Annotated in this window: 58 protein-coding genes, 1 tRNA gene and 1 pseudogene; 40 read left to right on the top strand and 20 right to left on the bottom strand. The window is 61.0% G+C overall.

Annotated features, from left to right (window positions below; genetic code table 11):
* Positions 1–3 precede the first annotated feature (3 nt).
* Positions 4–726 (bottom strand): S24 family peptidase, encoded by a 723-nt coding sequence (locus ACQ4WR_RS17775; protein ID WP_102293380.1) that lies wholly within the window; start codon positions 724–726, stop codon positions 4–6.
* A 151-nt stretch (positions 727–877) separates the two neighbouring features.
* Here ACQ4WR_RS17775 and ACQ4WR_RS17770 point away from each other — a divergent pair, with 151 nt between their 5' ends.
* The 18 genes from ACQ4WR_RS17770 (at position 878) to ACQ4WR_RS17685 (ending at position 20,332) form a co-directional block, all read left to right on the top strand.
* Complete coding sequence (locus ACQ4WR_RS17770; protein WP_436488883.1) at positions 878–1,294, top strand: hypothetical protein; 417 nt, start codon at positions 878–880, stop codon at positions 1,292–1,294.
* A gap of 25 nt (positions 1,295–1,319) precedes the next feature.
* On the top strand, positions 1,320–1,862 hold the full coding sequence (locus ACQ4WR_RS17765) for a hypothetical protein (RefSeq protein WP_436488882.1): 543 nt from the start codon (positions 1,320–1,322) through the stop codon (positions 1,860–1,862).
* Positions 1,863–2,238: 376 nt separating this feature from the next.
* The gene (locus ACQ4WR_RS17760; RefSeq protein WP_436488880.1) at positions 2,239–3,444 is read left to right on the top strand and encodes a phage tail tube protein; all 1,206 of its coding nucleotides are present in this window, start codon (positions 2,239–2,241) and stop codon (positions 3,442–3,444) included.
* Between the two features lie 75 nt (positions 3,445–3,519).
* Complete coding sequence (locus ACQ4WR_RS17755; protein WP_436488878.1) at positions 3,520–3,972, top strand: hypothetical protein; 453 nt, start codon at positions 3,520–3,522, stop codon at positions 3,970–3,972.
* An 8-nt stretch (positions 3,973–3,980) separates the two neighbouring features.
* Positions 3,981–4,316, top strand: a complete 336-nt coding sequence (locus ACQ4WR_RS17750; protein ID WP_436488877.1) for a phage tail assembly chaperone — start codon at positions 3,981–3,983, stop codon at positions 4,314–4,316.
* Positions 4,317–4,430: 114 nt separating this feature from the next.
* Complete coding sequence (locus ACQ4WR_RS17745; protein ID WP_436488876.1) at positions 4,431–8,987, top strand: tape measure protein; 4,557 nt, start codon at positions 4,431–4,433, stop codon at positions 8,985–8,987.
* Positions 8,984–10,477, top strand: coding sequence for a hypothetical protein (locus ACQ4WR_RS17740; protein ID WP_436488875.1), 1,494 nt, complete (start codon positions 8,984–8,986; stop codon positions 10,475–10,477). The genes ACQ4WR_RS17745 and ACQ4WR_RS17740 overlap by 4 nt, the downstream gene beginning before the upstream one ends.
* Positions 10,474–11,337 (top strand): hypothetical protein, encoded by an 864-nt coding sequence (locus ACQ4WR_RS17735; RefSeq protein WP_436488873.1) that lies wholly within the window; start codon positions 10,474–10,476, stop codon positions 11,335–11,337. The genes ACQ4WR_RS17740 and ACQ4WR_RS17735 overlap by 4 nt, the downstream gene beginning before the upstream one ends.
* Before the next feature lie 283 nt (positions 11,338–11,620).
* A complete protein-coding gene (locus tag ACQ4WR_RS17730; protein ID WP_436488872.1) occupies positions 11,621–12,328 on the top strand; it encodes a hypothetical protein in 708 nt (235 codons plus the stop codon).
* Between the two features lie 37 nt (positions 12,329–12,365).
* Positions 12,366–13,196: a hypothetical protein gene (locus ACQ4WR_RS17725; RefSeq protein ID WP_436488870.1), complete on the top strand. Its 831-nt coding sequence runs from the start codon at positions 12,366–12,368 to the stop codon at positions 13,194–13,196.
* Positions 13,196–14,812 carry a tail fiber domain-containing protein gene (locus ACQ4WR_RS17720; RefSeq protein WP_436488868.1) on the top strand — a complete coding sequence of 539 codons (1,617 nt, stop codon included), beginning with the start codon at positions 13,196–13,198 and terminating at the stop codon, positions 14,810–14,812. Before ACQ4WR_RS17725 ends, ACQ4WR_RS17720 begins: the two co-directional genes overlap by 1 nt.
* 243 nt (positions 14,813–15,055) lie before the next feature.
* Positions 15,056–16,651 (top strand): carbohydrate binding domain-containing protein, encoded by a 1,596-nt coding sequence (locus ACQ4WR_RS17715; RefSeq protein ID WP_436488866.1) that lies wholly within the window; start codon positions 15,056–15,058, stop codon positions 16,649–16,651.
* Positions 16,651–16,842, top strand: coding sequence for a hypothetical protein (locus ACQ4WR_RS17710; RefSeq protein ID WP_436488864.1), 192 nt, complete (start codon positions 16,651–16,653; stop codon positions 16,840–16,842). The genes ACQ4WR_RS17715 and ACQ4WR_RS17710 overlap by 1 nt, the downstream gene beginning before the upstream one ends.
* Before the next feature lie 69 nt (positions 16,843–16,911).
* Positions 16,912–17,340: a hypothetical protein gene (locus ACQ4WR_RS17705; protein WP_102293377.1), complete on the top strand. Its 429-nt coding sequence runs from the start codon at positions 16,912–16,914 to the stop codon at positions 17,338–17,340.
* A 14-nt stretch (positions 17,341–17,354) separates the two neighbouring features.
* On the top strand, positions 17,355–17,852 hold the full coding sequence (locus ACQ4WR_RS17700) for a glycoside hydrolase family 19 protein (protein ID WP_436488862.1): 498 nt from the start codon (positions 17,355–17,357) through the stop codon (positions 17,850–17,852).
* Positions 17,849–18,175 (top strand): hypothetical protein, encoded by a 327-nt coding sequence (locus ACQ4WR_RS17695; RefSeq protein WP_436488860.1) that lies wholly within the window; start codon positions 17,849–17,851, stop codon positions 18,173–18,175. Before ACQ4WR_RS17700 ends, ACQ4WR_RS17695 begins: the two co-directional genes overlap by 4 nt.
* Before the next feature lie 41 nt (positions 18,176–18,216).
* Positions 18,217–18,456 (top strand): hypothetical protein, encoded by a 240-nt coding sequence (locus ACQ4WR_RS17690; protein ID WP_146012246.1) that lies wholly within the window; start codon positions 18,217–18,219, stop codon positions 18,454–18,456.
* 376 nt (positions 18,457–18,832) lie between these two features.
* On the top strand, positions 18,833–20,332 hold the full coding sequence (locus ACQ4WR_RS17685) for a nucleobase:cation symporter-2 family protein (RefSeq protein ID WP_436488859.1): 1,500 nt from the start codon (positions 18,833–18,835) through the stop codon (positions 20,330–20,332).
* Between the two features lie 51 nt (positions 20,333–20,383).
* Here ACQ4WR_RS17685 and ACQ4WR_RS17680 read toward each other — a convergent pair whose 3' ends face one another.
* Complete coding sequence (locus tag ACQ4WR_RS17680) at positions 20,384–25,429, bottom strand: diguanylate cyclase domain-containing protein (RefSeq protein ID WP_436488858.1); 5,046 nt, start codon at positions 25,427–25,429, stop codon at positions 20,384–20,386.
* 335 nt (positions 25,430–25,764) lie between these two features.
* On the opposite strand from ACQ4WR_RS17680, the gene ACQ4WR_RS17675 reads away from it, so the two are divergent.
* Positions 25,765–25,851, top strand: a tRNA-Leu gene (locus ACQ4WR_RS17675).
* Positions 25,852–26,025: 174 nt separating this feature from the next.
* Positions 26,026–27,009 (top strand): tyrosine-type recombinase/integrase, encoded by a 984-nt coding sequence (locus ACQ4WR_RS17670; RefSeq protein WP_436488856.1) that lies wholly within the window; start codon positions 26,026–26,028, stop codon positions 27,007–27,009.
* Positions 27,010–27,029: 20 nt separating this feature from the next.
* Here ACQ4WR_RS17670 and ACQ4WR_RS17665 read toward each other — a convergent pair whose 3' ends face one another.
* From ACQ4WR_RS17665 to ACQ4WR_RS17580, 18 genes are all read right to left on the bottom strand, one after another.
* The gene (locus ACQ4WR_RS17665; protein WP_436488854.1) at positions 27,030–27,299 is read right to left on the bottom strand and encodes a hypothetical protein; all 270 of its coding nucleotides are present in this window, start codon (positions 27,297–27,299) and stop codon (positions 27,030–27,032) included.
* 10 nt (positions 27,300–27,309) lie between these two features.
* A complete protein-coding gene (locus tag ACQ4WR_RS17660) occupies positions 27,310–27,552 on the bottom strand; it encodes a hypothetical protein (protein WP_436488853.1) in 243 nt (80 codons plus the stop codon).
* Positions 27,549–28,526 (bottom strand): hypothetical protein, encoded by a 978-nt coding sequence (locus tag ACQ4WR_RS17655; RefSeq protein ID WP_436488851.1) that lies wholly within the window; start codon positions 28,524–28,526, stop codon positions 27,549–27,551. Before ACQ4WR_RS17655 ends, ACQ4WR_RS17660 begins: the two co-directional genes overlap by 4 nt.
* Before the next feature lie 12 nt (positions 28,527–28,538).
* Complete coding sequence (locus tag ACQ4WR_RS17650; RefSeq protein ID WP_436488849.1) at positions 28,539–28,787, bottom strand: hypothetical protein; 249 nt, start codon at positions 28,785–28,787, stop codon at positions 28,539–28,541.
* A 10-nt stretch (positions 28,788–28,797) separates the two neighbouring features.
* Positions 28,798–29,436: a hypothetical protein gene (locus ACQ4WR_RS17645; RefSeq protein WP_436488847.1), complete on the bottom strand. Its 639-nt coding sequence runs from the start codon at positions 29,434–29,436 to the stop codon at positions 28,798–28,800.
* The gene (locus ACQ4WR_RS17640; protein ID WP_436488845.1) at positions 29,433–30,242 is read right to left on the bottom strand and encodes a PRTRC system ThiF family protein; all 810 of its coding nucleotides are present in this window, start codon (positions 30,240–30,242) and stop codon (positions 29,433–29,435) included. Before ACQ4WR_RS17640 ends, ACQ4WR_RS17645 begins: the two co-directional genes overlap by 4 nt.
* Positions 30,243–30,253: 11 nt before the next feature.
* Positions 30,254–31,024, bottom strand: coding sequence for a PRTRC system protein A (locus ACQ4WR_RS17635; protein WP_436488843.1), 771 nt, complete (start codon positions 31,022–31,024; stop codon positions 30,254–30,256).
* 44 nt (positions 31,025–31,068) lie between these two features.
* Positions 31,069–31,818, bottom strand: coding sequence for a PRTRC system protein B (locus tag ACQ4WR_RS17630; RefSeq protein WP_436488842.1), 750 nt, complete (start codon positions 31,816–31,818; stop codon positions 31,069–31,071).
* The gene (locus tag ACQ4WR_RS17625) at positions 31,815–32,867 is read right to left on the bottom strand and encodes a PRTRC system protein F (protein ID WP_436488840.1); all 1,053 of its coding nucleotides are present in this window, start codon (positions 32,865–32,867) and stop codon (positions 31,815–31,817) included. Before ACQ4WR_RS17625 ends, ACQ4WR_RS17630 begins: the two co-directional genes overlap by 4 nt.
* Positions 32,864–33,064, bottom strand: a complete 201-nt coding sequence (locus tag ACQ4WR_RS17620) for a hypothetical protein (protein WP_436488838.1) — start codon at positions 33,062–33,064, stop codon at positions 32,864–32,866. Before ACQ4WR_RS17620 ends, ACQ4WR_RS17625 begins: the two co-directional genes overlap by 4 nt.
* 2 nt (positions 33,065–33,066) lie before the next feature.
* Positions 33,067–33,462 carry a PRTRC system protein C gene (locus tag ACQ4WR_RS17615; protein ID WP_436488836.1) on the bottom strand — a complete coding sequence of 132 codons (396 nt, stop codon included), beginning with the start codon at positions 33,460–33,462 and terminating at the stop codon, positions 33,067–33,069.
* 14 nt (positions 33,463–33,476) lie between these two features.
* Positions 33,477–34,061 (bottom strand): PRTRC system protein E, encoded by a 585-nt coding sequence (locus ACQ4WR_RS17610; RefSeq protein WP_436488834.1) that lies wholly within the window; start codon positions 34,059–34,061, stop codon positions 33,477–33,479.
* A 44-nt stretch (positions 34,062–34,105) separates the two neighbouring features.
* Positions 34,106–34,294, bottom strand: coding sequence for a hypothetical protein (locus ACQ4WR_RS17605; RefSeq protein WP_436488832.1), 189 nt, complete (start codon positions 34,292–34,294; stop codon positions 34,106–34,108).
* A 112-nt stretch (positions 34,295–34,406) separates the two neighbouring features.
* Positions 34,407–34,550, bottom strand: a complete 144-nt coding sequence (locus tag ACQ4WR_RS17600; RefSeq protein ID WP_436488828.1) for a hypothetical protein — start codon at positions 34,548–34,550, stop codon at positions 34,407–34,409.
* Positions 34,547–34,885, bottom strand: a complete 339-nt coding sequence (locus tag ACQ4WR_RS17595; RefSeq protein ID WP_436488826.1) for a hypothetical protein — start codon at positions 34,883–34,885, stop codon at positions 34,547–34,549. Before ACQ4WR_RS17595 ends, ACQ4WR_RS17600 begins: the two co-directional genes overlap by 4 nt.
* On the bottom strand, positions 34,882–35,223 hold the full coding sequence (locus tag ACQ4WR_RS17590; RefSeq protein ID WP_436488824.1) for a hypothetical protein: 342 nt from the start codon (positions 35,221–35,223) through the stop codon (positions 34,882–34,884). The genes ACQ4WR_RS17595 and ACQ4WR_RS17590 overlap by 4 nt, the downstream gene beginning before the upstream one ends.
* A gap of 195 nt (positions 35,224–35,418) precedes the next feature.
* Positions 35,419–35,799 (bottom strand): hypothetical protein, encoded by a 381-nt coding sequence (locus tag ACQ4WR_RS17585; protein ID WP_436488822.1) that lies wholly within the window; start codon positions 35,797–35,799, stop codon positions 35,419–35,421.
* A gap of 58 nt (positions 35,800–35,857) precedes the next feature.
* Complete coding sequence (locus ACQ4WR_RS17580; protein ID WP_436488820.1) at positions 35,858–36,610, bottom strand: XRE family transcriptional regulator; 753 nt, start codon at positions 36,608–36,610, stop codon at positions 35,858–35,860.
* A gap of 78 nt (positions 36,611–36,688) precedes the next feature.
* Between ACQ4WR_RS17580 and ACQ4WR_RS17575 the strand changes: the two genes are divergently transcribed.
* The 20 genes and pseudogenes from ACQ4WR_RS17575 to ACQ4WR_RS17480 form a co-directional block, all read left to right on the top strand.
* Positions 36,689–36,898: a hypothetical protein gene (locus ACQ4WR_RS17575; RefSeq protein WP_436488818.1), complete on the top strand. Its 210-nt coding sequence runs from the start codon at positions 36,689–36,691 to the stop codon at positions 36,896–36,898.
* Positions 36,899–36,961: 63 nt separating this feature from the next.
* Positions 36,962–37,573, top strand: a complete 612-nt coding sequence (locus ACQ4WR_RS17570) for a toxin YdaT family protein (RefSeq protein ID WP_436488816.1) — start codon at positions 36,962–36,964, stop codon at positions 37,571–37,573.
* A 130-nt stretch (positions 37,574–37,703) separates the two neighbouring features.
* Positions 37,704–38,648 carry a YdaU family protein gene (locus ACQ4WR_RS17565; protein ID WP_436488814.1) on the top strand — a complete coding sequence of 315 codons (945 nt, stop codon included), beginning with the start codon at positions 37,704–37,706 and terminating at the stop codon, positions 38,646–38,648.
* Positions 38,587–39,315 carry a hypothetical protein gene (locus tag ACQ4WR_RS17560; protein ID WP_436488812.1) on the top strand — a complete coding sequence of 243 codons (729 nt, stop codon included), beginning with the start codon at positions 38,587–38,589 and terminating at the stop codon, positions 39,313–39,315. The genes ACQ4WR_RS17565 and ACQ4WR_RS17560 overlap by 62 nt, the downstream gene beginning before the upstream one ends.
* Positions 39,312–40,064: a hypothetical protein gene (locus ACQ4WR_RS17555; protein ID WP_436488810.1), complete on the top strand. Its 753-nt coding sequence runs from the start codon at positions 39,312–39,314 to the stop codon at positions 40,062–40,064. The genes ACQ4WR_RS17560 and ACQ4WR_RS17555 overlap by 4 nt, the downstream gene beginning before the upstream one ends.
* Before the next feature lie 201 nt (positions 40,065–40,265).
* The gene (locus tag ACQ4WR_RS17550) at positions 40,266–40,790 is read left to right on the top strand and encodes a terminase small subunit (RefSeq protein ID WP_436488808.1); all 525 of its coding nucleotides are present in this window, start codon (positions 40,266–40,268) and stop codon (positions 40,788–40,790) included.
* The gene (locus ACQ4WR_RS17545) at positions 40,787–42,847 is read left to right on the top strand and encodes a phage terminase large subunit family protein (RefSeq protein ID WP_436488806.1); all 2,061 of its coding nucleotides are present in this window, start codon (positions 40,787–40,789) and stop codon (positions 42,845–42,847) included. The genes ACQ4WR_RS17550 and ACQ4WR_RS17545 overlap by 4 nt, the downstream gene beginning before the upstream one ends.
* On the top strand, positions 42,847–43,137 hold the full coding sequence (locus tag ACQ4WR_RS17540; protein WP_436488804.1) for a Mor transcription activator family protein: 291 nt from the start codon (positions 42,847–42,849) through the stop codon (positions 43,135–43,137). Before ACQ4WR_RS17545 ends, ACQ4WR_RS17540 begins: the two co-directional genes overlap by 1 nt.
* A gap of 78 nt (positions 43,138–43,215) precedes the next feature.
* On the top strand, positions 43,216–43,446 hold the full coding sequence (locus ACQ4WR_RS17535) for a DUF6148 family protein (RefSeq protein ID WP_436488802.1): 231 nt from the start codon (positions 43,216–43,218) through the stop codon (positions 43,444–43,446).
* On the top strand, positions 43,446–44,975 hold the full coding sequence (locus ACQ4WR_RS17530) for a phage portal protein (RefSeq protein WP_436488800.1): 1,530 nt from the start codon (positions 43,446–43,448) through the stop codon (positions 44,973–44,975). Before ACQ4WR_RS17535 ends, ACQ4WR_RS17530 begins: the two co-directional genes overlap by 1 nt.
* Positions 44,976–45,073: 98 nt before the next feature.
* Positions 45,074–47,143, top strand: a complete 2,070-nt coding sequence (locus ACQ4WR_RS17525; protein WP_436488798.1) for a ClpP-like prohead protease/major capsid protein fusion protein — start codon at positions 45,074–45,076, stop codon at positions 47,141–47,143.
* A 59-nt stretch (positions 47,144–47,202) separates the two neighbouring features.
* On the top strand, positions 47,203–47,529 hold the full coding sequence (locus tag ACQ4WR_RS17520; protein ID WP_436488796.1) for a DUF2190 family protein: 327 nt from the start codon (positions 47,203–47,205) through the stop codon (positions 47,527–47,529).
* Complete coding sequence (locus ACQ4WR_RS17515; RefSeq protein WP_436488794.1) at positions 47,529–47,846, top strand: head-tail joining protein; 318 nt, start codon at positions 47,529–47,531, stop codon at positions 47,844–47,846. The genes ACQ4WR_RS17520 and ACQ4WR_RS17515 overlap by 1 nt, the downstream gene beginning before the upstream one ends.
* Positions 47,843–48,286, top strand: coding sequence for a hypothetical protein (locus tag ACQ4WR_RS17510; RefSeq protein ID WP_436488792.1), 444 nt, complete (start codon positions 47,843–47,845; stop codon positions 48,284–48,286). The genes ACQ4WR_RS17515 and ACQ4WR_RS17510 overlap by 4 nt, the downstream gene beginning before the upstream one ends.
* Positions 48,283–48,444, top strand: a complete 162-nt coding sequence (locus tag ACQ4WR_RS17505; protein ID WP_436488790.1) for a hypothetical protein — start codon at positions 48,283–48,285, stop codon at positions 48,442–48,444. Before ACQ4WR_RS17510 ends, ACQ4WR_RS17505 begins: the two co-directional genes overlap by 4 nt.
* 3 nt (positions 48,445–48,447) lie before the next feature.
* Positions 48,448–49,419 carry a phage tail tube protein gene (locus tag ACQ4WR_RS17500; RefSeq protein ID WP_436488788.1) on the top strand — a complete coding sequence of 324 codons (972 nt, stop codon included), beginning with the start codon at positions 48,448–48,450 and terminating at the stop codon, positions 49,417–49,419.
* Between the two features lie 41 nt (positions 49,420–49,460).
* Positions 49,461–49,808: a hypothetical protein gene (locus tag ACQ4WR_RS17495; RefSeq protein ID WP_436488786.1), complete on the top strand. Its 348-nt coding sequence runs from the start codon at positions 49,461–49,463 to the stop codon at positions 49,806–49,808.
* A gap of 17 nt (positions 49,809–49,825) precedes the next feature.
* Positions 49,826–50,170 carry a DUF1799 domain-containing protein gene (locus ACQ4WR_RS17490; RefSeq protein WP_436488784.1) on the top strand — a complete coding sequence of 115 codons (345 nt, stop codon included), beginning with the start codon at positions 49,826–49,828 and terminating at the stop codon, positions 50,168–50,170.
* Positions 50,160–55,397: a tape measure protein gene (locus ACQ4WR_RS17485; RefSeq protein WP_436488782.1), complete on the top strand. Its 5,238-nt coding sequence runs from the start codon at positions 50,160–50,162 to the stop codon at positions 55,395–55,397. Before ACQ4WR_RS17490 ends, ACQ4WR_RS17485 begins: the two co-directional genes overlap by 11 nt.
* Positions 55,394–55,639: pseudogene (locus tag ACQ4WR_RS17480) on the top strand (hypothetical protein); the annotation flags it as partial. The gene ACQ4WR_RS17485 and the pseudogene ACQ4WR_RS17480, both read left to right, overlap by 4 nt.

Raw genomic sequence — 55,639 nt, 5'->3', positions numbered from 1 at the left:
GTATCAGATGCGGTCGCTTTCCTTGCGCACCACCCGGCCAACGATCAGGCACTCGTTGCCGCGGCACAGTTTGCGGTGGTATTTACGCTGGTCGGGATTGTCCGACGTCAGCCACCATTCGCCGATATCGCGCGCCATGCGCTTGACCACCGGCTCGCCTTCGTAGTTCACGGCGAACACCACGCCATCGGCGGGCCGGTTGTCGGCCGTATTGATGATCACCACGTCGTCCTCGTACAGGGCCGGCTCCATGCTCTCGCCCTTGACCTTGATGGCGACCAGCCGCTCCGGATGAAAACCATTGCGTTCGACCCAGCTGCGCGGCACGCTGATGGTGCTGCCGTCGTGCGTTTCCGGCTCGATGGCAAAGCCCGTGATGCCGGCCGACAGCCGCAGTTTTACCTTGCGGATCGGGTAGAAGCGTTCATCTTCGCCATCGGCCACGACCACCGGCTGCACCTCGCCCAGGGCGCCCAGGGCGCGCGCAGACATGGCCGCCTGGTCGGGCGCCGCGCCCTGGTCGAAGTACATGCCGTCCAGGCGCAGGTCCGCTTCCAGCTTGCGCGCGATCTTCTCGCTGAAGGCGCGGCCCTCGCGGTACGTGGGCGAGAGGATTTGCGAGATGCGGGCCTCGCTCCAACCGCTGGCGTCGGAAATTTTCTTGCGCGTGTTGTCGTAGTGATCGCGTATCAGGGCCAGCAGGCGGTCGCGTCTGTATTGATACATATTCATCTCCACATTAAACCTGAAATTTACCGTTTGATAAATTACCAAATGCTTGACTTTAACATTAGCGATTGCTAAAGTCCAGTTGTTGCCTGTCGCAAATTCGCACAACAGCGTCTGCGGGCTGGCGGCACCACGGGAGGTCAGGCAGATGTTGAACAGCAGTCAGTTGGTTGAAAGCAGGGGGGCGCCACGGCAGGGACGCCAGATACAGGGACGCAGCAGGAAGTCGCAGCTGCATATCGCCCGCATCGCGCAGTACATCGGCGAGCACGGGCAGGCCAGCGCGGCGCAATTGTCCGCCTTGCTGGGACTCGATGCCGGCACCATGAGCCGCTATTTGCGCCACATGTGCGGCATCGGGCAGATCCACCTGGCGCAGCGCCATTGCACGGAGCCGGGGCGCCAGCGGCCCGCCCTGTACGCGCCGGGCGAACAGGACGAGGATGCCGATGGCTGGGCCGAGCTGCCGCCGCAAGTGCGCCGCACGGCCAGCTGGCCCCGCGGCGCGGTGAGCCGCGATCCGCTGGTGGCGGCGCTGTTTGGCCCGGCTGGTAACAACGATTAGTATCAACGAGGAACGAGGAGAAATCATGGGGTTTGCAGAAAAATTCATCGCATCGCTGTCATCGCGGAATTTGCGCGACGATGCCGTCCACCACGACCTGGATGTCATCGCCGCCGCCGCGCTGGCCGGCGACATGGGCGCCTTGCTGTGCCGCGTCAAGTATGCGGACGGCACCATCAGCCGCCTGTTCGAAGGCAATGCCGGCAACCTGGCGCAGCTGCTGCGCGCGTGGACGCAGGCCGTCACGCACAAGGGCCGCGCGCGGCGCTGGGTCAAGGCGAACACCGCCTGGGATGCGCAGGCGGCCAACACCTTGTACCGCCGCGTGGCTGAAGCGTCGCTCGCGCATTGGCTCGACAGCAAATGCAAGGCTTGCCACGGTACCGGCGTGGTCGCTTCCGCTACGGCGGGCGCGCCGCTCGTGTGCAAGGGCTGCCAGGGCAGCGGCGAGGCGCCGATTACCTGCTCCGGCGGTTTTGAGCTCGAGCGCATCAAGGATATGGTCAGCGAGCTGGAAGCCATCTTCCAGTCGCACGGTGCCCGTGCCATGCGCCGGCTGGGACACTGAAAAAAATTCTGCAATATGCCTGGCGATGAAAAAAATCCTCCTACAATGGAGTCTCGCTCAAGCAGCAAACAGCAGCAAACAGCAGCAACAGTGACCGCACCAGCAACACCGCGGTATAGCAAGACTACATGCTTCCCCACTCGTAATAGGCGCGCCGCCGGCGTGCCACCGATAGGGGAAATCAGCGCAGCGAACCGCCATCATGGCGCACTTCGCCCAAGCCCCATCCGGCGCGGTCCTGCGCCACCCGGATGCGGCGACGCCAGCCCGCCGCTTCGCCGCGTGCGGGCTGTTGCGTTTCTTCCCCTGAATTCCAGTTGTTCCCTCCCGAGACCGCAGATGCGGTCTTTTTTTCATCCCACGAAAGGTATTACTTATGGCATCGACAGCAAACGGTATCGACAGCTTGATCGTTATCAGCAAACAAAGCGCCGAAGGCAGCAAGGCTGCCGCCGGCGGCGGCCAGATTTATCCCCGCGTCACCGCCACCTTCGACACGGAAGCGGACAAATACGCCAGCGCCGAAATCGACGCCAGCCAGCAGCAGGGCGATACCCGCCTGGGCAACTTCCGCACCACGGGCGCCATCAAGGCCGAAGCGGCATGCGGCACGTATGCGCCGCTGATGGCCGCGCTGCTGCGCCGCGACTTCACGGCCGGCGGCGTGGCTGCCGCGCAAACCACCATTGCCGCTGCCGCCACGGGCCTGACCCGCAGCGCCGGCTCCTGGCTGGCCGAAGGCTTCCGTGCCGGCAGCGTGGTGCGCATCACCGGCATGACGGCACCGGCCGCGGCCAACAACGGCAAGAACTTTTTTGTCACGTCCGTCACCGCCACCAACCTGAATGGCCAGTTCATGGACGGCTCGGCCATGATCGTCAAGGCGGCCGGCGACTCGGTCGGCGTCGCGGCCGTGGGCAAGCGCAGTTTCACCCCGTTGACGGGCCACACCACCGACTGGTTCACGGCCGAAGTGCAGGACCCGAACATCGGCGTGCACCGCAGCTTCGTCGACCAGCTGGTCAGCAAGATGGATATCGCCGTGCAGCCGAACGGCATCACCAGCCTAGACTTCACCCTGATGGGCAAGGCGGAAGGCCCGACCACGGCCGTGCCGCATTTCGCCACACCAGTGGCCGCGCCAGGCAACGGCAAATTCTCGGGCGCCACGGCCATGCTGTCGGTAAACGGCATTCCGTCGCAGATCTGCACCGGCATGTCCGTCTCGCTGGATGGTCAGGTCAAGGTCGACCCGGTGATCGGCTCGAAGTACGCGACGGCCGCCTCGCGCGGCAAGGTCATGGGCTCGGGCCAGTTCACGGTGCTGCTGCAGGACGCCACCTATCTCGATTACTTCAAGTCCGAGACGGAAATCCCGCTGGCCTACGCCATGGCGTCGGGCACGGCGCCGAACGCCGACGTGCTGGCGCTGGCCATGGGCCGCATCAAGATCACCTCGGCCAAGATCGACGACGGCGAGAAAAACAAGATCGTCACCTGCGCCTTCGACGTCCTGCGCTACAAGGGCAATGACGCGCAGCATGAAGCGACCACCTTGAGCATCCAGGACAGCGCGCTGTAAGCAGCTGGCACCTGTACCAGGGCCGCCGTGATGGCGGCCTTTTTTATTCTTATCCTCATCAAGAAAGCAAATTACATGAACAACGCACAAATGATCGCCTCGGCCGGTTTTGACATCTCCCTGCTGAATGACGCCAACAAGTCCGTGGACCAGGTACACCTGGTCTCGGTCCTGTTCGACGAAGACGGCGCCCACAAGGCCGGTTTTGAAATCGTCAGCAAGAATTCCGACCAGTATCGCGCCGTGATCCGCGAAACGTCGGTGGTGGCGATCAAGCGCTCCGTGCAGAAAAGCAAGCAGATCGATGCGAAGACGGACGAAGGCGCCGCCGAACTGTATGACCTGGCGGAAAACCGCAACCTGAAGATCGCCATCGCGGTGGTGGTGGGCATGCCTGGCTTCGTCGACAAGGGCGTGCAGGTGCAGCCGTCTCCCGCCTTGCTGAAGGCGATTTTTGAAAAAATGCCATCCTGGCAGGAAAAAGTGCTGGCCGCACTCGAGGCGGACGGCAATTTTTTGACGGTCTAGCCGCCGCCTTGCTGCGCTTTGCCGACGAACAGTTCGAGCGTTCGGCAAGGGCGGCTGATGGTAATGCGAAAGGAGAGCACCTCGATGCCGCCAAACGCCATCCACTCTACCGGGAGCCGCAGGCTCCCGTTCGTGCGCAACTGCCGTTCGAACTGGCGCACGTGTGGCGGCTTTTTGTGCAGATGAGTCGCAAGCGACAAAACGGCATGGCGTCCAATCCCTTGAGCAGTCTGGATATCCTGGCATGGCAACTGCGGCATCGTATCCGCCTGGCGGTATGGGAAGAGGAACTGGTCGATCAGCTCGATGCAGCGTATATCTTCCATCAAAACAGTTCGCTTTAGCCCTGGTTTTGCCCTGATTTTTATAGCAGAGGTGACACGGAAAACACAACAGCCGTCGCGGAGGTGGCCTCGATTGCACTGCCACCTTTGCGGTGGTTTTTTTATGGGTAAATTATGACCGTTGAAATTGAAACATTACAGATACGCATAGATACGCTCAATGTGCGTATCGCGGCAGATGACCTGGAACGCATGCGCGAGGCCAGCGAACGGGCTGCCAAGGCGACGCTGACACTCGATGAAGTTACGAAAAAATACACCGAGATACTGTCCAGCCTGGGTATCTCGAACAGTATCGGCCACATCGTCAAATTGTCTGACGAGTATACGAAACTGACTGCGCAATTGCGCATGTCGACCAGCACCACACAAGAATTTGGCGAAGCGTACGACAATGTCAAGCGCATTGCCGCCTCGGGACAGACGGACCTCGCAGCTACGGCGGGTCTGTATGCCCAAATGAACGATGCAACCAAGAAACTGGGCATCAGCCAGGCCGAAGTGGCCGGCATCACCGAGGCGCTCAATCTTGGTGTCAAGGTCAGCGGCGCATCGGCGGCAGATTCCGTTACCGCCTTCAAGGGCTTGTCCGATGCCTTCGCCGATGGCGCTCTGAGCAGCCAGCAATTCAATGCGATCAGCCAGGCCGCTCCCGAGGTCATGGCGGCAATGGCCGCCGGCCTCGGCGTGTCGAAAGAAGCGCTCGCCGGGCTTGCCGGCGCTGGATTGATCACTGCCGAGGTGATGGCCGTCGCGCTGCCGAACGCACTGGGTCAGCTGCGTAAGGAGGCTGAACAGTTCGAAACCATCGGTGGCAGCTTTACAGTCCTGAGCAATAACGTGATGGAATTTACGGCGAGACAGGCGGAGTCGACCGGCGCCGTGCGTCTGATGACGACCGGTCTCGAATTTCTGTCAAATAACCTGACCCTGGTCGTCGGCGTGCTTGAAACGCTGACCACGGCGAAGTTCGCGACGTGGGCGTACGGCGTCGTGACGGCTACTTATAGCAAGGTCACGGCCAACCGGGCCTTGCTGGCATCCACCCTGGCGGCGGCGAATGCCGACGTGACGGCGACCGCCGCCACGTCGGCACTGGCGGCTGCGCGTGTTGCTGAATTGCAAGCAACGATACGCGCCAGCCAGGCTGACGTGGCACTGGCGTTGACCACCAATGGCCTCATCCCGGCCCAGGCCCGCGCCGCAGTTGCTGCCGAGGCCCATGCGGCAGCATTGGTGGCGCAGACGGCGGCAATGCGTGCCGCGTCCGTGACCGCTGGGGTGTTGCGCGGTGCGTTGGCATTTCTGGGTGGCCCGATCGGCTTGATTGTCACGGTGCTGGGCTTGGGCGCAACCGCCTGGGCCATGTGGGGCAGTTCATCGAAGGACAATGCGGAGAAGGCCGTAGAGCCCATGCGCAAGAGCACCAAGGAAATTCTTGCCGAACTCGATAAGCAAATGGTGCAGCTTGCAAAGCGCAATGAGCTGGCAAAGCTGGGCGTGTCCGGGCAGGGATTGGATACCCCGGCTGGCGCTCGCATGCTGGAGATATCCACGGAAATGGAGGCGGTGCGCAACCGCACGGGGAAATACAAGTCCCTGGACAACGCCGGGCTGGACAGCAACCTGGCAAGGCTCCAGAGCGAGTTCGATGCACTGCGCGGTAAGCTCAAGCAGCTTGATGCGCAAAGCGCGGAGGGCAAGCCGAAGAATGACCCCGCTGCACGCGTGTCGTCGCCGCCCGCTGCGCCAACGCCTTTCAAATCCATGATGGATGACATGCTTGGCAAAACCCGCGACCTCAAGCGTGAGGCCGAAGGCTATGCCGAGCTGAATGAGGCACAACAGTTCGATTATCGTTTGAAAGAAATCCTGGCGGATCGGACTAACAAAGTGACTGCGTCGCAACAGGCGGGGTTCGAGGTCCAGCGCAAGGTGATACAGGCTCATCTCAACGAGATCGAGGTGGACAAGAAAGCCAAGGAAGCGGCGGAACTGGCGCTGGCAGACGCGAAAGCGCTGTCCGATACGCGGACGCAGGCCGTTGCCGATGCCGCCAAGGAAGCCGAGGCTGGCGAAAAGCTGGTGGCCGTATATGGCATGAGCAAGGCCGCCATCGCGCAAAATGAAATGGCGCTGCTGAAGGAACAGCGCGCCGCTATGGCCGTGGGGAACGAAAATGTGGCGCAGATCGAGTATTTGAATGCCTTGATCGATGCCAAGCAGCGCAGCATGACGGCGACGGAAGAACTGGCCGCCAAGGAAGCATCCGCCGCTGCGGCTAAAAAGGCCTCCGATGACTGGGCCGCCAGCGCCAAAGATATCGAAAAATCGCTGACCGATGCGTTCATGAACGGCTTTGAAGGTGGCAAGAACCTGGCAACCATGTTCCGGGATAAATTGAAGAGCATGTTCAACAACCTCGTGCTGCAACCGATCATGTCGCCCATCGCGGCCGGCTTTGCCTCGTTCCTGAATCCGGGCGCCGCGCAGGCGCAGGGCAGTGTGGCCAATGGCGGCGGCATACAGTCGTTCCTGAGTTCGGCGAAGGGCATATACGACTCGTTGTCAACCGGACTGTCCGGTATTGGCAACTCCGTGGCCGATGGCGTACAGCGCGGTATCAACATGCTGCAAGGTAATTCTTACTCTCCGTTTGTCAGTGCCAATGGTTCCTTCGCTACTGGTGTCGGAGCGGCAGCGAGCGTCGCCGCTGGCGTCATGGGCGGCGTGTACGGTGGCAAGATGATTTCAGGGGAGTACGGCCGTAATGGCATCGTCAATGCTGGCACGGCGATCGGGGCTGTCGTTGGCAGCATTTTCCCGGTGGTAGGTACTGCCGTTGGCGCGCTGGTGGGCGGCCTGCTGGGCGGCGCCGCGAACCGCCTGTTCGGCATGGGCGAGAAAAAGGTCAGTAGCGCAGGTATCTCCGGCAACCTCGGTACGGATGGCTTTACGGGCGAGAGGTATTCGAACTGGAGCCAGAAGGGCGGCCTTTTCCGCTCGAATAAAAAGGGTACCGACCATTCTGCGGTGGATGCCGAGCTGGCCACTTCACTGGGAGATACCTACGCGCAAATGAAAGCTGTGACAGGCGCCTTTGCCAGTACGCTGGGCGTGAACACGGATGGCCTCGCCACGCGTACGCAGTCGCTCAATATTGTCCTGACCAAGGACGATACGGCCAATCAGAAAGCCATTGCCGACTTCTTTACTGGCGTGGGTGATGCCATGGCCATGGAATTGGTCCCTTCCTTGTCGCAGCTGAGCCTGAAGGGTGAGTCGGCGAGCACTGCGCTGCAACGCCTGGCAGGTAGTTATGCCACCGTTGAAGCCGTGCTTGCGACCCTGGGCAGCACCTCGCAGCAGGCGTTTGGCGCTGTGGGCGTGGCGTCTTTGGCCGCGCGCGAACAGCTGGTCAAGGCTGCCGGCGGCGTTGAGGCGCTTGGTAATCGGACGGCATTTTTTGCCGAGAACTATCTGACCGAAGCCGAGCGCCTGGCGCCCGTGCAAAAGCATGTGACGGAGCAGATGGCCGCCCTGGGTTATGCCAGCGTGACCACGCGTGCGCAGTTCAAGGACACCGTGCTGCAGCTGGCCAATTCCGGCGCATTGGCCACCAAGAAGGGCGCCGAGCAGTATGCGGGCCTGATGGCCTTGGCCGATGCGTTTGCAAAAACGCATGCGGCAACGGAAGACCTGAGCAAATCGGAGCAGGGCATCGCCGACGAGCGCAAGGGTATCCAGGACAAGCTTGACCAGATGACGATGACCTCGGCCCAGCTGCGTGCCCGCGAACGGGCGTCGGTCGATGCCTCGAACCTGGCGCTGTATGACCAGCTCCAGGCGCGGCAGGACATCGCCAGCGCCTACGAGACGGAATCGGCAGCCCTCAAATCCACCATTGACCGCCTGAAAACGTTCGGCGACGGCATCCGCACCTTCAAGGATTCGCTGCTGCTGGGCAGCCTGTCGACCCTGACGCCGATGCAGAAAATGGCCGAGGCGCAGCGCCAGTATGAAGAGACATTGGCCAAGGCGACGACAGGTGATGCGGCGGCGCAGTCTGGGCTGACGGCGGCGGCTACTGCTTACCTGACGGCGAACCAGGTGGTCAAATCGTCGAGCGACGCCTATGCGGCCGATGCGGCGCGGGTGCAGGCGGATCTGGCGGCGCTGGCGGCGATTGCCGGTACGCAGCTGAGCGATGCGCAGAAACAGCTGACGGCCCTCGATACGCAGGTAGGGCAGTTGATCAACCTGAACAAGACGGCGGTGGGTATCAAGGAAGCCGTCGACGCGCTGGGGGCCGCCCTGCGTGCCGGCGGCAAGACGGACATCACCGACGGGATGCTGTTCGGATCCTCTTTCGGCATGCCGGTTGCCGCTGCGGCTGCGGCTGACGACATGCTGGTCGATGTGCCGGCGGCGCAGGCCATGCAGCACTATTTCAGCGCCAGCGATGGCGCCAATGAAGCGCTGGTGGCCGAGATCAAGGGCTTGCGCGAAGAAGTGCGCCAGCTGCGCGCCGACCAGGATCAGCAGACGGGCGCCATCATCAGCAGCAATTACGACGCCAATGAACGTGCCGCCGACAAGGTGTCGGCCGGCGCCTCGGAAGCGGCCAGGGCTTCAGTCTGGGCCAGTCAATCGAAAGCGAGCATAGTATGAACGAGACCTTCAATGCGGCCATGAGCGACACGCAGTTCGCCGCGTGGCTGCGCAATTCCGCGGCACGGCGCCTGGTGCTGATCGAGGTGGCGGTGCGTAGCGGTGGCCAGGAACGCATGCGTTTCCTAAGCACCGGCGCCTATGTCACGGCGCCCGATGACACGCCACCCAACCTGGCCTACCAGTCCATTGTTTCGACGGGCATGCAGTTTACCGAGCAGCTGTCGCTGGGCGGCGAAGCGAGCCTGTCGGCGGGCGATATCGAGATCCACAATCCGTCCGGCATCCGTGACGCCTGGCTCGATGATGTGTGGATGAACCGTCCGATCCGCGCCTGGATCGGTGATCCGCGCTGGCGTCGTGGCGACTTCCGCATGATCTTCAACGGCGTGGTCGCCGACGTCGCGCCGAAAGGGCGCGACAAGCTGGCCCTGAAACTTCGCGACAAGCTGCAGCGCCTGAACACGCCCGTCAGCGAGGCCAAGCTCGGTGGCGCGACGCCCAACAAGGACGCCGTGCTGCCGCTGGTCTTTGGCGAGGTGCACAACATCACGCCGCTGCTGGCCGATCCGGCCCTGCTGCAGTACCAGGTGCACGACGGCGCCATCGAAGGAATCATCGAAGTGCGCGACAACGGGGTACCAGTGCGGGTGACGGCGGACAAGGCAAGCGGCAAATTCGTCTTGGTGGCGCCGCCCGCCGGGACCTTGACCGTGTCGGTGCAGGGCGACCGTGCCACCGGCTACGCCACTACCGTGGCGGCACTGGTGCGGCGCCTGGCCACAGGCTACGGCAAGGCGGGCGACCGCTTTGCCGATGGTGATCTGGATACGGCCAATCTGGCAGCCTTTGATGCTGCGCATCCGCAAGCGGCTGGCCTGTTCCTGGCCGGGCGCACGAACGTGCTCAATGCCTGCCAGATGCTGGCGTCCAGCCTGGGCGCGCAGCTGGTGATGTCTCGCCTCGGACAACTGCGGCTGCTGCAAATCAGCCTGCCTCCGGCCGGAACGCCAGCGGCAGTAGGGCCGCAGCACATGGTGGCCGGCAGCCTGACGCCTGTCAGCCGCAATGCGCCGACGGCATCCGTCAAGCTGGGCTTCAGCAAGAACTGGACGGTGCAAAGCGGCTTGCAGACGGGTATTCCGGTTCAGCACAAGGATCTGTTTGAAACGGAATGGCTGACCGCCACCCGTGCGGACGCTGGCGTGCAGGCCGATTACCGGCTCGATGCGGAACCGGTGCAGCAGGACACCATGCTGCTGCGCCGCGTGGATGCCGAAGCCGAGGCCCAGCGCCGCCTGGCGATCAGCCGGCTGCCGCGCACGGCGTATGAATTCGACGGTACGGCGGAAATGCTGGCGCTGGAACTGGGCCAGGCCGTGACGGTGACGCATCCGCGCTTCGGCATGGAAAACGGCGTGGCCGGGCAGGTTGTCTCACTGGCCCCGGATTGGCTGACAGGACATGTGAAAGTGGGGTTTATCGTATGAGTACCATCATGAATGACCGCGACGTGCTGCTGCAGGCAACGTCGCCAAGGCTGACGGCGCCGGAGGCGGGGGCCGCGTTGCTGCTGACCGTGGACACGCCCGTGTTCCACGTCAGCACCAGCGGTGGCGGCTCGCCTGCCGTCGTCAATTTCAAGGCCACGCAAATCAATCTGCCCGGCACTGTGCAATTTAGCTGCAGCGCTGGCGGCGTCCTGAGCGGCACTGGAAACACGCGCAGTCTGGCCTATAGCGCCATGTCGGTGCAGCAGGTGACCGTGACCGCCACCTTGCTGCACGACAGTGGCGTGACCTTCACGGCGCAGCAGATCGTCAACAAGGTGCAGGACGGCTCGAATGGCGTGCCGGGATCGAATGGTTCGAACGGCAGCAGCGGCAAGTCGGCACGCCAGTGTTTCACGCTGATCGACGGCTATGCGCTGGCTTTCAATCCCGCCAGCGTGACGGTACCGGGCGATGCCTATCCGCCCGTGGGCACCTGGGGCGAGACGCGCGCCTGGGGGGCGGCCATCAATGGCGCGCCGGCGGAACGGCAAGTGTGGTTTCAGTCCAGCGGTAACTACGACCCGGTGATGAACCAGACGGTGTGGACGACGCCTTTCCAGAGCTATGCCAAGTTTGGCTCGCTGGAGGCGATTTCGACCAAGACGGGGGCGCTGACTTTCAGCGATACCTGCAAGTCGGCCAATGGCAATGTCGTCATTAATTCGGACGGCACGTTTTATTTGCGCTCTACGCCCAGTGAGGTGACGGGATATCAACGAATTGAACTTAATGCGAACGGATTTTACGTGTTCAATAAAGATGGCCGGGCGGTGATAGAACTTGGGATGGCTTTATGAGGGCCGCCGCGTTGATACTCCGTACCGATGCGGGCCGGGTGATATTCGATTCGCGGCAGGCTGCGGGTGGGGTCTGTCTCGGGATATTCGCCATTCCTGCGACAGGAAAAACCCTCAACTTTCCTGGCTTGCCGCGCGGCCGCACACCGATGGTGGTGTATGGGGATGGGCAAAACCATATGCAGTGGTCATATGATGAAACATATGGCTATCCGCGCTTTGTTTTCCCTGTCAGCAGTGGTATGCCATCAACCATCATGACGACTGCGGGAGTGTACTTGAAATGACAAACACACTACGCATTTTGAATGCCGCTGGCGATCTGGTGGTCGATAGCAATACACCGGGTACCGCCTGCATAGGCAAAGCGACCTTCTTGAAAACTGTCCAGGCTTACTACATGGACGACGCTTGGCAGACAGGCTACTCCCAATATACGTTCGCGACGGATCGTCCTGTGCTGTGGGCGTTCGATCTTCCGCTTGGTCGGCGTGTCGGTATTTTGGGCACATCATATAAGGATGGTGTCCATACGGTGGGGGTATATTGCGGCGCCGGGGGAGACTTGCGGGAATTTGACACGCAGGAAGCAGTCGATGTATGGGCCTTTTCCACCATATCCCAGGCACGCTCGAAGTTTGGCTTGATCTTGCGGCATAGCGAGGAGCGCTACGTCACCCACGACTTTGGCACACCGAATATCACTTTCCCAATTGCGTCCGGATCGCTGGGCGAAGGTGTGCGGATTCCCTCCGTTGGCCGTCCAATCGCCATTGGAAATGCGCCATTTTACGATGTTTCGTACTTTGATCTTGAGCCTGGCTACATCCTGACGAATAACCGTAATTTTCTTGTGCGCTCCTCGAATACGGTGGGCTATTCGGCAGGACTCACATTGAAGAGGATCGCATCGTATGGCCAGCCGGGCGAGGGCTCAACGGTGAGCCATCCGGCGCCCTTCCTCGTGATAGACGGGACCTTTTTGCCCTAGCGTCCGATATTTTATACATCACTGGAAAGAACATGCTATGACGAATTTACGCATCATCCACCACAATTCGGCTGACCAAGCCGTCATCACGGCGTCGAGCCAGTCTGGCGCCCTCGCCGTGGCGAACTTGCAGACAGACATCAAATCCGAAGTCTGGCGCTCCACAGACAAAAATGCCACCCTGCGCGCGGTTTTTCCGTCTGTCACCCTGATCGGCGCTGTCGCGCTGCCATTTTGCAACCTGAGTTCGACCGCCACCTTGCGCGTGCGCGGCTATACGCTGGCGTCCGATGCGGCACCCGCATTCGACACGGGAGCGGTGCCGGCCTGTGCCCATCAGCCGCTGGGCGCCTGGGACTGGGGACTGGAAGCCTTGGGCGTGAACGCCTTCTCGTATGGCGGTGGCGCCTACGGCCGCATCTGGTTTGCACCGGCATGGGTGGAAAAACTGGAAATTGACATTGACGACGCGCTCAATCCTGCCGGCTATATCGAGGCGTCGCGCCTGGTTGCCGGCATGTACTGGTCGCCTGAAAACAATGCCGATTATGGCGCCTCTGTGACGGCCGATGACGCCAGCCAGCATTACCGCAATGAAGGCGGTGATTTGCTCACGAATGTGGGGCCGCGCAGCCGCAAGCTGGCCTTGAGCCTGAATGCCATGTCGCCACGCGACCGCAGCAAGTTGATGGCCATCTTGCGCGGCAATGGCAAGTCGCGTCCGGTTTTTATCAGTCTGTTTCCGGAATCCGATGATCCCCTGCTGGAGCAAGACCACCAGGTCTACGGCAAGCTGCCCGATGCGGTTGCCGTCGCCGCGCCCCAGTTCGAACGTTATTCGACATCCATAACTGTAGAGGAAATTTGATGCCAGCCAATTTTTATCCAGGGCAGACCGACTACCTGCGCAAACTCAATGACTTGGCCCTGGCGCATGATATCGCTGATATCCCCGCCAATACTGCCGCTGCCGCAGCCAGTGCCGCCGCCGCTGCACAGTCCGCTACGGGAGCACGATCGGATGCGCTCAACGCCTCGGCATCGAGCGCATCGGCCGCCGCCGCCGTCGCCTCGTTCGATGTGCGTTACCTGGGTGCCAAGGCTGCAGCACCCTCGGCTGACAATGCCGGCGCGGCGTTGTTAAATGGTGCGCTCTATTGGGATACCGTGTTGAATGGCGGATGTCTGCGCGTGTATCAGAACGGGCGATGGGCAGACGTGCCGGCGAATACCGCCGAGCAAGTGACCGTTACCCCTGCGGGCGGTATTGCTTCAAGGAATGTCCAGGCAGCACTGGTTGAACTCGATACCCGGAAGGCGGAACTGAGCCGGTTGGCCAAGGTTGCGACGACGGGCAGCAAGGCCGATGTGGGGCTGGCAAATGTGGACAACACGACGGATCTGAATAAGCCAGTCAGCAGCGCCACGCTATCGGCGCTGAACATGCTGGACGCGAAAAAAGTCGACGCAGCCAGAGTAAGCAATGTCGACAATACTGCGGACATTGTCAAACCGGTAAGCGTGGCAACCTATGCTGTGTTGAATACTAAAGTCAATATATCTGATATGAATGCTGCGCTGGCTGGAAAGCAGGCCAATCTGGGCTTTTTTCCCGTGCAGCAAGGCGGCGGTATTGGCCAAGGAAATAATAAGGTATTCCTGGGATGGGCGGAAACTGGTCTCCAGCTTACTGTGGACGGTACTGACCTCGGTAGCCTGGCCTTGCGCAGCCAGCCCAATCGCTGGACGGATGTCAATTACTTCATGAAAAGAGCATACCTGGAGTTTGCGGATGTCGAGCGTATTACCAACAGCATACCGGGTGTCGGCCAGGTTTCCATATGGGGAGCGACGGCGGATTGGCCGCTGTGTGTAATGAACCGGGCAAAGGATAGTTGGGTGCTGGTGGTCACGAACACCGGCGATGTCCAGGCGGCGCGCGATCTGATTGCCAATCGCAATCTGCTGGTGCAGAACGGCTATTTTACCCAGGATGTCCAGGCCAGGCGCACGCAGATCCTTGTGCCGCACGGTGAGGGCGATCCCCGTATCGAACTGATACGCCAGGGCGCATGGGGCAGAACGTGCCGTCTCGATGCCAATGCCGCGCTTATATGGGAAAACACAGCGGGAGCTACCTCAGCCTATCTGGACAATGGCGGTGGCATGTATGCCAGCAGCTTTAATCAGACATCGGATGAGCGCCTTAAGGAATCATGGGATGCGCTTGGTGAAGACTGGTTGGCCAAGCTGGCGTTGACCAAAGTGGGAACCTATTGCCTGAAGGCCACAGGCCAACGCCGGATCGGCGTCTCGGCTCAATCATTGCAAGAGTCCACGCCTGTTGCTGTGAGTGCAGACCTGGACGGCATGCTGTCCATCGATGCTGTCGGTACGGCCATTGCTGCAAGCGTAAGACTGGCCGCCAAGGTGTGCGAACTGGAACATCGTCTGGCGCAACTGGAGGCCGGTCTTGCAGTGTAGATGCTGCAGCCTGACTGTGTCTGGACGATAACACGCCAATCAAACTGCGTTGCATATTTCCACTAGTTTGTGGCTAGCGGATGCCTGCCTGGATGCCCATTGCAAGGCACGGCTTGCTCTTCTAGAACAGCTCTTTGGTCCTTTGTTTGACGAGGCGCCTCAATTGCACGGAAAGTGCCGCGGCCACCGTCATCGAGCCGTATCTCTCATCGTATTCGACGTCTATTTTTATAGGAAGTACTAATGCCAGCTAACTTTTATCCGGGTCAGACCGACTATCTGCTTAAGTTGAACGAACTGGCGCTTGCGCACGACATCGTCGATATCCCGCTCAAGGTAGCCGCCGCTGCGGCCAGCGCGGCAGCGGCGGAACAGGCCTCCACCGATGCCAGATCGGATGCGGTCAGTGCCTCGGCATCAATGGCAGCCGCCGCGTCCGCCTTTGCCTCGTTCGATGCCCGTTACCTCGGCGCCAAGTCCACCGTGCCAGACAAGGATAACCACGGTGCGCCGCTTTTTGAAGGCGCCATCTACTGGGACACGTCGCTCAATGGCGGCTGCCTGCGGGTATTCCAGGGCAGCGCATGGGTCACGGTTCCTGTCAACGTGGCATCGGAAGTCCGCAGCACGCCAGTTGGCGGGATCGTTGCGACGAATGTGCAGGCGGCGCTGACTGAGCTCGATGCAAAGAAAGCCGCGACTGCCAGCCTGGCGCGCGTTGCCACGTCCGGCGCCAAGGCCGATGTTGGCCTGGGCAATGTCGACAATACCAGTGATGCAAATAAGCCGCTGAGCTCGGCCCATTCCGGCGCATTGGCCCTCAAGGCGAATACTCAGGATGTCAATACTGCTCTCGCTCTTAAAGCGAACTTATCTGAGCTCAACAGTGCATTGGCGGCCAAGGCGGACAGCCGCAGTACGGGTATGAAAAACCGCATCATCAACGGCGATATGCGTATCGCCCAACGTGCACTTTTTGGCCCGGTAGCGGCGGGGGGATACACGGTAGACCGCTGGTGGATGGGTGCTACTGGCGCCCAGATAGGTTGGGGCCAGGTCAAGACCAGCGTTCCAGCCATGAATGAGTATGCTCTCACTGCCCTGGGCTGGGCTGGCGAGGCGGGCAATACGGGCCTGATGGTCATGCAGCGTATTGAAAGTGCCAATTGCGCCGATTTGGCAGGTTCCAATGTGACGGTGTCGTTCTGGATGTACCAGAATACCGGGTCTACGCGGTTTGTCACCCCGGCACTTGTCTACTCCGATGGTGCGGCTGATGCTTGGCCGTCGCAAACGGGGATTCCAGCGCTCGACCCCGCGACTTCCGTGCAATCGGGGGTATGGACTAAAGTCACTAATCGTTTCGCTGTCCCTATTGCCGCGACCACGGGATTGTGCATCTATCCGTGGAGCACGGCAATTCCATTTCTCGCAGGGCAGATTGGCCGTTTAGTGAATGTCCAGCTTGAACCGGGTGACGTCGCTACACCATTCGACAGACAACCGCTTGCTTATCAATTGGGACTTTGCCAGTACTACTACAGGAAGGATACCTACGGCCACAACGTCGTGGTTGGCACTGGGCAGGCTCATACAACAGGCACGGCGTACATTCATGTGCCGATGACGGGGGCGATGCGTGTGCCACCCACCATCTTCGTTAGTGGCGGCTTGGCCAGATTGGGTGGCGAAATAGTCGGCTGGCCGACTGCGATGGGCTATGGGCCTTCCGGCTTTTTCTTTTATGTCGCTTGGTCGAGCACGCCGTTCATCTCAGGGAATGCCGTGCTGCTGGCCGCGACCGGATCTTTTACTATCATCAGAGACGCGGAGTTGTGATGTATAAAAAATCAAGTCATGGCTACATTATTCGCCAGGCCGACAGTGCCTACGTGCCGCTAACTCCGGAAAATCGTGACTACCAGGAGTACTTGTCATGGATCGATGCCGGTAATACACCTGAACCGGCCGATCCCCCTGTCGACGGTGTGCCGGTATTCCTCCCTGGCGCAGAGCCAGAAGAGAGGTAACTTGCCGTATTCCGACACCACAGGCCGCCTTCGGGCGGCCTTTTCATTTCCACCACTTGAGAGGCAATCATGGCCATCGAAACTACCGCCGCCGGCGGCGCGCTGATCAAACTGTTTGGCGTGCCCGTGCTGGCTGGCGCCGCCGCCACGTCGCTGGGCTTCATGTTCATGTGGCCCCAGTCCACCAAGGAGGCGTTCATCCGCTTTTGTTCCAGCATCATCATTTCCACCTTTCTCGGCCCGCTGCTCGTGGCGGCCGTGCTGTCGTGGTGGCCCAGCCTGTTCGACAGCGCAAAAACCGTGGCGGGCCTGTATGGCGGCGATCCGGCCACCGGCTTCCTGTTTATCGCGGCTCCCCTGATGGTGGCGGCCGGCTTGCCCGCCTGGTGGGTGCTGGGCGCCTGCGTGCGCTGGTTCGACAAGCGGCGCGGCAAGGACATCGGCGAGCTGGCGGTCGATGCGGCCGCCGTCGTCAAGGATGTGCGGGGCGTGCTGTGACGGGCGCGCAATTGATGCAGATCATGCCACTGGCAGGGCGTCGCGCTAACCTGTTCCTGGCGCCTCTGAGCGCGGCGATGGCCGAGTTTGATATTGCCACGCCGCTGCGCCAGGCGGCGTTTCTGGCGCAAGTTGGCCATGAGTCGGGTCAGCTGCGTTACGTGCGCGAACTGGCCAGCGGCGCTGCCTATGAAGGACGCGGCGACCTGGGCAATGTGGTCGCTGGCGATGGCGTGCGCTTCAAGGGGCGCGGCTTGCTGCAGGTGACGGGGCGCGCCAATTACGCGGCGTGCGGCGTGGCCTTGCAGCTCGACCTGCTGGCCAGGCCGGAACTGCTGGAGCAGACGACTGCCGCGTGCCGTTCCGCCGGCTGGTTCTGGCAGTCGCGCGGCTTGAACCGGCTGGCCGACACGGGGGACCAGGAGCGCGTGACGCGCCGTGTCAATGGCGGCGTGAATGGCCTGGCCGAGCGCCTTGCCTTGTACGCAGCGGCGCGCAAGGTGCTGGCATGAAGCCGCCCTTGACGGTACTCGCCATGCTATTGCTGCTGGGCGCTGCCGTATTTAGCGCCCAGCGCTGGGGCCGCGCCGCCGGCCGCGCCGCCTGTGCTGCGCAGCTGGTCGACATGCAAGGCGAATTGCGGCGGCAGAAGCAGGCGTTGGCGGTCATGCGCGAGGAGGGCGCGCGCCGCACGGCGCGGGTGCTGCAGGCGCAGGCAACGGCGCAGGCCGCGCAGGTGGACGCGCAAGCGGCAGCGGCGCGGCTGCTGGCGCTGCGCCCGGAAGGCGATGCCTGCCGGGCGGCGGAAGCGCTGATCGCCAGCGAAATGCCATGAAGCCAGCCTTTCAAAGGGCTGGGAAGCCTGCAAGTCGCGTAGTGAGTTTACTGCTGGCTACCTGCGTGAGCGGCTGCGCTGCATGTTTGCCCGCGCCAAAAGTGGAGGCGGTGCCGGTGGGCGTGCCGTGCGTGGCCACGCGTCCCGTGTCGCCGGCATTGCCGACCGTGCCAGCCCATGGCATTTTCGAGCAGGCGCAAGCGTTGCTGGCGCGCGAGCAATTGCGTGCCGCCTATGCGCGGCAGCTGGAAATGCTGCTCGATGCCTGTTCCCCTGACTAGTCCATGTCAGCGAAGTTGGGGGACAGGCCTGGGCTTCGGCCAGTTGCCAGTGGTGGTTCCAACGCCACTGGCAGCGCCCCACCGTCATCGTCAGCGCCAGCGCAGTTTGCCGCCTTCTGGTGCGCAGCCACGCAGGCATGCGAGAAAACAGTGCATGCGCCGCCCGATTTCGACAACATTGGCAGTTTTCGGCACAATTTCTGTATACAATCAGCTGGCACGATGCGTGCATGGCTAGCCTTGGGCATTTTCCCCTTCCAAGGAGCTTCGCATGCATCCGTCGCCGCCGTTGTGTTCTTGCTGTCCCGTTTCTCTCTTGCCTTTCCCTTGCCTGCGCGCCCATCCGGGCGGCGGAAACCCTGGAACTGGAGCGTAAATGGCCTCTCCCCGTTTGAAATCCATCCACCGCGGCGTGCCTGGCGACGTACCTGCCGTACCATCTCCCGTCGATGAAATGCTGCCTGCCGGAAAACTGTTCACCTTGGGCTTGCAGCATGTGCTGGTCATGTATGCGGGCGCCATCGCCGTGCCGCTGATTGTCGGCCGGGCCCTCAAGCTGCCGCCGGAGCAGGTGGCCGCGCTGATCAGTGCCGACCTGTTCTGCTGCGGTCTGGTAACGTTGATACAGTCCCTGGGATTGGGAAAATATTTCGGCATCCGCCTGCCCGTGATGATGGGCGTCACCTTTGCCGCCGTCAGCCCCATGCTGGCCATGGCGAATAATCCGTCCCTGGGCATCACCGGCATCTTTGGCGCCGTGATCGGCGCCGGTGTCGTTTCCATGCTGATCGCGCCCTTCATCAGCCGGCTGCTGGCGCTGTTTCCACCCGTGGTAACGGGCAGCATCATCGCCGTCATCGGCGTGTCCCTGATGCGCGTGGGCGTGAACTGGGCCATGGGCGGGCCGCCTGCCATGGCGCAGATCGCCGACCCGGTTTTCGTCAAGATGGCCGTTGCCGCCACGGCGGCCGGCCTGCCCGCGCCTGCGGGCCCCGTGCCGATGATCGCCAATCCCGGTTATGGCGCACTGGACAACATGGGCATCGCGTTCTTCGTGCTGGCCGTCATCTTGCTGGTGGCGAAGTATGGACGGGGTTTCCTGTCGAATATCGCCGTCCTGATCGGCATCATCGCCGGCACGGCGTTGGCGTTCGCGCTGGGCAAGGCCGATTTCGCCAAGGTAGCCAGCGCCAAGATGTTTGCCGTCGTCACGCCGTTCCAGTTCGGCATGCCGACCTTCGACCTGGTCGCCATCATCACCATGAGCCTGGTGATGATCGTCGTCATGATCGAGTCGCTGGGCATGTTTCTGGCGCTGGGCGAGATGACGGACAAGCGCATCACGCAGGCCGACATCAGCCGCGGCCTGCGTGTCGACGGCCTGGGCACCCTGATCGGCGGCATCTTCAATACCTTTCCCTACACCTCGTTCTCGCAAAACGTGGGCCTGGTGGGCGTGACGGGCGTGCGCAGCCGCTGGGTCTGCGTCGCGGCCGGCATCATCCTGCTGGTCATGGGCGTGATCCCGAAGATTGCGCAGACGGCAGAAGCCGTGCCCGCCTTTGTGCTGGGCGGGGCAGGGCTGGTGATGTTCGGCATGGTGGCCGCCACCGGCATCCGCATCCTGGCCGGCGTCGACTACAAGAGCAACCGCAACAACCTGTTCATCGTGGCCCTGTCGATCGGCTTCGGCATGCTGCCACTGGTGGCGGAACAGTATGCGCAGCATATGCCGAAGGCCCTGTCGCCGCTGCTGCACAGCGGCATCCTGCTGGCCGCCATCGTGGCCGTGCTGCTCAATTTGTTCTTCAATGGACTGGCGTCCAAGGACGACGCGCAGCGGCAGGCGCGCGAAAATAGCCACGGCAGCGATTAAGCTGAGGAAATCGTGCGCAGGCGCCGTGGCAATGGCGCCTGCCACTGCCGTTCAGCGGCGTCCCAGCTCCCTGAGCACCACGCCATTGCGCCCCGCATCCTTGGCCAGGTACAGCGCGGCATCGGCCACGCGCAGCAGGGCGTCCGGGTCGGCGGCGCCCGGTGCCGGCTGGACCGCGATGCCAACGCTGATCGTCACCTGCTGCGCCTCCGCGCTGGCGTGGGCGATGTGCAGTTCTTCGATGGCGTACCGCAGCGCTTCGCCGATCTGGCGCGCCTCGTCCGCGCCCGTGTTCGGCAGCACGATCGAAAACTCCTCGCCGCCGTAGCGCGCCGTCAGGTCGCTGGCGCGCCGCATGCCGGCGACCAGCGCCTGCGCGACACGGATCAGGCATGCATCGCCGGCCTGATGACCGTAACGGTCGTTGAACAGCTTGAAATGGTCGACATCGAGCATGATGACGGCAAGCGGCTGGCTCACCCGCGTGGCGCGTGCGCATTCCGTGCGCAGCACATCGTCGAAATGGCGCCGGTTGGCCAGGCCGGTCAGGCCGTCGGTGATGGACAGCGTCGCCAGTTTTCGGTTGGCGTCTTCCAGCTGTTCCGTGCGTTCGGCAACGCGCCGTTCCAGGCTGTCATGCAGCCTGGCGCTGGAGATCGAAATCATCGCCTGCGCGCCGAGCATGCGCAGGAACGCCACGCGTTCTTCCGTAAACGAGGCGTCGGCCAGCCGGTTCTCGAAGTACAAAATGCCGTCGACCTGGCCGCCGTGGCGGATCGGCAGGCACATGACGGCACGCGGCCGCTGCGACTGCACGTACGGGTCGTCGGCAAAGCGTGCCGTGCCGGTGAGGCTGTCTTCGATCACCTCGGCGCCTGTGCGGATGACGTAGCGCAGCAGCGAGAGCGGGAACTGCGCGTCGCTGGCGGCATGCAGGTCGAGCTGGCGCGATTGCAGCACCGTGGCGGCAGCGCCGTCGCCATCGATACTCGCCTCCAGCCGGTAGGCGCCTTCGGACAGGAGCAGCAGGCGGGCGACCTGCGCGCCGGCGTTTTCGCAGACGATGGCGATCAGGCGTGTCAGCACGTTGCGCAGGCCGACTTCGTTCGACAGGATCTGCGCCGCCTTCAGCAGCGACACCAGGTCGAGCGCGGCGCTGGCGCGCGCCTGGGAGCCGGATGGCGGCTGCGTGCCGCGGCCATCACCCTTGGCCAGCAGCGCGGCGTGGCGTACCCGCAGTTGCGCCACTTTGCCGTCCGCGCCCCACTGGCCGTAAAGGGCGATGGCGTCCTGGAGGAAGACGTTGGCCACGCGCGGCTGTTGCTGCTCCTGCCAGCATTCGCCGCACAGTTCATTGACCAGCGCTTGCACGTTGACGTAGCCTGCCTGGGCGGCGGCGTCGTTCGCCTGCTGGTAATAACGCATGGCCAGCCGCAGATCGTCCCGGTAGCGCGCCATCTCGGCCTGCACCAGCAGATGTTTGGCGTCGCTGTTGTCCGAACCCTGACTGGCCCATGTGGCGAGATTTGCCTGCAGCGTGCCGATCACCTCCAGCACGGCGTGCGCATCGGGGCGTGCAGGCGCGCGCCGCAGCGCGCGCAGCCATATCAGCGCGGCGTAGAAGGTCGATTCCACCACCTTGGCCTGGCCGCGCATGATCTGGGTGACAAGACCAAGCTGGCTGGCCAGCGTCTCGGCGTCTGCAGTGTCGAACAGCCAGGCGTTGCGCAGCTTGCCTTGCAGGAAGTAGGCGCGGTACAGCTGCGAGTCGCCATATTGATCGAGGAAATGCGCCTCGCTGAATGCGGCGTCATCGTAGCTGTCGTGGCAGGGGAGTTGCCCCATCAGGGCCTTGATCGGCTGGATCGCGGCGGCGACGCAGCAATCGGCCATCGCCTGCTGGCCGTTGGCGCGCATCAGCGCCAGGTCGTGTCCGATGTCGCGCAGCAGTTGCGGCAGGTAGTCGCCGAGGATGATCCGTTCAGTCGCGCGCACGGCCACCACCACGCCGACCTGCACGTAGTCGGCGATTTCCAGCGCCCAGCCAAAGGCTTCGTCGTACAGCGCGTCGGAGCGGCGCAGCGGGTGTGTCCAGTGGTTGCTCAGCGCGCCGAACATCAGGCCCGTGAGAGTGCGCGTCTGCAGATTGGCGCGGCGCCTGGCCAGCGTCATCGCCATCGCGCCGAAGTCGTAGCCGCGCGCGATCTCGCCGTGATACACGGCCAGCATCGTTGCGTAGCCGATATAGGCGACCGCGCTGAAATCGCTGTTCCCCCGCTGCATGGACAAGCGCGTCATCGACACCACCATCAGCGCGCTCAGATCCTGCTGGCCGGCGTAGTAGCTGGCCATCCACAGCCCCTGCATCATCTGCATCGCCGCCACCGCGCCCGGATCGCGCATGTCGTCCGCCGCCAGCAAGGCGTCGGGCGCATGTGCGACGTCGAGCCGCGCGATGTCGGCCAGAATCTCCTCGAAGCGCGCTTTCATATCCGGGATGTCGTGCGGGATGTCGATGCCCAGCTGCGCCAGGCCTTCGCGCTGCACGGCGATGGCGTCGAGCAGGCGGCCCTGCAATTGATACTGGTGCGCCTGGATGGCAATGCAGCGCACCTGCGGCAGCGGCCCCGTGGCGTGCGCGCGCAGCAGTGGATAAATCGCCTCGGCGGCATCGAACTGGCCGCACAGGTAGGCCGCTTCGGCCGCGCCCAGCTGCAGGTCGAGCCAGAGGCTGGCGTGGGTTTGCCAGGCTTTTGCCGGCAGCAGATCGCGGCCCGTTTGCATGTGCTCGAGGGTGGCCTGGAACGCGGCGCAGCGCCGTGCCTTTTCACCGGCGCGCAGATTCAGTGCCGCCAGCCGCACCCGCTCGTCCGCATCGCCGATCAGCGCGCGGCCGGCGTTGAGCTGCTCGACGAGTTCAAACAGCGTCTCGTCCTGACGCTCTTGCGTAGCATGCAGCAGCACGCGGCCGATGCGCAGGTGACTGGCCGCGCGCGCATCGGCATCGGCGACCATATAGGCCGCCTGCTGCACCCGGTCGTGCAGGAAGCGGTAACCGATGCCGCTAGCGCCGGCATCGGTATCGCCATTGACATATTTGTAGCGTTCATCGAGTGGCTGGATCAGGCCCGCACTGAGCGCCGGCCACAGGTCCTGCTGCGTGTGCCAGGGCGTGCGCTCCACGGCCAGCGCCAGTGTGTCGAGCGTGAAGCGGTTGCCGCACGAGGCGGCCAGTTGCAGCAGATGCTGCGTCGCTGCGGGCAGGTGGCGGATTTTTTCCAGCAGCACATCGGCCACGTTGTCCGTGTATCTGGCCTGTTCGATCGCCGGCAGGTCCCAGTCCCAGCGATCGTCGGCCGTCCGGTAGCGCAGATGGCCGTGCTCATTGAGCGCAGCGAGGAACTGGTTGAGGAAGAATGGATTGCCTGCCGTCTTGCGGCAGCACACGCGCGTCAGTGGCGCGCATTGCGGAATGGGCACGCGCACGGTGGCAGATACCATCTGCGCTACCTGCGGCTCGGTCAATGCCTGCAGTGTGAGCGTGGACAGGCGCACGCCGCGCGCGCACAGCTTGTCGCGCAGCGCGACGAGCGGGTGTCCGGCGCCGACTTCGTTGTCGCGGTAGGCGCCGATAAGCAGCATGCTGCAATGGTCGCAGGAGACCATCAGCAGTTCGATCATATGCAGCGTGGCCGCATCGGCCCATTGCAAGTCGTCGAGGAAGAGCACCAGCGGCTGCCCGCCAGCGGCGAAAACGGCGACGAAGCGCGAAAATACCCGGTCCAGGCGCAATTGCGCCTGCTCCGGCGCCGAAGCGGGGGCCGCCTCAGTGGGGCCGACGACCAATGCCAGCTGGGGAATCAGGTCGACGATCACGCCCATGCCGCTGCCCAGGGCCGCATGCAGTTTGACGGCCCACTGGCGCAGCGTTTCTTCAGGTTGGCCAAGCAGCTGGCGCACCAGTCCCTGGAAGGCCTGGATCAATGGCGCATACGGGACGTCGCGCTGCAGCTGGTCAAATTTGCCTGCCAAAAAACAGCCGCGCCGGGCAATAATGGGTTTTTGTACTTCGTTCACCACCGCCGATTTGCCGATGCCCGAATGGCCGGCCACCAGCAGCATTTCGCAGCTGCCCGCAGCACTGCGTTCAAACGCGGCCAGCAGCGTGGCGATGGCCTCTTCGCGGCCGTGCAGCGTTTGCGGCAAGAGAAAGCGGCCGTTGTGCCGGGACAGCTTGCGTGCCTGCGCCGGCCCGGCCGCGCGGCAAGCAGCAAGATCGCTGCGCAGCCCCGGCAAGCTCTGGTAGCGCTGATCGGCATTTTTTTCCAGCAGCCGCTGGATGATCGGCAGCAGCTGGCCGGGCAGGGCTGCCAGCGCCGGGTGCGACCAGTCAGGCGTGCGCGCAATGTGGCAATGCACGAGCTCCATCTCGTCGTCCGCCTCGAACGGCGCCTGGCCGGTCAGCAGTTCGTAGAAGGTGGCGCCCAGCGCATAGAAGTCGGCACGGTAATCGACGCGCCGGTTCATGCGCCCCGTCTGCTCCGGCGCCATGTAGCGCAGCGTGCCTTCCAGTTGGCGCGGATTGACGATGCCATGGCTCTCGGACGGCAGTTCGCAGGCGATGCCGAAATCGATCAGCTGCAGCAGGCGCCGTTCGCCATTCCACACCAGGTTCGACGGATTGATGTCCTTGTGGATCACGCCCTGCCGATGCACCTCTTCCAGCGCGCTGCACAGTTGCGGCGCAATGTCGAAAAAATCCTCCAGCGCCATGGCCGGTTCGGACAGCGTCCGGCGCGCCGCCACCCGCGTGCGCAGCACATGGTCAAGCGCAAGGCCGCCGGCATCTTCCATCATCATCGTCCAGCACCCGGCATGCAGCTGCAACGCCAGGGGCTGCGCCACGCCAGGATGGCGGCATCGGCGCGCGATCGCATATTCACGCTTGAACTGCGCCACTTGCTGAAACGAGGGGAACTGCTGATTGGGCATCTTGACGACGAGCGCCGTGCCATCGGCCGCCCTGGCGCGGTACACCCGGGAGCGTGAGCCGCTGTGCAGCTGCTTGATGATTTCGTGGTCGAAAAGGGCGCTCATGGGCTGGGCATGCGTTACACAGACGGTTGCGAGGGCCTTGAGGCGTTGATTGCGTGGAGTTACTTGGTTGCAAGTATTATATCAGCAGGGAGTCGTGGGAGCCTAGGCGCTGATGGTGACGGTGGCGCAAATGCCCCATTGCGTGGCGCTTTGCAGCAGCTGCTAGATCAGTGATGACGCTCAGCTCGCCCGGTCGTGCCGCGCCATGGCGCCGTCAGGGCAATGCGTGGCAGCGCGGCGCGCGAAAATAGCCACGGCAGCGAGCGACGGCGATATGCCAATTGCCGAGCAGGATGGTGTAAGCGCCATCACTTGTGCTAGAATCTCGCCGCGCTGCCCGGATGGTGAAACTGGTAGACACTGGAGACTTAAAATCTCCCGCCTGTAAGGGCGTGCCGGTTCGATTCCGGCTCCGGGCACCAAGAAACATTTTTGAAGTAAGCGATAAAAGGCGATAAATCCAATGAAATCAAGGATTTATCGCCTTTTTTTCGTTCCGGGATACACTGGGATTTGCGATACTAGGCGATTAATAAAACGTGCCAACTCCCCAAAAAATCCCCATAATGTCCCCATAAAATCCCTGGGGAGAGATTGTGGCATCGATTACAAAACAGAAAACCGGGTGGCGTGTCCAGATTTCCGTCAAAGGGACACGTGACTCGTCCGTGCTGCCTACCAAAGCTGAGGCACAGGCCTGGGCAGTCGAGCGTGAGGCGCAGATGCGGCGCATGGTTGAGACAGGGGTGAACACGGATAAAACCTGTCAGGATGCTTTCGATAGATACAGCGCTGAGGTTTCTCCGCATAAGCGCGGCGCACGTTGGGAAGGTATCCGCCTGGCGGCAATTGCCCGCCATGTTGTGGATCGAGTATCCCTTGGCGAAATGAAGTTGTGCGACGTCACGGCCGATGTCCTTGGCCAGTGGCGCGATGAGCGGCTCCTATCGGTCGCGGGGTCGACCGTGAATCGTGACTTGAATCTGCTGTCTCATGTTTTCACTACCGCGCGCCGGGAGTGGAAATGGATATCCTCCAGCCCTACTGTCGACGTGCGCCGTCCGCAGAATCCCCAGCCGCGAGATAGGCGCATTACGGATGACGAGATCGAGCGAATATGCCTGGCGCTGGGTTTTGATGGGGAGGTCACGACCAAGTCGTCAGCGATTGCCGTCGCTTTCCTTTTCGCCATCGAGACGGCCATGCGGGCCGGTGAAATATGCGGACTTACCTGGGTGGACATCGAAGGAAATGTTGCGCATCTACCGCGCACAAAAAATGGCACGAAGCGTTCCGTGCCGCTCTCGGGCCGAGCCATTGAATTGCTTGGCCTGCTGCCGCCTGGCAATGACACCTGCTTCGGTATTTCGACGGCGAGCCTTGATGCGTTGTTCCGGAAGGCCCGAGGCGCCGCAGGCGTTGACGATTTGACCTTTCACGATACTCGCCATGAGGCAATTACACGGCTGGCCAAGAAGCTCAATGTGCTGGAATTGGCGCGCATGGTCGGCCACAAGGATTTGACCATGTTGCAAATTTACTACAACGAGACAGCGGCGGAACTGGCGAAGAAGCTGTAACTTTTCGCCAGTTCCTCTAATCAGTTTTTGTCACGGTGGCGCTGTGTCCACTCAATGACCTCTTTCGCGTTGTACAAAGGATGCGATTTCGCTTTCGTCGGCAGCCTGATCGCCTTTGGAAAGCTCGGAAGGCAGGCAATATTCTGGCGTACAACCTGCGGATTCCGCTTGAAGTATTGCCCCAGCATTTCCATATCCCAAAGGTCAACGGATAGCGGCAGTGCGGGGCGCTGAATTTTTTCGATTGCCTCGGCAAGCTTGGCCAGGACGTCTGTTTCGGTGGTGGTCATGATTGCCCTCCTATTTTTTCAATGTTGTCTGGTGATCCCTCGAATCGATAACTTCCGCCACCTTGACCACGCAAGCGCCGACATCGGGCGAACACCAGTCGCTGCCGAAAAATTCAGTAATAGTTAAGGTGCCGACGCTTTTTGTTTCGAAGTCAATTATCATTCCATGCTTTTTCGCCAGTGGCACCCAGCGCGCCGCACTGATTGGTTTAGGTGTGGGCTTTGGAGCGAAGATATCGGGAAAGCGGATCATGACTTCACCGCCTTACTCGCCTCGGCCAGCGTATGCGCCGCCGTGATGTCAGCTTCGGCAGCCGTGCGCCAGTCTTCGCCGTGCTCGAGGGCGAGGCGCAAGAACCGGTCGAGTACGAAAGCCTGTTCGTCCTCGCATTTGGTGCGGATCTCGGCGCCAGCAGCACGATATACGTGGGCAATGGGGCCGGTACGGAAATTCGGCAGGCCCAGCACGTCGGCGAGCGCTGCCGTCATCGTTGCTGGGTAGCGCAGGCTGTCCTTTATCTCCAACAAGGCAGCCTTGGCCCAGGCGATGATGCCGGCTGGGTATTCAGGCCGGCAGTGGGCAAAAGTATCTGTCAATACCGTTTGCAGCTCGGCAGCCTCAGTGGCATCGAGCTGCGCATATCTCGGCCGTGCAATGCGGCCACTGCGCTGGTGGATCATCATTGCGAAGTTGCCAGCGTCGACAGGATCCCCGCCGTTCGCCTGGTTGCGCAGCATGACTGTCAAGTCATCGACGCTGCACTGCTCAGGATCGTCCCAGCCGCCGCGACCTTTTGCTCGTGTGAGGGCCAATTTCGCCTTCATCGCCGCAGCGAATCGATCGACAGCGGCGTCATCAGGGTGCTGATCGGCCGCGGGCGGAATCGGCGCAGCAGCCAGCATGGCCCGATATGCCGGCGCCATCGTGGCCAGCATGCCGGCGACCGCTTCGACTGTCGTGCCCGGCGCCATATCCATCTGCATCAGGACGATCGGCGCCGCCAGGCGCGTCAGCATGATGTCGGCCGGGCTGGCTGTCGGCCAGGCGGCAACAGCGGCAGCGGCGATAATTTCGGGCGTCGGCTCGAGCGGCGCCACTTTGTAGCCGACGGGCACGGCCAGCTGGGCGGCGGCCATGTAAAAGGCGTCGGCCTCGGTGTGTTTTGGGGCGTTCACGCCTGGAATGTGGAGATCGCGCAGGCGGCAGAATTCGTGGTAGGTGTTCACTATCGGATGTCCTTATTGATAATGTGGGTCAATGCCGATCAGATCGGGGAACGTGCCGCCGTTTTCGATGTGTGCTGCGAGCAGTGCCTCCAGATCCGCATGCTTTCCACGCGTCATCTCGCTGCACTCCCAAGCCTCCGGGTCGTCCGGCCGCGCCGCATCGATAGCAATAAAGTCGCATGCATTTTGTTCGGTTTCGGCGGCGACGTATGCCCAGTCATCGATCTGGAAAATTTTGATTTTGGTGTTGTCGGTGTTCATGGCCAATCCTTTACTTTTGGTGGTGCTGTGGTACCCGCTTAAATTCGATCACCCAGACCCATGGGTTGGCAGCCCAAGAGCCGGCGCTATTGATCTGGTCCCATAACGCCGCGTACATGCCCCTTGCCGTTGGCCCGCAGCAGCCGATCTCTTCGCACGAAAGGCGAACGTGATCACATGGCTCAGCCTTGATGCCCTCGGCGCGTGCGTCGTCATCGCTACAGTCATTCAGGCGCTCTACACGTACTGACACTATTTCCAGCAGGATCCTGCTTGCCCAGCGTCGCATGTGGATGCTCGGAATGGTCCGTGCTGGGGTGCCGACCGATGGCGTTGGCTCCAGTTCGTAATCGAGCAGTGGCCCTACATTCATGCCGGTGGCCGCGTAGTAGTGGCCTTTATCGGCGTCATGGCCGAGTGTCTCGCGTACCCAAATTTGATCGCCAGGCCGGCCGTAGGGGCAATGATTGAACAAATTGCTATTGGCTGGCAGCTTCTCGGGTTGATACAGGCCGCCGCGATATTCGAGAATCGTGGTGGTACCGATGCGAACAGGCTGTGGCTTCATAACGCGCCGCGTCTGCATCTTGGTGCCTGCCAGCAGCGCGCGCACCATTGGAGCGTTAAAAAGCATGCCAGTTGTTTTCATGCCATCACCCGCACGCGCACTTCTTCCGCATCAGCCGCCTCCGGTACCGGCGCCGCGTCCCTCACCAGCAGCGGCCGCATGCTACCGGTGCGCAAGTTGACGAAGGCGCCGTGCCAAGTCAGGCGGCCGTGGCGGAAAAATTCCCACAAAATTGACAGAGCCGGTGTGACGATGGCCTGGTTGATGAATAATTCCTGGCGCTCCAGCGCTTCGGCCAGGCCGCAGCTGGGCGTGTCGTCCTCGACGGCGCGCACGTCGACCAGCTCGGGCAGCACACGGTATGGGTCCGGCAAGCGCGCACTGCCGGGCGGTGCCTTGTGGGCCGGGCTGCCGTCGGGGTTAGCCAGCTCTCCGAACAGCACTTGGCCGTCGGCGGCGCGGTTGCCCATGTCCATTAGGTAGTACGGCTTGTTCGGATGGCGCAGCGCGCGGCCGTTGGCGATTTCGTAGCGCGACTTGGCGCTGTCGACACAGGCGATCAGCATGTCAGGCGCACCCTTGCCAGCTTCGTATCGGCCGAAATGGGCCTCCCAGCTCAGGCCGAAAAATGCATTGATGCGGCTGACCAGCACGATCGCTTTGCTCGAACCGACGTCGAACTGGCCAAACATCTGGCGACCCATGTTGGCTTCGCTGACCGTGTCCGGGTCGAACGCGATCACGTTCAGGCCGGGGTGGCCCAATGCCGTCAGCGCGTGGTTCAGGCGCGCCAGGCCGGTCAGCATTTGCGAGCCGTTGCCGCCGCAGCCCACCAGGTGAATCATCACCTGGTGCTGCAGGAAATGCGCGGGAGTAATGTGGGGCATGTCGATGGCTCCTACGCGGTGGCCAGTTCGGCCGTGAAAATCTTGTCGGCCGGGACTGCCAGTGTCGTGAACAGGCCCAGCACGCAAAGCCGGAATGCCACCGTCGGCAGCTGCTGGTCGAGGTTGCCGTACACGCCGGCAATTTTCACACTGCCGGCGTCGTCCAGGTCGTCGGTATCGCTGAAAAACGCTGGATGGGCGCCATGGCTGTGCAGGTCGATGGCCAGGTGCTCGCGCTCTGCCAGCAACAACTGCTGAAACTGGATGTGGCCACTTGTTGGTTCGCCGATCGGTAACGGGTAGCGCAAGGCCCACTCACGCGTTTCGTCGTTCCAGATCAAGCTGGCCGCGCTTTCGATCGGCGACTTCAGGCGCGCCACTTCGCCGAATGCGCGCAGCTCCTCCAGCGCACTTCCGATCTTGCCAAACGCGAATTCGACCTTCGGCTTGATGGCGCCGAACGGCATGCGTACCGCTTTTTGTTCCGCCAGGCGCTGGATCAGGTGCAGCCACGGCCGCCGTACTTCCAGATAAACGCCATCATCGGCCATCAGGAAGCGGTGGCCAGCGTCCTCCAGCGCCTGGAACTCGCTGTGCAGCGGCACCACAGCGACCGGCGCGGCGCGCAACAGCGCCGTATCCATTGCCAGTTTTTCTGGATCGGCCGCTTCTTCGTCGACCGCCAGCAGCAGAGGGCGCGCATCGCGCAGAGCCGTTTCGGTGTGCAGCAGGAACGCCTCGTAGGACGTTTTGGTTATATTGAGCAGTTCATCAAATTTCATTGCGAGGTCTTGGCCGTTCATAGTGTGTCCTTTGGTATGAGTGGTTATTGGTTGCTGTTGCTTTGCGTGATGCGTTCAATCGCGCTTTGTAAATCTTCTTTTGTCGACGCCAGCGCGCTGCGCATCGCGTCAGGGTCCGGCTTGGCCAGCTGGCTGACCCAAACGGCTTTCGTGCCGCCCTTGGTTTTCACCGCTTGCGGCGCTTGCCGGTTCGAGTGGGTGAAATGGCTGCGGAAAAATGCGTCTTCATAGGCGGGTATTGCACTGGCGGCGAGCGCTTCGGGCAGGTGGACATTACCGGTACAAATGCGGCCGCCATCCCACACATTGAAGTGCGGCGAGTGATACAGGGTTGTGGTAGGGCCAGGCCTTATCGAGTCGCGCAGGGCGAATACATACCAGCTGCCTGGCACTGCCACAAACACCAGGGCCGGATGCGCTGCCGGGCCGTGGGTGGTACCGATCTCGGGGTAATTCGATTTGAACCAGGTGGTTCGCACCGCCGCCGGCGTCCACCAAGCGATCATGTTCGGCGCCGTGTACAGCAAATTTTCAGGCACGAAGCCGGAGTAGGCGGTTTTGACACTGACGCGCGCGGCAAAAGCCGCCAGGTCGGCTTTCGTCATCGGCACACCGGGCCCGATCACGCGGCGCACCGGATTATTGGCGTCGATCTCGATCCCGTGCGTCGTGGCGTAGATCGGGCCGCCGTGATTGTCCGCTTGATACATCAGCAAGGCGCCGCACAGGGTCAACGTGGTGTCGCCGGCGGCGATGATGGCTACAGTTTTCATATAGGTTCTCCGATCAGTTCCAGCAGGCGCTCGGTCAGCTGGGCCAGTTGCATGACCTGGCGGGTGCGCGATTGATATTTTTTGATAGCGGAGCTCGACGGCACCATCCTTTGGACGTCGATGAATTCGATGTAGTCACCCGCTTCGCCGTGCATGTTCAATTCATCGTCGAGCACGCGGCTGATCTGGTCGTTATCACGCCACAGCAGCACCATGCAGCCATCGACGGAATCGGCGGGATAGTTGTGCGCCCCTACCTCATGTGGCCGAATAGTGAATTCTGGGCCGTTGACCAGCGCGTCAATGGCATCGCAGGCCGCAATTACATCGTGGTGGAAGCTGTTGCTGGCGGCAGCGACGATCTCGCCGCGCGACACCACACGTACTGGGCTCGTTACCCAGCGCGGCATGTCGCCGTAAAATTCGGCGCGCGTCAGAATGTCACCATCATCGATTACCTGCTGGATGGTTTCGTAACCGCGCTCCTCGCGCTGGTCTTCGAGCAATTCTTCGTCCGTCTGGCAGTCGTGCCAGTGCATCCATTGGGCCGCACTGACCGCGCGCCACGGGTCCAGCGCATTCGGCAAGTACATCGTGGCATCGAAAAGTACAGCCAGCACGGTCTGTCCGAAGCCGGCTAGGTGCTGCTCCAACGCGGTAATGCGCGGCTCCAGGGCGAAGCGCGGCATCTGGATATCGCTGTTTCTGGTCATGCAAAACCAGATGGTGCTTTCATCCAGATGGCGGTGATATCCATCTTCTGGCAACTGCTGCACATGCAGGCCCCAGCTGAAAAATTTGGAGCAATACTGGATCGAGGTCCACCAAGTGCTCAGGGCGGCCACCGCCAGGGAGCGTTCGTCCGGTTCGGCAAAAACCTCGACCAGCGGCGCGTTCGGGCGCGGCTTGAGCATTGCGGAGGTAATCTGGTTCGCCTGCAGCAGCGCAATAGCGAGTGGCGCGACCAGGCTATTTGGCTCGCGCAAGCGCACGGCCGACGGAATGCCCGCATGCAGGGTCGGCATCGCCAGCAGGCCCGGCCCCATCATGGCAGCACCACGTGGGCAAACGACGGCGCCAGCAAGCGTGGGCCGCTGCGCGCCTTATTGTGTGCCAGTGTGCTGGCCAGCACGCGGGCCAGGGGCGAATTCACCTCGGCCGGGGTAATCGTATTGGCCGGCACGCCGCTTGAAGCCAGCGTGCCGGCTTCGCGCAGCTGCGCGATAGCAGTTTTGCGCGTCAACATGCTCAGGCCGCCACGTTGCAGTGTTTGCCGTGCAGTTCGGCCAGGCGCACGCGCGCATCGTGGTCGATGTACGTCACCTCATTGCGGCCCACGGCGGCCTGCAGTTCCTTGATGAATTCGGCGTCTTCGCTGTCGAGCCAGTTGGCGTGCAGCAGCGCACCGACGTCGCGGATCAGGCTGGTCAGCTCGCAGCCCTTGGTGCCGACTGCGCGGCGGAACGTGTAGATGGCCTTGGCGCCCAGCTGCTCGGGTCCCTCGATATCGGCGCTGATGATTTCCGGGTAGACCGTGGCGTAGAAGTCGCGCACCTGCACCAGGTTGAAGGTACTGTTCGGGTCTTGCAGCACCACGCCGTTGTAACGGAATTCGCGGATCAGTTTTTCGATTTGCATTGCCATGGCAGATAGCTTTCTTAGAACAGGTCAAGGGTTACCGTGTCGACGGCGGCGGTAATTGCGGAGTTGCTGGCAGGCGGCGGCGTGATTTCTTTCTTTTCTTCAGCATCGGTGGCGCCAGCTGGTGGCGCGGCGCCATCTTGGGTGGCGGCGCCCGGCGCAGCTCCGGCGCCGGCGTCATTGCCAAGTGGGGGCGCGTCGTCTTGTTGGCCGGCCTTGTCGGCAGCGCTGGCCGTGCCTTCGCCACCTGGTGCGGCACCTTCGTTCTTTTTCGGCCGGCCCGGGCCTACACGCTTTTGCGCCTCTTTCGACGAAGCTATCCTGGTAGTCGGCGAAGCGACGGGACCGGCGCCGGCCGCGTTCGCGGCCTCGACCTGCTGCTGCAGCGACAGCTTCGGCGCCTGCCAGGACTGGATGGCCGCGGCAAAGCCGTCGTCCAGCTCGGCAGGACTGGCCACCAGCGACAGCGGCTGCAACTTGTGGGCCTTGGTCTTGTCGCCGGCCTGGGTTGGGGTGATGCTGACGCGCAGATCGTCGCCCTCGGCGGTCACGACGATCATCAGCGTCGCGCTTTGGGTGAGCGCGTGCAATGTTGTAAACATGGCGTGCTTTCTATGGTTGGTGCTGCGGTTAGTGTTGCTCGAAATTAATCGTTGTCGTTCGCCTGCATTTTTTTCGGATCGAACCGGTCGCGGCGCTTCATGTGGCGGCGCGCCACCGCGTAAAGCGTGGCCCGCAGATTTGGCACCTTGAGCAGCTCGTCGAGCGGCCTGGTGGTATGCATCTGGCCGTAGGCGATTTCCAGCGCAGCGCGGTCGGGTTCGATCTTGGTCATGTCAGAATCCGTTTCGATAGACGTGCAAGGCGCGGCGTGAGGCGGCGTAGATGCCGGCGCCGCGGCGGCGGTAAAAACTGAACAGGTTGAAAATGGTGCGCATGCGAGGCTTTCAGCGGGGTTTCGCGGTAATGACGCAAGGGCCGAAGTGGTCGATGGCGGCCATGATCACGGCGGCGCTGTCGGTGCCCAGCGCCGGATACGTGATTAGCGGCCAGGTGCCTCGCTGCACGGTGACGGTGAAGGCGCGCATCATGCGTCCACCTCATCCAGCAGCTGGCGCATGCGGTTCATGGTGTCGGGCGAAACGGCGCCGCTTGTTTCGTAGTCGCTACTGGCAGCGCGCAGCGCGCCCACCAGCTCGCCGGATAGCGCCATGCGCATCGCGGTGCGGCGCGTCGAGCCCAGGCCTTGCTGGGCGATTGACACCAGCGCGATTTTTTCACCGCGCTCGTTGGCCAGGCTGTAGGTGGTGCCCACCGCATTGCGCTGCGCGCGGTCGGTCAACACCAGGGCGATGCTGCGCACGCGCTCCGCCAGGGTCGTCGTGCAGGTCGCGGCGCAGACCATATGAGAGATGGCGGTTTTCATTTGATGCCTGCCGCTTCGGCTGCTGCCAGGACCTTGTGGCGTTCGGCGACGCGCGTCATGCCGCCGCTGGCGCCCATGAAACCGGCTTCGTACAGGTTGGTGCTGGCGACGCGCTTCTGCGGGGCGGTCATGTTGTTCGTCATTTCGCTAATGACGGCGCGGGCCGCGAGCAATTCATGGTACAGATCGGTGGCGATCTTTTTCAGGGCGGCCTGGTCTTCGGGCTGTTGCTGTTCGACATTCGCATCAAGCTCCGGGCGGCACACCGCACACGTGAGAATCCGGATGCTGACGTGGGTGTTGTCGGGCGCTGCTTCGGGTACTGTATGCGGTGCCATGTGGCTCTCCATCGGTTGAGTTTGGTGCGTCGATGGATTGAATTATCACAAACGTGTTGGAACATGTCAAACACATTTGTGTTTATTTTTTGTGCGTGACGATTCCGAAACCGATTTAGAGGGATTTAGGCGAAAAAAAAGCTCGAGATAACGAGCTTTTTTTAATGATGTCCTGCTACTGAGAGGGGGGATACTCTAGCTGTAATTTTTTCCGCACCTTCCACACTGCTCGGCATCACCTTCCCCCATGAACTTGCATGATGGGCAGATCGAAACTGAAGTTACTGCCCCTGGTGCTTTGATTTTTTCCTGTGGCACCTCTGGCTGCGGTGTGCGCATAGCGGTGTTTTCTCGGTCCGGCAAGACCTTCAGCGACTGAAATCCAATGAGCATCACTCCCATAACTGAAAATACACCAGAGAGGATGATGTAGTTTAATCGTTGTGATATACGATCTAGGTTTGCGACTGTCATATCTAACTGGGTGCCCTGCAAATGAATGCCAACATCCATTGTTAAGGCGAAAATAGCCAAAGCTGCACCAAGCGACAATAGCCCATATCCAATTTGTTTCATGTACAGCCTTTGATCAATTAGTATAGTGAGGTTTTAATTTAGCGATGCTAAATAAAAATTAAATTCTATTGCCTTGACGATGAATTACCCGGCCAATAATAATGCATTCTCCATTTCTACACAGTTTCCTAGCATATTTCCGCTGATCTTGATTGTCGGATGTCAGCCACCACTCTCCAGCGTCTCTGGAGAGGCGCTTTACAACTGCCTCTCCCTCGTAGTTTATTGCGAATACTTCGCCATCCACAGGTTGGGTTGCTGCAGTATTTATTACGACAATGTCACCCTCATACAATGCAGGTTCCATGCTTGCACCTTTTACGGCAGTGGCGACTAATCTATCCGGTATTAATCCTTGGCCGAGCACCCAAGCAGGATCAAGAGTTATCGTTCCGCCGTCCTCAAAATCTGGGTCTGCCATAAATCCGGTTAGTCCTGCCGAAAGGCGCAGCTTCACTTTTTTTATGTGAACAAGATTAGTCTGGTTTTTTTCTAGTAAAGATATTCGTTTAAATTCTGGATTGCCTGTAGTGATTGCATCTGATCTTGCCTGATCGATCCGCTCGGATAAAATATTACCGTTTGGTGACGTTGTCGGAGTTCTCCGAATCTCGCCGATACCCTCGGCTAACCACATTGCTGAGACACCTAGTGCATCAGCAATATTGGCGATTCGGCGGGCAGACTGCCGCAAGCCAGATTCCAGATTGCCAATAGTCGACTGGGAGACGCCAGCCAGCTTCGCCAATTCAGATTGAGATAGTTGTTTCTGCGCCCTGGCCCAGGCCATGCGCTCTGCTAGTGTTTTCATATATCACGAATGTAATACACTATGTAAACACGTTGGTGTTGACCAATCCAAACACAAGCGTGATAATGAGGCATGGATATGAAGAAAATCACCGAGGAGTTGCTCGCTAGCGGGCTGACACAGCAGGCCCTGGCGGACAAAGTGCCATGTAGTCAGGCCGCTATTAATGCTTTTTCCCGTGGCAAGCGTGGTCAGCGGCCCACTTTGACTATTGGTCTGCGCCTCATGCAACTCCATTCCGAATTGTGCGGAAAGCCTGACGGCAACCTGTGCGCCAGCGATTCGTGAGTTCGTCTTCAGTAGTGAAATATTGTTCATTGACCCAGCTTAAATTACGACAAGGAAAAAAGCATGCGGAACGATTCGCACAAGAAAACTCTGATCGGCATTCTGCGCGAACACGTCAGCTCCTGGCGAAAAGATGCCGGCCTGTCGAGCTACAGCGCGATCAGCGTGATCGTCCATGCGCACGACGAGGTCGGCGGCCCAGCCGCCACTGGCATTCGCTTCGAGCCACATCCGGACGAATACCAGCGCACCAAGAACAACGGCGACCGCGTGCTGCGCTGGCTGGATGACGAGTCGAAGGAAAACAACCTTCTGCCGGCCAATTTCGTGCTGTCCGTGCTGGCCGGCCTGCCGCCTGCCGAGCGCATGGATTGCCTGAACGAATTGCTGCATCGCTTCGGCCTGTGCGTGCGTTCCCTGGAAACGGCCGACGAAATCGGCCTCGGCCTGTCCGACGTATGCGAGATGGCCAGCGCCGACGCTGATGCGCTGGCAGCCGTTGCCACCGCAATCGCCCAGCCGACACAAGCCAATCTGGACCTGGCCCTTCGACGCACCGCCCGCGCCCACGAAAAGAAAGCGCGCGTGGTGCGCCTGCTCGAAGGGGCCAAGCGCGCGGTGAGCCGCACCAGAGCGGTTATCGACAAGGTGCTCCACCCAGCGCGGCAGCGATAACGCCTATTTACATGGGCCGGCCTGATTATGAAGGCCGGCTCTTTTTCGCCCTATTTGTTGCTATTGGGAAAATGATTGTGAAAAAGAGACTGAAATTAGCGGTTTTCAAGGACCAGGGTAATCGCCACTCATGAATTACTACCCGCATCACATCGGCGATTTCAATACGCGCACGCTGCATTTGTCTCGCCTGGAGCGTGGCATCTACCGCGACATGCGCGACCTATATTTCGACAAGGAAGCGCCACTGCTGGCCGACACCGGCAGGCTGTTCCGCCTGCTGCGCGTCAGCACGTCCGAAGAAATCGCCGCTGCGCAAAATGTGCTGGAAGACTTTTTCGTCCTGACCGATGCTGGCTGGGTGGATGCTGATGCTGAGGCGCAGATCCAGGCGTACTACGAAGGCTTGGAGGCCAGCAGTGCAGGCGGCAAGGCAGCGAAGAAAAAGCGTGACGAGGCGGCACGACTAGCCGCTGAACGCGCGGCGGCAGGGCAAAGCACGCTGGATTTTGTGCAACAGCAGCACGCTCAAGGTTCGGGCACGGTTCCCGAACAGTGCGCGAACGGTGCGGGAACCGTGCCCGATGGTGCCAACCAAAACCAGAACCAAAACCAGAACCAAAACCAAAAACAGAACCAATCCCCAGCAACGCCAACACTGAACGTAGACCGCGCGGGCGCGGCAACAGCGGGCGAGCTGAGCATTGCGTTTCGCAAGGCAGGCGTGCAAACGCAGCCAGCAGACCCCCGGTTACTGGCGTTGGTCGAGCAAGGCATCAGCGTCAATACGGCGCTCTCGGCATGCGCCGAGGCAAAAAAATCCAAACCGAACGGCGGCATCGGCATTGGTTACGTAGTGGGCATCCTGAATCGCTGGGCAAGCGAGGCAAAGACCATGCAGGTGGCCGGCGCCCTGCCGCCAGCACGAGCAGCACCAGGCAGCACGGCTGCAGTACGGGATCAGGCACGGCAGGACACCCTTGATGGATTGACAGGAAGCGGACCACAAAAACATGAACGATCAAACAACATTATCGACATCACCCCTGGAAGAGCAGGCGCTTGCCTGGCCTGAAAAGGCGATCCCGGAAAAGTGGGTCAAGGCGCTGTTCAACAAGATGGCGTTCAGCTATGGCGTGAAATTCGCAGACCAGTGGAAAGGCATCGATCCCGACGGCATCAAGCGCCACTGGGCGCAAAAGCTGTTCGTGCTGACCACGGCCGAGCTGACGCGCGGCGTCGAGCGGTTGGATACCCGCGCTTGGCCTCCGACGCTGCCGGAATTCCTGGCGCTGTGCCGCCCGCCCATCGACCCGTCGGTGGCGTTCCACGAAGCGCTGGAGCAAGGCGCGCTGCGCGACCGCGGCGAGCCGAACGTGTGGTCGTCGCCGGCCGTCTTCTGGGCCTGGCGCAAGCTGGGTGCCTTCGATTGCGCGCACAGCACCTATGCCGTGCTGCGACCGCGCTGGGAAGCGGCGTTGGCCGCCGAGCTGGAGCGTGACGTGATCGAGCCTGTCCCAGCGCAGGACCCGGTAGCCCTGCCCGCGCCTGGCAAGACGATGATGTCGAGCCGTAAGGCACAGCAATTGATCGGCGCCTTCAAGCTCAAGAACCTGGGCGATGCCGGCCACGTCGACGGCAGGCGATGGGCCCGCCGTATCATCGAGAGAAAGAAGGCTGGCATGGAATTCAGCATATTCGTCATCGAATGCGCTGAGCGTGAACTGGGGATGCGCGCATGACCATCAACGTGGCCCCAGCCATCCGCCAGTTGACGGCGTTTGCCGATGCCGGGACAAAGCAGGTGCAGTTCGCCACGCGCGTGGCATTGACGCGCACGGCCCAGCTAGCCAGCGCCAAGCTCAAGCACGAGATGCGGGACATTTTTCGCAGCCCGACCCCCTACACGTTGTCTAGCCTGTTCGTGCGGCCTGCCACCAAGACCAACCTCAGCGCGGAGGTCAAGCTGAAGGACTTCGCAGCCAAGGCGACGCCGGCGGCCACCTACCTGGCGCCGCAGATCAAGGGCGGCACGCGGCCCATGAAGCGCTTCGAGCGCGCCATGCAATCGGTGGGTGCGCTACCACCTGGCTACCGCATCGTGCCCGGCGGCGGCGCCAAGCTCGACAGCTACGGCAACATGAACCGCGGCCAGATCGTGCAGATCCTGGCCTATTTCCGCTCGTTCCCGGAAGCTGGCTACAAAGCAAACATGACAGCCCAAGGCCGAGCCAGGATGGCCATGGGCACGAAGAAGAAGCCAGGCTTTCGCTACTTCGTCGGCCGGCCTGGCGACCGCATGCCGTTGGGCGTGTACCAAAGTATGCGGGGCGGTGGTCCTGGATCGCTCAAGCCAGTGATGGTGTTCGTACGCTACGCCAGCTATCACAAGATTTTCGACTTCGAATACGTGGTCGAGAAGACCGTTGAAAAAGAGTTTGCCGGGCAGTTCGCGCGCGCTTACGTCGACGCCTTGCGGTCAGCACGTTGACACAAAGAAAGATTGCCATTATGAAATCAAATTCAATGGAAACCATCGAGAATGTACCCATGTTGCATCAATGCAATAATGCCTTAGAGGCAATGTTTCAATTGAGAAATATTTCTCAAAGGTACTCCCCAGCCTCCCCTTGCAAGGGTAATTCGAACCCCCTTTTTTCGCTAGTCACAGGGTATTTGCAAGGGGGTTGTGTTGTCTGATTTGTCCTTGCCAATGACGCAAGCCGCCTTCGGCGCGCTGGTGGGCGTGAGCCAGCAAGCGGTCGGCAATCTTGTCGGGCGCGGCCTGCTCGATTCGAGCATGTCCGGCCAGCAGATGCTGCACGCCTACTGCTCGCACCTGCGAGAAACAGCCGCTGGCCGATCATCTGGCGGCGACCTGGACCTGGTCGCCGAGCGCGCCATGCTGGCCAAGGTGCAGCGCGAGCGCATCGAGATGCAGAACGGCGTCACGCGCGGTGAGCTGGCGCCGGTAGTGCTGATTGAAGAGGTGCTGTCGAAGGCAGGTGCACGCATTGGCGGACTGTTCGACGCCATCCCGGGCGCCGTCAAGCGCCGCGTGCCGTCGCTGTCATCGGACGAGATCGGCAACATCGAAAAAGAGATCGCCAAGGTGCGTAACATCGTGGCCAACATTTCGCTGGCCGACCTGCGCGACGACGACGAAGAAGGCGTCGCGGCGCCGGAATATCAAGTGATCGAGGACCAAGGCGAATGAGCGATCTGGCCGAAGTGCTCAACTGGCGATCGCCTGAATTGTCCGCCTTCCTGACACGCGGGCTGGGCACATTTGGCGTGCCTGAGCCAATGACGCTGGACGAATGGGCCGGCAAGCACTTCTACCTGTCGAAAGAATCGTCGTATGTCGAGCAGGCATGGGAGGCGTGGCCGTTCCAGCGTGCCATTATGGCCTGCATCAGCAACGACGATATCGCCGAAGTCGATTTCATGAAGTCGGCCCGGGTCGGCTACACCAAGATGCTGCTGGCCGCCATTGCCTATTTCATCGAACACAAGCGCCGCAACCAGGCGCTCTGGCAGCCGACCGACGGCGACAGCGACGAATTCGTCAAGACCGAGTTGGAACCGATGCTTCGCGACGTGAAAGCCATGCGCAAGGCGTTCCCTGCTCACATGTCGCGGCATAAGGACAACACGCTGCAGCAAAAGAAGTTCCTGGGTTGCATGCTGCACACGCGCGGTGGAAAGGCCGCGCGCAGCTATCGTCGAATTTCGGTCGACAATGCGCTGTTGGACGAGCTGGACGCGTTCGACGGTGACGTCGAGAAAGAAGGCGATCCCGTCACGCTGGCCGGCAAGCGCGTCGAAGGCGCGACTTTTCCCAAGCTGGTGGCGGGCTCAACCCCGGGCCTGAAAGGCTTTTCACTGATCGAGGCCCGCTTCATCCTAGCCGATGCGCGCTTCCAATTCGCCATCCCTTGCCCGGATTGTGGCGAATTCCACCCGCTCGCCTGGGGCGGCAAGGACGAAACGACAGGCTTCAAATGGCTCGACAACGATCCGGACAGCGTACGCCACCTTTGCCCTCATTGCGGCTCGATGATCGACCAAGGCCAATATTTGGCGGCGGCGCCGGCCGGCCGCTGGCAAAACGAAGACGCCAGCGTCACCATCGACCACGCCGGAGTATTCCGCAATGCCAGCGGCGCTGTCATCAGCGCGCTGCGCCACATCGCGTTCCACGTCTGGACCGCGTACAGCCCACTGGTCACCTGGGCCAAGCTGGTGCGCGAATTTATCGCCGCGCACAACAAGGCGCAGGAAGGCGACATTACGTCGCTGAAAACCTTCACCAACACCACCCTTGGCCGCACCTGGGAGCTGGACGTCGAAAAAACCGACTCCGAACAGCTGAAACAGCGCGCCGAGCCCTACAAGCTGGGCGAAGTGCCGCACGGCTGTGTGCGCCTGCTGGCCGGCGCCGACACCCAGCCGAACCGGATCGAGATTGCAGTGTGGGGCTATGGCCGCGGCTGCCAGAAATGGATCATCGACTACCGCATTTTTTACGGTAATCCGGACGAGGATGCTGTGTGGGCTGACGTCGCCGAATATCTGTTCGAGAACAAGTTCCGACACGCCAGCGGCCAGGAGCTGAAGATATACGGCACCGCAATCGACAGCGGCGGCCACAACACGCATGCGGTCTACGCATTTTGCGCCGCCAATGCCGCGCGCCGCGTGTTCGCCGTTAAGGGCCGTTCAGGCAAGGAAAAGCATATCAAGGACGGCGCCACCAAGGTCGATATCGACTGGCGCGGCCGCATCCGCAAGCACGGGGCGCTGCTGTGGCAGGTCGGCACCAACCTGGCCAAAGACCTGATTTACGGCCGCCTGCAGATCACCAGGCCGGGCCCCGGCTATATCCATTTTTCGAAGGAGTTGCCCGATGAATTCTTCAAGCAAATGGCAGGTGAGATTCGTGCTGAGCGAATTACCGCCGGCGGAACGGAATCGCGCTGGTCGGCGATCCGCAAGCGCGTCGAGGCATGGGATTGCACCGTTTATGCCGTATGGCTGGAAACGCATTTTGAGTTGGCGAAAAAAACGGCGAAGTTCTGGGACCAGCTCGAGGAGGAAGTGCAGCCATCGATGGCCGACTTGTTCGCCGCGCCCTTGACGATCACCAGTGCCGAGCCGCCGCGAGCAGCACCAGTCACGACACCGGCGCCGGCCAGCTCGGCGCCGGCACCACAAAAAAGACGTAGCAACAGCATTTTTGCATCCGACGATTGGTTACATAGGGGGTTTTAATGATTCAAAAGCAAAAGGCGCATCAGCCAGACATACTTGCCTCACTGCTTACGGCAGTGCGCGCGGCGCTGGGCGGCGAACTGCTTACGATGGATCAGGTGCGCGATATCGAAGACGCCATGCGCAGCACCTGGGGTGGACAAGAGGTTTACATCAAGAAGAGCAGCGTCGACCAAGAAGCGCGCGCGCTGGCCATCCGCACCCGGTACAACCTGCGCAACCGGCGCGAACTACAGGCTGAATTTCAGATCTCGCGCGGCCAGTTTTACAAGATCATCAAGAGCGGCTGAAAAATATAGTCTCCTTTTTCCGTAGAAATGAGACAGCCATGTCCGTAATGTCGGGCGATCAACCAAAAGGATCGCCCGATGACCATTGCAACCGACATGCTCGCCAAATACCTCGCTGCCGAGGCTGCTATCCTGGAAGGGAAGGAAGTCAAACTGGGCGACCGCACGCTGCGCATGGAAGACCTTGGCTCGGTAATTACCGGCCGCAAGGAGTGGCAGCAGGCGGTAAACCGCGAAACCGCTGCTGCCAACCGCACACCCAGCATTGGCGGCCTGGGCTTCGCCGTCGCCCGCTTTGGTGATCAATAATGGCCGCCACCATCCCGGTGTCGATGAACGTTGTCGACCAGCTGATTTCCTTCTTCGCGCCGAATGCCGGCATCAAGCGCCTGGCTGCCCGGCGCGTCCTGAACCAGTACGAGGCGGCCAAGCCGTCGCGCCTTCGCAAGCACGCCAAAGATACCGGCTCACCCGATACCCAGGTCAAGCAAGGCGCGGTGACCTTGCGCACCCTGGCGCGCAATCTGGAACAAAACCACGATATCGCCCGCGGCGCGCTGCGCACCTTGGTTAATAACATCATCGGCCCGACCGGCATCGGCATCGAGCCGCAACCAAGACGCCGTGACGGCACTATCCATGACGAGTACGCCAAGCAGCTGCGCGACGCCTATCGCGACTGGTGCCTGATCCCTGAAGTGACGCATCGGCATCACTGGGCCAAGGTGCAGCGCATGCTGGCCAAGACCTGGCTGCGTGATGGCGAGGTATTCGCCCAGCGCTTGATCGGTCCGGTTGCCGGCCTGGATCATGGTACGCGCGTTCCGTACTCGCTGGAAATGATCGAAGCTGACCTGATCCCCATGGACTACCAGGACGAAGCGCGCAATATCTATCAGGGCATCGAGCGCAATGCATGGGGCCGGCCCCTGGCGTACTGGGCGTACAAGGAATTCCCAGGTGCCCGCACCTGGTCCAAGCGTGGCTACGAAGTCAAGCGCATCGAAGGGGCGCGCATGCACCACCTGGCGTTCGTTGATCGCATCGGCCAGATGCGCGGCGTGTCCGAATTCGCCAGTGTCATCACGCGGCTGGAAGATATCAAGGATTACGAAGAGTCCGAGCGCATCGCCGCCAAGGTGGCCGCCAGCCTGACTGCCTACGTCAAGCGCGGTTCGCCCGATTTGTATGGGCAGCCGGACGAGAATGGCGCGCGCGCGCCGGCCGCTGCGCGCGAGATTGGCATGGCGCCAGGCATGATCATCGACAGCCTGGCCGTTGGCGAGGAGATCGGCATGATCGACTCGAACCGGCCCAACCCGAATTTGATCACCTTCCGCCAGGGGCAGCTGCGCGCTGTTGCCGCTGGCGTCGGTGCCAGCTATTCCAGCCTGGCCCGAGACTACAACGGCACGTATTCGGCGCAGCGCCAGGAACTGGTGGAGCAATGGATCAACTACGCCGTGCTGACGGATGAATTCGTCGGCCAGCTGGTGCAGCCCGTTTGGCAAGACTTCGTGCAGATCGCCCACCTGTCCGGCGCCGTCCCCATGCCCAAGGATGTCGACCCGGCCAGCGCTGACGATGCGCTGTTTGTCGGCCAGTCGATGCCCTGGATAGACCCGTTGAAAGAAGCCCTGGCCTGGCATTCCCTGGTGCAGGACGGCTTTGCCAGCGAGGTGGAAGTGATGCGCAAGCGTGGCGCCAACCCGCGCGATGTGCTCGAGCAGATCGACGCTCACCGCAAGGCCGTCAAGGAAAAAGGCTTGATTTTTGGTTCGGATTTCGCCAACCAGGGCAAGGCCGTGCCGCCAAAAGACGACTCCGAACCCGCGTAATCGCCCACTAACAACACTCCGAAAAATAGTGTCTCATTTTTCCGTAGAAATGAGACACCCAAACAAACACACTGAGCGCATTGACTAAGGAACGCATCATGCCAAGCCCCAAAGCGACGATAGCAGCAACGCCAGAAAAGTGGTACACCATCCGCGCCCAAGCGCGCCCGGCCGCCGGCGTCAACGCGCAAGCCCGCGCCGAAATCCTCATTTATGGCGATATCGGCGAGAGCTGGTATGGCGATACCGTCGCGGCCAAGGACTTTGTGCGCGAGGTGAGCTTGCTGGAAGTCGACGCGCTGACCGTGCGCATCAATAGCTATGGTGGCTCCGTGACCGATGGCGTGGCCATCTACAACGCGTTGAAGCGCCACCCGGCCGCCGTCACCACCGTGATCGACGGCATTGCCGCTTCCATCGCCAGTCTGATCGCGATGGCTGGCGATACCGTCGAAATGGCCGATAACGCCATGCTGATGATCCATGCCCCCTGGATGTACACGGGCGGCAACAGCGCATCGCTGCGCGAAGATGCTGACATGCTCGACAGCTACGCCGAAGCCATGGCCACCAGCTATATCGCCAAGACTGGCGGTGACAAAGCCGAAATCCTGGCCTTGCTGCAGGACGGCAAAGACCACTGGTACACGGCCGAGGAAGCAATCTCCGCCAAATTCGCCGATGCCGCCATCGCTGCCTTGCCGCTGGCTGCCTCGGCCAGCCTCAACCCATCCATTCAGGCGCGGTATGCATCTTTCCCGCTGCCAGTAGGTCCTGCGGCATCTGTCGCGCCACAACCCACCATCACCCCGAAGGAGAATGCCGTGCCACAACCACTAAATCCGCAAGCCGTGGAGCCGTCCGCTGCCGCTGTTGCGGCCAAGCAGATCGCCGCCGCCGCGCTCGAAGCCGATAAAACCCGTCGCACCTCCATCAGCGCAGCTTTCGCCAAGTTCGCCTCGACTGAAGGTGTCAGCGCCCTGGCGGCCGTCTGCGCCGATGATACCGAATGCACGGTCGAAGCGGCCAACACCAAACTGCTGGCGCATTTGGGCGCTGGCGCCAGTTCGGCGGGCGGCGGCCGCATCGTGACGCTCGAGGATGAGCGCGACAAGTTCCGGGCCGGCGTCGAGGCGTCGGTGCTGGCACGCTCCAGCCTGGGCAAGGATGACCGCAGCAATAATTTCCGCAGCTACAGCATGCTCGACATTGCCCGCGCCTGCCTGGACCAGGCCGGCATCAATGCCAAGGGCATGGACAAAATGAAGCTCGTGGCCGCCGCCTTTACCCATACCGGCAGCGATTTCCCCATGCTGCTCGGCAACATCGCCGAAAAGGCCATGCTTAAGGGTTACGAAGAAGCCGAAGAAACCTTCCAGCTGTGGACCTCCAAAGGCACGCTGGGTGATTTCAAGGTCGGCAAGCGCGTTGACCTGAACACCTTCCCGTCGCTCGACAAGATCCAGGATGGCGCCGAATACACCTATGCCGACATCGGCGAGCGTGGCGAATCGGTGCAACTGGCCACCTACGGCAAGATGTTCTCTCTGACGCGCCAGGCCATCATCAACGACGACCTCGACGCTTTCACAAAAATCCCGAAACGCTTGGGCCGCGCCGCGATCCGCACCATCGGCGACCTGGTTTATGCGATTTTGACCAGCAACCCGCGTATGTCGGATGGCATTGCCCTGTTCCATGCTGACCACAAGAATTTGCTGCCTGGCGCGGGTATTTCGACCGCCACGGTTGATGCCCTGCAAGTTGCCATGGGCCTGCAAAAGGATGGCACCGGCTCGATTCTCAATCTCGACGTAAAAACGCTGATCGTTCCGCGCGCACTGCGCGGCACGGCCAACGTGGTGCGCGAGAGCGAGTTCGAAGTCGGCGCGGCCAACAAGAACAACACCGTGCCCAACAGTGTGCGCAGCACGTTTGACGTCGTGGCCGACGCTCGCCTGGATGCGAACTCCGCGACCGCATGGTACGGCGTGGCCAGCAAGGACCAGCATGACTGCATCGAAGTGCAGTACCTCGACGGCAACGAAGCGCCGACGCTGGAGCAGCAAAACGGCTGGCACGTCGATGGCGTCGAATTCAAGGTACGCATGGATGCGGGCGTCAAGGCGCTCGACTTCCGCACCATGGCCAAGAACCCGGGCGCCTAAACCGCGCATACCTGGTGCGCCGCTGCTGCGGCGCGCTCATCCACGACATAGGAGCCAATATGGCCAAGAACTATATTCAAGAAGGTAACGTCCTGAGCTACACGGCCACTGCCGCTGTCGCGTCTGGTGCGGTGGTGGTGATCGGCAAGCGCATTGCCATCGCCTTGGCCGATATCGCCGTTGGCGAAACCGGTGCGATCACCATCGAAGGCGTATTTAAAGTTGCCAAGCTTGGCACCGACGTCGTCGGCCAGGGTGACCTGCTGTATTGGGATGCCGCCAACAGCCGCCTGACCGCTACCGCTGCCGGGAATGCCCTGGCTGGTTTCGCTGCAGATCCAGCTGGTGCAGCCGTCGGCACGGTCAACATCAAGATTAACGCCTGATGTTCGACGTCCTCGAAGCGCGCATGAACTGCACAGCGCATAAAAAACTGGCCAACGCCATGGCGACCATCGGCACCAGCACGGTGCCGGTGATCTTCGACGCTGAATACTCGGCGGCCACGCTAGGTAGTGCGCACATGGGTGCTTCGACGCCGCAAATGCAGATCATGAATAGCGACGTACCAGCCGATTTCGCCGGCAGCACCATCCAGATCGCAGTCGGTGCCAGTGCCCCTGTGGCCTGGAGTATCGCCGAGCGCCGGCCTGATGGCGAGCAGCAGGCGGGCATCACGCTGGTATTCCTGGAACGTCCATGAATAGCGCGCAGTTCAACGTCGTCAGCGCCATCCTTGATCAACTGCGGATTGGGCCAGCGCTGGCAGACGGCCGCATCTACCGCTCGCGCACCCGTGCTATTGGCGTCGACCAGGCCAGCGCCATCGTGGTGCGGGTTGAGCGCAGCACCTCCACGCTGGCCCAAGTCATTGGCGGCCCAACCACTTGGGCCACGCTGGTCAACGTTGAGTGCTATGCGCGCGCCACGGGTAGCGATCCGGACCAGATCGCCGATGCGTTGCTGGTGGATGTGTTCGATCGTCTGGCGCTGGCGCCGACGCTCGGCGGCGCTGCCATGTCGTTCGAGCCGTTGCCGGGCGACACGCTGTCATGGGAAGTGGACGAACTCGATTCAAAAATAGCCTGCATCACCGCTAAATTCGTAGTGATGCATCAAACCAAAGGAAGGACTTTGACATGAATGTCGTTTTACCAAAGCCGGCAGCAGCGACCGCGCAAGAGACGCCAGCGCCGATTCGCCAGGCTGAGCCGAAAGCGGGTGGCAGCTACACCCGCAACCCTGCTGACGGCTCGCTCATCAAGAACCCGGCCCCGGCCACGCAACCCAACCAGGAGTAATCCATGTCTCGCCTCATTCGCAATACGGCGGTCCTCGCCAAGATCGAGCCGGTATACGGTGCCGACGCGGTGCCAACTGGCGCGGCCAACGCAATGCTGGTCAGCACGCTGAGCATCAACCCGCTGAACGCCCAAAACGTCGACCGCAACAACATTCGTCCATTTTTGGGCGGTGATGAACAGCTGGTCGGTAGCCGCCATGTCGAGATGGGCTTCGATGTCGAGCTGGTCGGCGCCGGCACGTTGGGCATCGCCCCCGCATGGGGCCCGCTGCTGCGCGCCTGTGGTTTCGCCGAAGTTATCACAGCAGGCGTGCGTGTGGACTATGTCCCGATTTCAACCGGTTTCGAATCGGCCACTATTTACTGGTACGACGATGGCGTGCTGCACAAAGGCTTGGGTGCTCGCGGTACCGCTTCGCTGAAGTTGAGCGTTGGCGAAAAGCCAGTCATCTCGTGCAAGTTCGTCTGCCTGTACGGTGGCATTGGCGAGGTAGCGGCTCCAACGGCAAACCTGGAAGAGTGGCAAATCCCGGAGATCGTGCTGGATGCCAACTCCGGCAAGCTGATGTGGGGCGCTACACATGCGACCGCTACGCCGCCAGCGCTGGTCGGTGGCGATTCATACCCGAGTAAGGGGCTGACGGTCGATCTGGGTGTCACCTCGCCGTTTCAGGCGCTCCTCGGTGGTGAATCCGTACCGATTACCGAACGCAAGGTAACTGGCGCGGTGCAATTGGAATTGACAGCTGCGCAGGAGGTGGCCGCCATGGCTGCAGTCTTGGCCACAGCCAAAACCAGCCTTGGAATGATCCACGGTACCGTGGCGGGCAGTCGCGTCGCCGTGTACATGCCAGGTGTGCAGCGCATTGAACCGTCCAAGGAAGATCTTAATGGCGCCCGCATGATCGGCTACAAGCTGCTGGTCAACCCGATTGCTGGCAACGACGAAATCCGCATTGCCACCAGTTTCTAAACCCTTGGTGCCAGAGTGCCCAACCCTCAGAATGATAAATCATGAAAAAGCAATACAAAATCGTCGTTGGCAATACGGTAGCAGTCCCGGTAGCTGGTTCGCACACCAACGAAAGCGGCAACGCGATCCCATTTAAATTCTCGCTGATCTGCAAACGTCTGGATACCGCTGGCCTGAAAAGTGCATTGAACGGCGGCGATACGCAAGTTGACGAGTTTATCGCAGACGTGGCGATGGGTTGGCGCGACCAGCGCCTGGTGCTGGAAGACGACGACAAACCCGCCGAATTTTGCGAAGACGCGCTGGCGGCCCTGCTCAGCATTAGCGGCATGGGTATGTTGTGCTTCACCGCCTACATGAAAGAAGCCGGGGCCAAGGCAAAAAACTAAGTCAGGTCGCGCGCTGCGTGGCGCTCGGCCTGGTCGTGTCGGACGAAGATCAAGAGCAGGAGCAGGAATCTACCGATACAGCAGCAGCTGCCTTTGGATTACGGGTAAAGCGCGCGGCTGCTGTTTGCGAAGAGCTTTATTTATGGCCCGAGAACCTTCCCAGCTGGAATTTGTTTCAAGCCGTGAGTACGCAGTGGATGACAGGAATGGCCGGCCCGACTGGGCTGTCCTATCCAGGTGTAGAGGTTGTCATGCGTAAGAATCGCGTCAAGCGGTGTGATGAAGAGCGTATGTTTTTTGAAATTCAATGTATGGAACGGGCGACCTTGAGCGCCTGGAGAGAAAAGACCGATGGGAAATGAATCTCGCGTCATCATTACTGCAGACTCAGCACAGGCGATTCGTGAATTCAATCGCTTGCGCACACAGTCGACATCTTCTCTTCGGGATATCGCTGCGTACAGCGACAAGGTCGGCGCCGCGTTGGGTGCCATCGGCCTGGGAACCGGCTTGGCTGGTATCGTCAAAATGAGTGATGAATACGCCAAGTTTACCGCCCAGCTGCGCCTGGCGACGGTATCTCAACGTGAATATAACGCGGCATACGCCGACGTAAAACGTATTGCAACCACTTCACAACAGGCCTTGGATGGCACCGGCACACTTTATGCCCGCATTGCAAACGGAACACGGGAGCTGGGCACCACGCAAAAGCAGGTCGCTGAAATTACGGAAACCGTCAATTTGGCATTGAAGGTCAGTGGCGCAACAGCAACAGAATCTGCATCGGCACAGCTGCAGCTGTCACAAGCATTCGCATCCGGCACGCTTCGTGGCGAGGAATTTAATGCGGTGAATGAAGCAGCTCCCCGCTTGATGAAAGCGCTGGCAGATGGCATGGGACTGCCGATCGGCGCCCTGAAGGGTATGGCTGGAGAGGGAGAGATTACCTCCAAAATCATGGCAGAGGTCTTGCCAAAAGCACTTGCAGCCTTGCGCGAGGAAGGTAAGAAAGTTGCCACCATCGGTGGTGCTTTCACTGTGTTGAAAAATGAATTCATGGAATTTACGGCCATCAAAGCACAAGCAAATGGCACCGTAAATATTCTAACCACAAGCATAAAGTTACTTTCAGACAACATTAACGTTCTGTTTGCTGCCACGGCGGGACTAATGACCTTGAAGTTGGCCGGGTATTTTTTCATGGGCGTCGCAGCGGTCCAGGCCTATTTCGCTTCAAATGCTGAATTAGCTGCGTTGCTGGTGGTAGAGCGTGCGGCGCTAATTTCTAAGGCCGAGGCACTTGTGGCCAGTACAACCGCAACGTCTGCATCCACCTCGGCCAAGTTGATCGAGGCAGAGGCGACACTGGCGGGCCTGGTGGCGCAAAAGTCGGCGTTGCTCGCAGCGCGCGAATTGGTGTTCGCTCAATACAACCAGGCAAAGGCAAATATTGCCGCAGCTGAAGCAGCAATCGCCGCAGCATCCTCTGCTGGCGCACTCAGTTTTGCCCTGCGCGTTGAGCGCGCGTCGACGCTCGACTTGGCCGTGGCCGAACAGGCGCGAGTGGCAGCATTGGCTGAACTTACGGCATCAAGCATTGCTCTTGGGCGCGTTTCAGCACAGTTGGCAACAGCAACGGCATCGGTTACTGCCGCAACAACTGCAGATACCGCTGCGACTAGCGCGCGCACCGCCGCCACGAACGGCTTGAATGGCGCGATTGGACGTACCGCCGTCACTGCGAGCCTTGCTTCTAAGGCACTGGGCTTTCTGGGTGGTCCGATCGGAATTATCACGACGTTGCTTAGCGTGGGTGCGGCCGCATGGGTCTTGTGGGGAAGTAAAGGTAGCGAGGCGGAGAAGGCGGTTACGACAACGCTAGCGGAAGAAATCGATGAATACCTGGCAAATTTGAACAAGCAAATTGAAAAACTCAAGGAGCGAAATGAGCTTGCTGGTAAAAAAATGATAAATGGGGCCGCCCCGGCCACTGAAAATGAGAAGAATCGTGAAAAAATTCTGGCTGAAATTAACTCCATCGGCAAGCGAACTGATTTAGACAGCTCTGCTAAAAATGCATTATTAGCGCTTTGGGGCGGGAAACTTAATAAGCTGGACGTTGACGAGGCTATTTTTGACGCTGCGCAAGCGAAAAATAAAGCATTTACTCGTGATGCGGATATTAAAACCTGGTTAGGCCAAAACGGTAGCGCCGCTCAAAAAATGGCGGCAGAGCTTGACGAGCTGAAAAAGAAGTTCGGGGAAATCCCTCCGGAAATGGAAAAGCTGGTAAGGGCTAAATATGCTGACAAGGGTGTAGCTGCCGGCCTCAAAAAAGAGGAACAAGCCTACTCTACGTTAATTACGAGCATCCGCGAGAAGATCGAGGCCGGTCGCCTGGAGAACGCCACTGACGTCGACGCGACCGAGAGTCAAAAGCTGCGTATCAAGCTGGAAGAGGAAATCAAGACAGGCAAGCTGAAACTAGCGGACGCGCACTTGGTTGTGGCGCGCGCGGCGCTGGACGAGCTGGCCGCAGAGGAAAAGGTCGCCAAGGCCCGTGCCACAGAAAAGGACGTGTCCACGCACATCCAGGAAAGTACGTTGGCGCGCCAGGACTCCGCGGCCGCGCTGGTGGTTGAGTACCAAATGATGGGCAAGTCTAGCGATGCCCGTGAATTGGCCATGGTGGCAGTCCGCGAGCAAACTGCGCTGGAAAAATTCCTTCTGCAGGAAAAGCTGGCGGGAAAGGTTGTCACCGAGGATCAGATCAAGCGCCTGACGGAAGAGACTGCCGCGCGCGTGCGCGTCGAGCAGGCCACGCTGGCGCAGACGAAGGCGCTGGGCTATGCAGCCCAGCTGGCTGACGAGAACCGCCGCTTCGTTGCGGAATCCTTGTTCGATGAAAAGGCGCGCGCTACCGCACTGCTGAAAATCGACGCGGCCATGTGGCAAGAACGCATCGCCCTGGCCGGCGCCGGCACCGATGCGCAGAAACGTCTGCAGGAAGAATATTCGACCTGGTACAGCAACCAGCTGGCCAAGCCCGAGATCGAGGCCAATCGCAAAATGTGGGAATCGATCGATACGACGGCGCACGACACGTTCGTCTCGATCTTCGATTCGGGCAAGTCAGCGTTCGACCGCCTGCGGGACACGCTGAAAAACGGTCTGCTCGATCTGCTGTACCAGATGACCATAAAGAAATGGATATTGAACATCGGAGCATCGGTGTCGGGCGGCGGGGTTGCCGGCTTGGCATCGGCTGGTGGCCTTGGCCTGACTGGTGGCGCGGCTGGCGGAGGCTTGGGTGGAATTGCCAGCTTGGCACAAAGCGCAAAAACCGCCTACACCATCGCCACGCAGGGTTTTGCAGGCATTACTGCAGGCTTGGGTACCGGCGTGGTGAGCCTGGGCACGCTGTTTGGTTCGACCGCTGTCGAAGCCTTCGGCGCAGGCCTGGGCAGCACAGGGCTTGTGGGCGCGGCAGATGCCGCCGGCCTGTATGCAGCTTCGGGTGGCGTGGGTAGCGCTAGCGCTGTTACGGCCGGCGCTTACGCTGGCGCAGCGGTTACGGCCGCAGCCGGCATCGCCGCCGGAGTCCTTGGCGGAAAACTGATCTCTGGCCAGTTTGGCAGCAACTCGACTGTGAACGCCGGAACCGGCATCGGTGCAGTCGCCGGGGCGTTCATGGGCGGGCCTATCGGCGCGGCCATTGGCGGTGCTCTGGGTGGCTTGATCGGGGGCCTTGGCAATCGTGTGTTCGGTATGGGTGACAAGAAGTATGGGGAGACGGGCATTACCGGAACCCTGTCGGGCACCGGATTCACCGGCAACGAGTATGCCAAATGGACACAAAAGGGCGGCTGGCTGCGCAGCGACAAGTCAGACACGGACCGCAAGGCCGTCGACGCCACGACGTCCAATGCATTTGTGGAAACCTACGCGGCTATTCGCAACGTCTCCGCCACCCTGGCCAATACGCTGGGCATCGATACGTCCCGCTTGGCCACGCGCGCCCAGGCGCTCAACATCAACCTGACCGGTCTCACCACAGAAGCGGACAGGCTAGGCGCAGTTACCAAGTTCTTCGAAGGCGTTGGCAATGCTATTGCAGTCGAGCTGCTGCCAAATATTGGCCAGTTCAAGCAAGGCAACGAAGAGCTGAGCACGACCCTGCAGCGCGTGGCCGGAAATTACGCTGGCGTCGACGCTGCGCTGCAGCTGATCGGCCGCACGTCGCAAGATGCCTTCGGCGCTGTGGGCGTGGCCACCATTGGCGCGCGCGAGAACCTGATCAAGCTGGCAGGTAGCCTGGACTCGCTCAGCAGTGGGGCCAGCTTCTTCGCGCAAAACTTCCTCACGGAGGCGGAGCAGATGGCGCCCGTGCTGTCGACCGTGGCCGATACGCTGGGCAAGCTTGGTATGGCAGGTTCGACCACCGTCGAGGACTACAAGAAAAAAGTCCTGAGCCTGAACCTGGCCAATGCGGCAGACCAGGAGATGTACATCAAGCTGCTGGCTCTGGCGCCGGCTTTCAAGTCAGCTGCCGACTACACCGCTTTGCTTAACGGTGCTGTTGGCGGGCTTGCTGCAGTGTCGAAGACGGCCAGCGAAATTGCCAGCGAGCGGATGGATCTGCAGAAGCAGCTGAACGAGCTGACGAAAAGCGAAACGGAACTGCTGGCCATCCAGCGCTCCAGCATCGCCGCCGTCAACCGTGTACTGTTCGACCAGGTGCAGGCCGCCAAAGCGGTGGTTTCGGCCAAGGATGCACTGGGCAAGGCCTACGAAAAGGAATCGGCGGCGGCCCAGACGGCGCTGGAAAAATCGAAGTCGTGGGTGGCGACCTTGAACAGCCTGAACGACAGCATGGCCCTGGGCAGCCAGTCCGTCCTGACGCCGGAACAGCGCTATGCCGAGGCGCGGGCCCAGTTCGAGAAAACCCTGGCGGCAGCCAATGCCGGCGACACGACGGCGCAGTCTGGACTGTCGGCCGCCGAGCAGGCATTCCTGACGGCTTCGCAGGTGGTCAACGCTTCGGATGCCAAGTACGCGGCGGATTACGCGCGCGTCATCGCGGCCAATGACGAGGCGGCGAAATGGGCATCGGCGCAGGTCGACGTGCAGCAGGCCAGCCTGGACGCCTTGAAGGCGCAGGTGTCGGGCCTAATCACCATCAACGATAGCGTGCTGACGGTGGCGCAAGCCATCGCAAACTTGCATGCGGCGATGGGCACGGCGACCGGGCTGGGGGTGGAATTTACCAATGCGCCGGCCGCTGCTGCGCAGGTCGCTTTGTCCAGCACGCCGGCACCAGTTGTTTTTGACACCCAGCGTTATTCAGCTGGCTCTAACGTTGGTTCCGATGTGCTGGTTGCTGAGATCCGTGCATTAAACGCCAGATTGGATGCCCAAACCGCTGAGATCAAGGGTTTACGTGCAGATCAGGACAAGCAGACTGGCGCCGCCATCCAGGCCACGCTCGAATCGAGCGCCAATGCCGCCAGGACGGTCGTGGCCGGCGTTGATAAATCAGCCAAAGGCTCGGCCTGGGCCAATACAGTGAAAGGTGAATACGCATGACCGACGAGCAATTTCTACAATGGCTGCAAAGCCCGTCGGCCGTCCGCATGGTCCTGATCGAGGCCCAGGTGAACATGGCCGGCCAGGAGGTGACGCGGTACATCGCCTCCCGGCCGTATGTCACCGGGCCGGCTGAGGTGCCGGCCAACACCGAGTATCTGCCGCTGGCCACCGGCGGCCTGGCCTTCACGGAACAGGTCAGCCTGACGGGCGAGGCTGGATTGTCGGGCGGCGACATCGAG

The sequence above is a fragment of the Janthinobacterium amylolyticum genome (assembly GCF_051380655.1).
Lineage (GTDB): Bacteria > Pseudomonadota > Gammaproteobacteria > Burkholderiales > Burkholderiaceae_D > Janthinobacterium.
This window is presented reverse-complemented; position numbering and strand designations above follow the sequence as displayed.

What these genes read in the sequence shown, in the direction of transcription:
- ACQ4WR_RS17695 (WP_436488860.1), top strand. Translation starts at nt 17,849, where the DNA reads ATGAAGCCGCCCTTGACGGTACTCGCCATGCTATTGCTGCTGGGCGCT.
- ACQ4WR_RS17590 (WP_436488824.1), bottom strand. Translation starts at nt 35,223, where the DNA reads ATGGCACCGCATACAGTACCCGAAGCAGCGCCCGACAACACCCACGTC.
- ACQ4WR_RS17720 (WP_436488868.1), top strand. Translation starts at nt 13,196, where the DNA reads ATGCCAGCCAATTTTTATCCAGGGCAGACCGACTACCTGCGCAAACTC.
- ACQ4WR_RS17700 (WP_436488862.1), top strand. Translation starts at nt 17,355, where the DNA reads ATGCAGATCATGCCACTGGCAGGGCGTCGCGCTAACCTGTTCCTGGCG.
- ACQ4WR_RS17630 (WP_436488842.1), bottom strand. Translation starts at nt 31,818, where the DNA reads ATGAAAACTGTAGCCATCATCGCCGCCGGCGACACCACGTTGACCCTG.
- ACQ4WR_RS17685 (WP_436488859.1), top strand. Translation starts at nt 18,833, where the DNA reads ATGGCCTCTCCCCGTTTGAAATCCATCCACCGCGGCGTGCCTGGCGAC.
- ACQ4WR_RS17615 (WP_436488836.1), bottom strand. Translation starts at nt 33,462, where the DNA reads ATGGCAATGCAAATCGAAAAACTGATCCGCGAATTCCGTTACAACGGC.
- ACQ4WR_RS17635 (WP_436488843.1), bottom strand. Translation starts at nt 31,024, where the DNA reads ATGAAATTTGATGAACTGCTCAATATAACCAAAACGTCCTACGAGGCG.
- ACQ4WR_RS17765 (WP_436488882.1), top strand. Translation starts at nt 1,320, where the DNA reads ATGGGGTTTGCAGAAAAATTCATCGCATCGCTGTCATCGCGGAATTTG.
- ACQ4WR_RS17755 (WP_436488878.1), top strand. Translation starts at nt 3,520, where the DNA reads ATGAACAACGCACAAATGATCGCCTCGGCCGGTTTTGACATCTCCCTG.
- ACQ4WR_RS17565 (WP_436488814.1), top strand. Translation starts at nt 37,704, where the DNA reads ATGAATTACTACCCGCATCACATCGGCGATTTCAATACGCGCACGCTG.
- ACQ4WR_RS17620 (WP_436488838.1), bottom strand. Translation starts at nt 33,064, where the DNA reads ATGTTGACGCGCAAAACTGCTATCGCGCAGCTGCGCGAAGCCGGCACG.
- ACQ4WR_RS17740 (WP_436488875.1), top strand. Translation starts at nt 8,984, where the DNA reads ATGAACGAGACCTTCAATGCGGCCATGAGCGACACGCAGTTCGCCGCG.
- ACQ4WR_RS17535 (WP_436488802.1), top strand. Translation starts at nt 43,216, where the DNA reads ATGACCATTGCAACCGACATGCTCGCCAAATACCTCGCTGCCGAGGCT.
- ACQ4WR_RS17730 (WP_436488872.1), top strand. Translation starts at nt 11,621, where the DNA reads ATGACAAACACACTACGCATTTTGAATGCCGCTGGCGATCTGGTGGTC.
- ACQ4WR_RS17605 (WP_436488832.1), bottom strand. Translation starts at nt 34,294, where the DNA reads ATGACCAAGATCGAACCCGACCGCGCTGCGCTGGAAATCGCCTACGGC.
- ACQ4WR_RS17525 (WP_436488798.1), top strand. Translation starts at nt 45,074, where the DNA reads ATGCCAAGCCCCAAAGCGACGATAGCAGCAACGCCAGAAAAGTGGTAC.
- ACQ4WR_RS17625 (WP_436488840.1), bottom strand. Translation starts at nt 32,867, where the DNA reads ATGATGGGGCCGGGCCTGCTGGCGATGCCGACCCTGCATGCGGGCATT.
- ACQ4WR_RS17495 (WP_436488786.1), top strand. Translation starts at nt 49,461, where the DNA reads ATGAAAAAGCAATACAAAATCGTCGTTGGCAATACGGTAGCAGTCCCG.
- ACQ4WR_RS17680 (WP_436488858.1), bottom strand. Translation starts at nt 25,429, where the DNA reads ATGAGCGCCCTTTTCGACCACGAAATCATCAAGCAGCTGCACAGCGGC.
- ACQ4WR_RS17725 (WP_436488870.1), top strand. Translation starts at nt 12,366, where the DNA reads ATGACGAATTTACGCATCATCCACCACAATTCGGCTGACCAAGCCGTC.
- ACQ4WR_RS17520 (WP_436488796.1), top strand. Translation starts at nt 47,203, where the DNA reads ATGGCCAAGAACTATATTCAAGAAGGTAACGTCCTGAGCTACACGGCC.
- ACQ4WR_RS17665 (WP_436488854.1), bottom strand. Translation starts at nt 27,299, where the DNA reads ATGACCACCACCGAAACAGACGTCCTGGCCAAGCTTGCCGAGGCAATC.
- ACQ4WR_RS17580 (WP_436488820.1), bottom strand. Translation starts at nt 36,610, where the DNA reads ATGAAAACACTAGCAGAGCGCATGGCCTGGGCCAGGGCGCAGAAACAA.
- ACQ4WR_RS17570 (WP_436488816.1), top strand. Translation starts at nt 36,962, where the DNA reads ATGCGGAACGATTCGCACAAGAAAACTCTGATCGGCATTCTGCGCGAA.
- ACQ4WR_RS17555 (WP_436488810.1), top strand. Translation starts at nt 39,312, where the DNA reads ATGACCATCAACGTGGCCCCAGCCATCCGCCAGTTGACGGCGTTTGCC.
- ACQ4WR_RS17540 (WP_436488804.1), top strand. Translation starts at nt 42,847, where the DNA reads ATGATTCAAAAGCAAAAGGCGCATCAGCCAGACATACTTGCCTCACTG.
- ACQ4WR_RS17735 (WP_436488873.1), top strand. Translation starts at nt 10,474, where the DNA reads ATGAGTACCATCATGAATGACCGCGACGTGCTGCTGCAGGCAACGTCG.
- ACQ4WR_RS17775 (WP_102293380.1), bottom strand. Translation starts at nt 726, where the DNA reads ATGTATCAATACAGACGCGACCGCCTGCTGGCCCTGATACGCGATCAC.
- ACQ4WR_RS17715 (WP_436488866.1), top strand. Translation starts at nt 15,056, where the DNA reads ATGCCAGCTAACTTTTATCCGGGTCAGACCGACTATCTGCTTAAGTTG.
- ACQ4WR_RS17660 (WP_436488853.1), bottom strand. Translation starts at nt 27,552, where the DNA reads ATGATCCGCTTTCCCGATATCTTCGCTCCAAAGCCCACACCTAAACCA.
- ACQ4WR_RS17485 (WP_436488782.1), top strand. Translation starts at nt 50,160, where the DNA reads ATGGGAAATGAATCTCGCGTCATCATTACTGCAGACTCAGCACAGGCG.
- ACQ4WR_RS17560 (WP_436488812.1), top strand. Translation starts at nt 38,587, where the DNA reads ATGAACGATCAAACAACATTATCGACATCACCCCTGGAAGAGCAGGCG.
- ACQ4WR_RS17650 (WP_436488849.1), bottom strand. Translation starts at nt 28,787, where the DNA reads ATGAACACCGACAACACCAAAATCAAAATTTTCCAGATCGATGACTGG.
- ACQ4WR_RS17705 (WP_102293377.1), top strand. Translation starts at nt 16,912, where the DNA reads ATGGCCATCGAAACTACCGCCGCCGGCGGCGCGCTGATCAAACTGTTT.
- ACQ4WR_RS17770 (WP_436488883.1), top strand. Translation starts at nt 878, where the DNA reads ATGTTGAACAGCAGTCAGTTGGTTGAAAGCAGGGGGGCGCCACGGCAG.
- ACQ4WR_RS17545 (WP_436488806.1), top strand. Translation starts at nt 40,787, where the DNA reads ATGAGCGATCTGGCCGAAGTGCTCAACTGGCGATCGCCTGAATTGTCC.
- ACQ4WR_RS17600 (WP_436488828.1), bottom strand. Translation starts at nt 34,550, where the DNA reads ATGATGCGCGCCTTCACCGTCACCGTGCAGCGAGGCACCTGGCCGCTA.
- ACQ4WR_RS17575 (WP_436488818.1), top strand. Translation starts at nt 36,689, where the DNA reads ATGAAGAAAATCACCGAGGAGTTGCTCGCTAGCGGGCTGACACAGCAG.
- ACQ4WR_RS17760 (WP_436488880.1), top strand. Translation starts at nt 2,239, where the DNA reads ATGGCATCGACAGCAAACGGTATCGACAGCTTGATCGTTATCAGCAAA.
- ACQ4WR_RS17515 (WP_436488794.1), top strand. Translation starts at nt 47,529, where the DNA reads ATGTTCGACGTCCTCGAAGCGCGCATGAACTGCACAGCGCATAAAAAA.
- ACQ4WR_RS17710 (WP_436488864.1), top strand. Translation starts at nt 16,651, where the DNA reads ATGTATAAAAAATCAAGTCATGGCTACATTATTCGCCAGGCCGACAGT.
- ACQ4WR_RS17510 (WP_436488792.1), top strand. Translation starts at nt 47,843, where the DNA reads ATGAATAGCGCGCAGTTCAACGTCGTCAGCGCCATCCTTGATCAACTG.
- ACQ4WR_RS17585 (WP_436488822.1), bottom strand. Translation starts at nt 35,799, where the DNA reads ATGAAACAAATTGGATATGGGCTATTGTCGCTTGGTGCAGCTTTGGCT.
- ACQ4WR_RS17595 (WP_436488826.1), bottom strand. Translation starts at nt 34,885, where the DNA reads ATGAAAACCGCCATCTCTCATATGGTCTGCGCCGCGACCTGCACGACG.
- ACQ4WR_RS17500 (WP_436488788.1), top strand. Translation starts at nt 48,448, where the DNA reads ATGTCTCGCCTCATTCGCAATACGGCGGTCCTCGCCAAGATCGAGCCG.
- ACQ4WR_RS17645 (WP_436488847.1), bottom strand. Translation starts at nt 29,436, where the DNA reads ATGAAAACAACTGGCATGCTTTTTAACGCTCCAATGGTGCGCGCGCTG.
- ACQ4WR_RS17640 (WP_436488845.1), bottom strand. Translation starts at nt 30,242, where the DNA reads ATGCCCCACATTACTCCCGCGCATTTCCTGCAGCACCAGGTGATGATT.
- ACQ4WR_RS17505 (WP_436488790.1), top strand. Translation starts at nt 48,283, where the DNA reads ATGAATGTCGTTTTACCAAAGCCGGCAGCAGCGACCGCGCAAGAGACG.
- ACQ4WR_RS17610 (WP_436488834.1), bottom strand. Translation starts at nt 34,061, where the DNA reads ATGTTTACAACATTGCACGCGCTCACCCAAAGCGCGACGCTGATGATC.
- ACQ4WR_RS17530 (WP_436488800.1), top strand. Translation starts at nt 43,446, where the DNA reads ATGGCCGCCACCATCCCGGTGTCGATGAACGTTGTCGACCAGCTGATT.
- ACQ4WR_RS17745 (WP_436488876.1), top strand. Translation starts at nt 4,431, where the DNA reads ATGACCGTTGAAATTGAAACATTACAGATACGCATAGATACGCTCAAT.